Here is a 57,671-nt window from a genome sequence, read left to right as displayed (position 1 = left end):
TATATACTGACCACCGTAGGACGTAGATATTGCTGGCCAACCATGGTGAGAATGTAACTCAAATACGTACCAAAGAAGACGACAAAACCTGCTTCTAATAAGCTCATTCGAGGCACATCGCTCCATTGAACGCCTGAAACATGCGTAAAAGTAAAGGGCCAAATGAATATGGTTGCCCACAGAAACATCCATTTGTTGACGGTAAACACCGAGTAACGTTTAATGAGTTTATTGAATAAAGAAAGGTAAAGTGCAAAGGAAAGTTGGGCACCTATGCACATCAAGTCACCGCGAATGTCTCCTATTTTATCACTAATCGCGGCAGCACTCGTTAGTACAAGCGTCACTGCTCCACAGCAACCGATGAATACTCCGAGGGCTTTTTGGAGTGTAATTGGCTCTTTCAGGATGAGAAAAGAGAGCACCATAGCGAATATCGGCATTGAAGTTGTGACAATACTTGAATTGACTGGCGAGGTAATACTTAGTCCGATAGTATACAAACACTGATTAAACGTAAGTCCAAAGAGGCCTGCTGCACCAAAAAGAAGCTTGTCACGAAGAGGTACTTTCTCCCGTTTGAAACACAAAGCAGTTAGCCAAAAGAGCACCATTCCAAAGAAAACACGCAGTGATACCATAGTAATCCCATCGATACCATGGCTCATTGCGTCCTTACCTAAAGGCGCCATAAGTCCCCAAAAGACTTCAGCCATTAACATACTCACATGAGATCGTAATGGAAGATTATGCCGAATATTCATTTCTTTCTATCATTTCTTGCACACAAAAGTATTAAAAAATGTCGTCACTACATGCTACATCGCATTTAATTTATTATATTTGCGCTATAGATATCATAGGAAATGAAATACGCAGACTATATAGAACAGATAGAGATTGAGTCACTTTGGAGTGGAACAAAGCACATTTTGTGGAATCTTGACCGCAAGGTGAACATCCTAAGTGGTATTAACGGCGTCGGAAAAAGTACGATATTATCGAAGGTTATCCGTGGACTTGCCCAGGGAGGAGAGTTCCCCAGCCACATGTTAAAAGGCGTTCGACTGCGTGTTCAACCGTCAGATGCCAAGTGGATTCGATACGATGTGATTCGTTCTTTCGACCGACCGATGGTCAGTAGTGACTCACTTGCCCAAATGGAAAACCTGAAAACAGAACTTGATTGGCAGCTATTCGTATTGCAACGGAAGTATCTTGACTATCAAGTTAACGTCGGAAACCGCATCATTGAGGTGCTACAGCGCGGAGGAAATGACGCAACTGAGCAAGCACAAAGCATCTCTCAAGGGAAGAATCTGTTTCAAAACATCATCGATAATCTATTCAAAGAGACGGGGAAAAGTATCATTCGAAGTGAGAATGAGATTCGTTTTACCCAACTGGGAGAAGTGCTTTCACCTTATCAACTGTCAAGCGGTGAGAAGCAAATGTTAGTGATTTTGTTGACCGTTCTTGTCGAAGACTGTAAACCTTACGTGCTTTTCATGGACGAACCTGAGGTTAGTTTGCACTTCGAATGGCAGAAACAACTTATTGATCTCATTCTACAGTTGAACCCAAATGTGCAACTTATCTTGGCAACACATAGTCCGGCAGTCATCATGAACGGCTGGATGGATCACGTAACTGAGGTTACCGACATCACATTATAAAAGACATCAGCAGACAATGGGACGCCGATTGAGAGACAATATCACTTCAAATTACTTCAAAGCAGCTAATCGTTTGACTTCAAAATATGCCAAACGAAAGATTGTTGCCTATGTAGAAAGCTATGAAGATGTATTCTTTTGGCGTACTATTCTCAGTCAATTTGAGACGCAAGAGCGCTTTTTTGAGGTCATGCTTCCTACGCGATCAACTCATTTAGAGCGTGGAAAGAAAGCAGCAATCAGCAGTCTTCTTGAAGCCGTTGGACAGGATATGATAGCTTGTGTGGATGCCGATTACGACTATTTAATGCAGGGTTCCTCGCCAAATTCACGCATATTGCTCAGTAATCCCTTTGTCTTTCACACGTATGCATACTCAATTGAGAACCTACAATGCTACGCTTCATCTCTTCATAACGTTGCTGTTGCTGTGTCGTTAAACGACCATTCGGTGTTTGATTTCAATGACTTCATGAGACAATATTCCGAGATTATATACCCACTTTTCGTGTGGAATATCTGGTTTTATAGGTCTACTCACTATGGAGAATTTACCTTATCAGACTTCAATCACGCAATAAAAATGGGCGAAATCAATATCGATTATCCCGAAGTCACACTCGAACAACTGCACAAAAAGGTGGAAAAAGCGGTTGAAAAACTAACACTTCGCTATCCCGATGCACGTGAAAGCTATGAAGAAGTAAGACAAGACATGGAGCGATTAGGCGTTCATCCCCATAACACCTACCTTTATATACAAGGTCATCACCTATTTAATCACGTCGTATTACCATTGCTTGAGCGTGTGTGTAGTAGGCTTATGCGTGAACGCGAAATAGAAATTGGCCGCCAATCTCTGCATAATCTTCAGTATAAAACAGAGATTTCAGCTTATAGAAACAGTGTTGGTGATGCCGAAACGATGTTGAAAAAGAACCTCGGATACATGCTTTCGACACAATATAACCAAATACTTGAGGCATTGAAAGACGCTGGGCAGCAGAAGTTCTCAGCCACATCAATAACTCATGACAACCAAAATAAAACAAGAAAAGATGAAGAAGATAAAAACAGGTAAGCCACTTTCTGAACGCGAAAGTGAGTCATTGAATCTCTATCTCAATGAGATTGGAAAGGAAGAACTTCTTTCTGACGACGAAGAAAACAAACTTTCACAGCAGATTCAGCAAGGAGGCGCGAGCTCAGAACGTGCCATCAACAAGCTGACTTCAGCCAATCTACGCTTCGTTGTGGCTATAGCGAAGCAGTATACTGACCGCGGTGTAGCCATTCTTGACCTCATCAGTGAAGGCAATATTGGCCTAATGAAGGCAGCAATGAGCTTTGATGGCAGTCGCGGTCTACGCTTTGTAGGCTATGCCGAGCCTTTCGTTCGCCGAGCAATTGAGGCAGCTGTCAACGAACAGAGTGGCATATTCCGACTTCCAAAGCATGAAAATAGCCCTGAAGAGAAGGCTAACAGTCGTGCTTTTTCCGTTGATGCACCCTTAGAAAATGGTAAAAACATGAGCTTGCTCAGCGTACTTTCCGACCCCAATGCAGCGCGTCCAGACCAAGAAGTGCTTGAAGCGTCGGTCAAAGAAGAGCTTATGCAGGCCATGAACATCCTCAATCAACGTGAGAAAAACGTAGTAGAAGCGTTCTATGGAATAGGCCAACCCCACCTCACCTTTGCTGAAATAGCTGAGAAAATGGGGCTAAAACGCGAGCGAGTACGCCAGATTCGCAACAAGGCTGTACGCAAACTAAACCGCAATACGACTTCAGATATGCTCAAGGCCTACTTATAGTAGGCCACATACCCACCCTTTTGCAGTTGCTTTATCACATCACATTTCGTCACATATTCAGCAAGTTGTTTGGGGTTTCTATTCACATAAAACAGCAATTCGTTATAAACCTTATCCAAAGCAGGGGCTTGTTTGAGGAGCTGTTGATACCCTTTAAAATCATATCCATACCAACTTCCGTTCGTGGTAACGTTTAGTTGCACATAAGCTCGGGCGTAAAGAGCTTCTTGTTTCAATTTAACATCTTTCTTAGCTACGTCAAGATATGTCATTGCTTGTTGTGCAAAGTCCTTTTCCCAGGCCCGAGTTGAATCATCACAAGGCTTATCATAATGCGTCAGATACCAGCAATCGCCATAACAAGAAGCTTGATAATAGCGCACAGCAAGCTGTAATGCCAACGCAGGACGCGTCGCATCGTTGGCTAATTCATAACGTTGTTCCAAACGACTCATGTCTTCACAGAACGTAATCTTCTGATTATATTTCAGCGAAACCTTTTCAAGTTCCTCGTCTACACCAAGATCATAAATATCCTTTACACGCTGTTTGAAGAACCAACGCGGCTTTTTATAATCCCGATGAGCCATAATTAGCGCGATACCAAGGCCGTTCACATAAGATAATGGCACTTTCTTCAACACAGGTAATGCCTCTGAAAAGCGTCCCTCGGCAATGAGTTTGGTTCCTAAAAGGTCATTAAAATAGCTTGGATTCCGATACTTATTTTGCTGCAAAATGAATTGAGCCAGCACATCGTTGTCATGTTTTTCATGCATGAAAACAATATAATCACGCAACTGATTCGCCGTCATCGAGTCTAAACTACCAAAGTATTCGTCATAGTTTGCATATCTTGAGTAACCTGGACTATAGGTATATTCATGATCATTTTTGGGAAGTCGCCGACGCTCTAACATGCCTTGAGCGGCTGCAACCATATTATGATTGTGATGCTTAGCATAATATGCTATGATATTCTGCGTCACAACACGATTGAAAACACGTGAATAGTAATTCATGTCCCACGGATATGGCGTTCCTTTACTATTGAGAAAGCGTAATTCTTTGACAATAAAGTCGGCATCAAATGGTGCACCTTCACGCATCAAAGCCGTTGAAGCAAGGAAATGAATGGCCCGAGCATTGTCACATTCAAGTACAGTTCCCTTCATCGTCATAGCCAAACGGCTCTTCAATTCGGCTGCTTTTATATCACCAAGTGTATAGGAAACCATCGCTGAAGCGGCTTTCCACAGCGCGGGTTCACTACTCTTTCGCGATGCAACTACATGTTCAGCGAAGTCTATAAATGCCTTAGCTTCTGTCTCCTGTTGTGTGTTATCAGCACCTACATAGTCATACATCCAATCGAGATCTGCATTATCTTGAACCGTATTTACATAGTTTTGAACGAGCCAACGCAATGCAGGAGAGTTGGGATTCTCATGATAAATGACTTTAATTCCATCCAATTTCTGGAAATTACGAGCAGCCCATTGAATGCTGTTTACATCCCCTTGACTCACATAAATGGATAGCGCTTCGTTACGATGCCCGCTGTTCAACAACGCATAAGCATAGATATTGCGACATATTTCTTTATATATTCCAACAGGAAAACGGCTTGCACGCGTGTTCCACACATTCAGAATGCCCTTGACATTGGCTTCCAACAAATAGCAACGCATCAGCAATAAAGTGTATTGTTGAGTTAAACGACTCCCCTTATAGTTAAGAGCGGCATTGCGCATACGTTGTAATTGTGCTTTCTCTAATGCGATTTCAGCTTTTGAAGGATAATCCCACCGCTCATATTTTTGCACACATATTTGCTGATATTTAGCGATATTGCGCACATAAGCAAGCATTTCGGCATCGTGTTTTCGCCGAGCTGTCTCAACGAGTAGGCTACAATCGTTGTCAAAGAAACCTTCTTTCTTGCCCGTATATGCCTGCCAATACTTATACAACGGCGTGACAAAGTCTGGTGAAGTGTCGCTAAATTCGCTCTCATTAATAACGCACATCATATAGAAGTTATGTATGATTGGCTCAGGACCACAGGCAAACGAGCGCAAGGATAGCGTCAAAAGGAAGCTAAAAAGCACGATAAATCTTTTCATAATCTTTGGGGGAATAATTTACAATATGATTGGGACTAAGGTCATAAATGATAGTTTCGTCACGCAAACTTGGCCGTAAGTCTTCGATGATTCGCTTTACTTTGAGCACATCTTCTATGGTAGCTTTTCTCACAACAACGCTGTCTCCGGGCAACACCGGAAGGTCATTGTCGGCATGAAGTATGCCCTTATAGTGACCGTTTCTAAACAAAATGCGATAAGAAAACAATGGATAAGCAGGAGAAAGGGGCAAAGAATAGTTCTTCAAATGCTTCAAATAAGGCATTACATCCTTTAGATCGAGGATTGGATGTGTGCAGTTTATATCCGTGAAGTCACCTGTGTTATACATCATCAACACACCTTTGTCTACGGGAGGAACATGTTGTGACAACTGATGTAGACGTATTGTAGTCGATAAAGTGATATGTTTCTTAACGGCAAGATGATGAAGTTGCGTCAGAAAATCATAGTAATGAGCACGCGAACTAAGGGTCCAATCACAGTCAATCTGAAGCTCTTTTGGAGTGAGAATATCATTAGTTTCGCACATTTTTAATACTCTTCGCAATATATTTTGTGCCAAATCACGCCCATTAGTGCCTGATTTCATCACATCATTAGTAATAAAAACAACAGGAATTACTTCTAAATGATGGGGCAATTTGGCTGCGAATTGCAACGTTGCATTAGGAGTTGGATTACCTTCGCGACTCAAAACAACGTCAAAAAAGCGTAAGTATAGCTTATTTAATCCCTTTACTCGGTTTGCAACAAGAGAGTCATTGCGCCATGATGTGCTCCAATAATAGGCACTCCTTAACGCATGTTGTGTCGTGGATTGATGCTTACAACCTGTTAAAAGCACCAAAAACAAAAGAAAAACCAACTCTCTTCTCGCTTTCATCTACGGCGGGTTTATAATTGCAAAGATAGGAATTATTCATAGAAAAACTCCTATGAATATGTTAAATCTTTAACTTTGATAACCTATCTTCATAAAATGAACCCACGAAAGCTATCAGACTACTACGCCACCTCTATACAACACACAAGAAGACTAATGCACTACAACTTGTGAGAAAACACAAAACATAAGTTCATAGAAATCAAAACATATTTTGATGCAAAGCATAGCTCCATGAGATTAACAGCTAAGTTGCGCGCAATTTGCACCAAACAACCACATGAAACGACGTTGATTGCGCACCAATTTGACGTAGATTGCAATGTCATTGCAGTTCAACGCTGAAGGCGTTGTGCTTTTTATAGCCCAGGGTTGGCGTCAGCCTACCCTGGGTTATGCATGTAGGGAGGAGGCCAACGCCGTAGGTGTTGTGCTTTTTCTGCGTGGAATGTCGCGATAAAAAGCTAATAAATAAAAGGTACAACGCCTACAGCGTTGTTGCTACTCACGGCAAACGACCCAGGGTAGACTTCGCTTTCGCTCGCCAACCCAGGGCTATAAAAAGCACAACGCTTACAGCGTTGCCATATCAATAAATACGAGCTGTGTAACTATTGCACGGAAATAATGCGATTGGTTTTGTGCTTTTCCTCATAAATCCTCATTAAATTATGATATAGAATGACGCAATTTGACTTGTGAACTGCCAGGTCTCATGCAATAAAGTAAGCCAGATTGTCGTGTAATTTGACGTGTTTTACCACATAAAATGACTGAAATTGTCTAATGAAATGAATGGAATTGCAAGATAAAATGACGCACTTTGTTCCACAACAACAAAGTATCTGAAAATCAACAACATACAAACGTAAACGAGAAAGCAATTCAATCAAGAGAGAAATCATAGTGAATGAAAGCCTCATGCAAATTGTTTATGCGCATCCTCCGAATGTGCTAAGTGCTTATTTTATTAGTCTTCTACACATAAAATAAAAGGCTACAGCATAAAAGCTGTAGCCTTTCACCTTATTATATATAGGATATATGCTCGTGTTCTGTTCTACTTTTTATACTTTTCTGCCTGCTGTTGTATCAAAGCGGCATCGTTAAAGTAGTCTATTTGCATCGCTTTTCGAACCTCATCCATGGTTTGTGCTGCGGTTTCCCGAGCTTGTTCACTACCCTTTTTCAAGAGGTTGAAGATCTCAGGAATATCTTGTTCAAACGTATGGCGACGCTCGCGAATAGGATCAAGCATGCGATTAATGACGCTATTCAATAGTTTTTTGCACTTCATATCGCCGATACCACCATGTGTATAGGCAGTTTTAAGCTCGTCAAGATTCTTGAATTCGGGCCAGAAATCAGTGAAATCCTGATCGGTTGAGAATGCATCAAGATAGGTAAACACAGCATTACCCTCAACATGACCAGGGTCATTGAGGTTTACATGCGTTGGATCTGTATACATACTCTTTACCTTTTTCCAAACCGTATCAGCGTCATCACTAAGATAAATGCAGTTGCCGAGGCTCTTACTCATCTTCTCTTTGCCATCTGTTCCTGGCAAACGGCGTGCTGTTGCATTCTCTGGTAACAGGATGTTTGGCTCAACAAGCACTTCGCTATACACCTGATTGAAACGTCGTGCGAGTTCACGTGTGAGCTCAATCATAGGCTCTTGGTCCTCACCTGCAGGGATTGTGGTCGCCTTGAAGGCCGTAATGTCGGCAGCTTGTGACACAGGATAGCAGAAGAAACCCATCGGAAGATTAGCTTCAAAGTTACGCATCTTAATCTCAGTCTTTACAGTTGGGTTGCGTTGTACACGCGAAACAGAGACAAGATTCATCAAATAAGTAGTCAATTCGGCCAATTCTGGAATCTGACTCTGTATATATAGGGTGCAAAGTTGAGGGTCAAGACCAGCCGAAAGATAATCAAGGGCCACCTCAATGATGTTCTGTCGTATCTTCTCGGGATTGTCTGCGTTGTCTGTTAAGGCTTGAACATCGGCCATAAACACAAACATTCGGTCGTAGTTTCCTTCGTTTTGTAACTGCACACGACGTCGAAGACTGCCTACATAGTGGCCTAAATGTAACTTACCTGTAGGGCGGTCACCTGTTAATATGATTTTCCCCATAATTAGAATTCAGCAGTTTTAGGTGTTCTTGGGAACGGAATGACATCGCGAATATTCTGCATTCCGGTCACGAAAAGAATGAGACGCTCGAACCCTAAGCCAAAACCGGCATGAGGACATGAGCCATATTTGCGCGTATCGAGATACCAACTATAGCTATCTTTCTCCATTCCTCGCGCCTTAATTTCAGCCACTAACTTGTCATAACTCTCTTCTCTTACCGAGCCACCGATTATCTCTCCTATGCGAGGGAATAGCACATCAGTGCCTTGCATGGTTCTTCCGTCGGCATTCTTCTTCATATAGAAGGCTTTAATCTCACTCGGATAGTCGGTCATTATGACTGGACGCTTAAAGTATTCTTCAACAAGATAGCGCTCATGTTCACTGCTTAAGTCCATTCCCCAGCCTGTAATTGGGAACTCAAATTGATGTCCCTGCTTAACAGCTTCTTCGAGAATGTGGATACCTTCAGTGTAAGTGAGGCGCACAAAGCGTTCTTTTACAACCGATTCTAACGTCTCAAGCAACGTCTTATCAATCATCTTGTTGAGGAACTCAAGGTCATCCTTGCAGTTATCAAGTGCCCACTGCACGCAATACTTAATAAAGTCCTCTTCCAAGTCCATGAGTTCATCCTGCTCTAAGAATGCAACCTCAGGCTCAATCATCCAGAATTCTGCGAGATGTCGAGGCGTATTACTGTTCTCTGCACGGAAAGTTGGACCGAAAGTATATATCGCTCCGAGTGCGGTTGCACCGAGTTCACCTTCCAATTGACCAGAAACCGTGAGGTTAGTCTTCTTTCCAAAGAAGTCCTTTTCATATGGAACCGTGTCGTCTTTACCCGTGCGTGAGAGGTCAAGCGTAGTCACTTGGAACATCTCTCCGGCTCCTTCTGCGTCGCTTGCAGTTATGATTGGCGTATGGAAATAATAGAAACCATGGTCATGAAAGTACTTATGTACGGCAATAGCCATATTGTGTCGGATGCGGAATACAGCCCCAAAGGTATTCGTTCTGAGGCGTAAATGCGCATACTTTCGCATGTATTCGAAGCTTTGTCCCTTCTTTTGCATCGGATAATCCGATGGACAAAGGCCGTAAATCTCAATCTCCTTACTTTGTATTTCGACTGTCTGGCCAGCACCTTGGCTTTGTACCAATGTGCCAACTACACTGATACAAGCACCAGTTGTGATGCTTTTCAGTGTATCGGCATCCATAGAAGTCGGATCAACGACAATCTGAATGTTGTTTATTGTAGAACCATCGTTGAGTGCAATGAAATCAACTGCCTTGCTGTTTCGATGGGAACGAACCCATCCTTTCACGTTAATATCCTTGCCATATTCGGTGCATTGCAATGCATCGATAATCTTTGTTCTTTTCATTTTCAATGTTTCTGTTACTCAAACATACCGCTTCGAAGCATATCTACCTCTTGTTCGGTGAGGAAACGCCAGTCACCTCGTCTTAAGTTTTTCTTCGTTAGACCAGCAAACTGCACGCGATCCAATCGGAGAACTCGATAGCCAAGGCTTTCAAAAATGCGGCGAACAATGCGGTTCTTTCCACTATGTATCTCAATGCCTACTTGCTTTTTATCTCGCTCATCAGCATATTCTATGGCGTCAGCATGTATCTCTCCATCCTCTAATTCGATACCACTTGCAATCTTTTGCAAGTCATCTTCTGTGACGTTTTTATCGAGATGAACATGATAAACCTTCTTCTTTAAGAACTTAGGATGGGTTAGTTTGCTCGCAAGGTCACCGTCATTGGTTAACAAGAGCACACCCGTTGTGTTGCGATCTAACCTTCCAACAGGGTATATTCTCTCTGGACATACGTCCTTAACTAAGTCCATTACCGTCTTACGTTGTTGCGGATCATCACTTGTTGTGACGTAATCCTTCGGCTTATTTAACAACACATAAACCTTCTTTTCCAATGAAACGGGCTGATCATGGAACTTTACTTCATCTGCGCGTAGCACCTTTGTACCGAGTTCTGTGACTACATTTCCGTTTACAGTCACTACACCTGCCAAGATAAACTCATCAGCTTCGCGACGTGAACAAACTCCCGCGTTGGCCAAATACTTATTTAATCGTATCGGCTCATTAGGGTCTATATGTGTCTCTTTGTATTCAATTCTCTTCTTAAGACTATACTTTGCATTCGGATCATAGCCTCCTCGGTTGTTATTATAGCCTCGATTGTTGTTGTAACCTCCTTGTTGTGGGCGACCATATCCACCGCGATTATTTCCATAACCGCCTCGGTTGTTGTAGCCACCAGGCTGTCCATAGCCTCCACGATTATTGTTATAACCTCCTCGATAGTTATTATATCCACCCTGAGGACGGCCATATCCGCCCTGAGAACGAGGCTGATAACCACCTTGTTGATCGTCAGGATTGTTCGTATAACGGGGGCGATAACCTCCTTGTTGAGGGCGATTATAACCGCCTTGCATACGGGGTTGGTAACCGCCTTGCATCTCATCGCCTTCGTTATTGTAGCGAGGATGATAACCACCTACCTGAGGACGGCCGTAGTTTCCTGGGCGATTGTTGTTATATCCGCCTTGAGTGCGGCCGTAACCACCTTGTCTTGGTTGATAAGAACGCTGTGGACGTTCATTGCCTTGCAAGCCACTTCCGAAGCCCTCTGGACGGAAACCACCTTCTACTTCGTTAGTATTCACGTGGTCAGTACTATATGCTCGTTGACTATGTATACGTGGACGTTGGGGACGTCCTGTGGCATGATAGCTACTGGAATAGCTTCCTCCTTGACGTGAGTAGCCCTCACGGGTGGTCTCATTCTGTTCTGTTGACAGATCTTGAGTCTTGTTTTCTAATTCTGAATCCATGTTTTTTAATTTTAATTTTCAGCCTCGCGGCCGGGTTAGTACTTTTATTTTAAATCATTAATCATCATTCATTGTGCATGCAACAGGCATATTTTTAATGCCAACATACTTCTTTCTGTTTTAAGAAAAAGCCTCTATTTTTTCTTTATCTCACCCATTCTCTGTAGTAACAGAGCCTTATTGGGCTGCATTATATACCTGTATAATTCAAAGGAGTGATAGCCATTAACTCCTCTTTCACGCTATCTTTGACATCCAAGTCCTTGATAAATTCGTGAATAGTCTCTTCCGTCATCTTCTTGTTTGTACGAGTTAATGCTTTCAAAGCCTCGTAAGGATGAGGATAAGCCTCACGTCTTAGGATGGTTTGTATAGCCTCTGCGACTACTGCCCAGGTATTATCGAGGTCCTCTTTCAACTTTTCTTCATTCAAGATTAGCTTGCGCAAACCCTTCAAAGTGCTTTGAATGGCAATAACACTATGGCCGATTGGCACACCAACATTACGTAAAACAGTACTGTCAGTCAGGTCACGTTGCAAGCGACTTACTGGTAGTTTCTGTGCCAAGAACTGCAGAATGGCATTGGCAACACCAAGGTTTCCTTCGCTATTTTCATAGTCAATAGGGTTCACTTTATGGGGCATTGCACTTGAACCTACCTCACCTGCTTTAATCTTCTGCTTGAAATATTCCATTGAAATGTACATCCAGAAGTCGCGATCAAGGTCAATTATCACCGTGTTTATACGTCTGATTGCATCGAAAACTCCACCAAGATGGTCGTAGTTGCTTATCTGAGTAGTCCATTGTTCGCGTTCCAACCCAAGCTTTTCACTAACGAATTGGTTGCCAAACGCACGCCAATCTATCTGCGGATAAGCCACATGATGTGCATTGAAATTACCCGTTGCACCGCCAAACTTCGCTGTATATTTACAAGCTTTCAGTGCATCCAACTGCTCCGAAAGACGGTAAACAAACACCATTATCTCTTTACCCAGACGTGTAGGAGAGGCAGGTTGTCCATGTGTTTTAGCCAACATAGGCACCGCTTTCCATTCTTCGGCATATTGTTTCAATTGATCAATGAGCTCTTCCACCTGAGGAATATACACCTTCTCCAATGCTTCTTTCAATGAAAGCGGCACACTGGTGTTATTAATATCCTGAGAAGTCAGTCCAAAATGAATGAATTCTTTGTATGCATCCAAGCCACCAATCTTGTCAAACTCCTCTTTTATGAAATATTCTACAGCCTTAACATCGTGGTTAGTGGTCTGTTCTATCTCCTTAACTCGCGCAGCCGACGTTTCATCAAAGTTGCGATAGATGTCCCGCAAGCGTTCAAACAGCGCATGATCAAAGCCTTTCAATTGTGGCAAAGGCAACTCACAAAGCGTGATAAAGTATTCAATCTCAACACGAACTCGGTAAGCTATCAACGCATATTCAGAGAAATAATCGGCAAGAGGTTCTGTTTTTGCCCGATAACGACCATCAATTGGCGAGATGGCGGTCAATGCATCAAGTTTCATAACGATACAATTCAATGATTATAATAACGCTACAAAGTTAATAGTTTTAGCTGAATTATCAAGGAGGTTAATGATAAATAAGATTAAAAAGCAAGCTTTTTTATTTCAAAACGAAGTTTTTTGCATAAACCATCACTATTTTTCCATAAGACAAACGATGTTTACCTATCCCACAATCTCAAACACACCATTCATGCAATCGATTGCAAGCATACCACAAAACAGCCCAGCCCGTCCCGTTATTTTGTTGTATTTATTCCTCAAAATTTAACACTTCAGAAAGCAATCAAATAGAAAAGAAAATCCCAAATTTATTGGTTTTTGGCACAAAAAAGAGGAGAAAAACCGCAAAAAGCGATGCTATTCGCTTGCAAAATGATGCAGTTCACCGCGCTAAATCCTACAAACAACTATGCGAAATGCCTCAAATAACAAGATGAATTGATAGGAATTACAACTAAAAATCATGGCATTTTGCATAATTTTTCCACTCATTCTACATAATTATCTGACTGACAACAACTTACCAAACCACTAAAAAGAGCGCGTAATCCAACCGAAATCTCTTTGTGTTTCAAATACGCTTGTTTTCAGAAAGCTATTGTAAAATTAAATCATATCAATTAAAACAAAGTCCACAAACAATACTTTCTCCATGCAAAGCCACACGAAACATCCATCAATATCCCTCAAACAACACGCAAAAAAGACCCAAACAAGTTTCCTTGTTCAGGCCTTCCATAAAACACTTTCATATTCTTTGCGAAGAGAATATTATCGTATCTTAATTCAATACCACTCGCAACATAAAATCAAAGCATAACAATATGATATCATTAGCATTTCCTTAGTGACACGATCCTCTTCATTCTATTTCACCAAAACCTTCTTTCCATCGTGAATATACACGCCGTTTTGTACAGGCTTTTGACTGAGTTTTTGTCCTTGAAGCGTATACCATCCGTGCAAACGAACGTCAGTTCCTGCTCCATCTGCAACCAAATTGCGTACCGAAGTGACCACATCGGGTACAACAGATTGTAGTCCTTCTATCGTATAATAACCGCCATTAACAAACGGCATGTCTTTTGTTTGCACCGTCTTTGTACCATTGTTATAGCTGAAAATTACGCCTTCATTGTCTCCACTGACTGCTTTTCGGTCGTTAATCCCCATCGTCCATTTGAAAACGCGGCGTCCATTAGGCAACAATCTAACCAATTTACAGTCGCCACCAGGCCAAGTTCCCTTCGTATAATTTGCTGTTTTATCCCAGTTCCAGCATGAAATCTTCGACGGAACTCCCCAACTTGAGGGTGCTTCAAAGAAGGCACAACGTTCATCTTTGTTTGCTTTTAGTCCGCCAGGCAACGTGAAACTATATGCTGCATCGTTGATATTCATAAGCTCACTAAAGTCAAGTCCCTTGCTAAGATAAAGCTCAAAGCCCTCACCTTTGAAGGCAAAGTTATAGTCGGTTGTAGGATAATTCACCTTCTTTCCAAGCAAAAGCAGCAGCTTTCCATGGCTTCCCTGCACGTTAAGCACGTAACCTTCGTCCTTCGCCTGACTGAAAAGAATCTGACTTTGGTTATTAATCCCAGCAATATGGCGGGCAAGTATCAACTGCTTTATAGCCTTTTTATGCTTTTGCCAATGTGGAAAGAACACGCAAGGAGTGCCGGGCATGGAGAGAATAAAAGCGTTGGCAGCCTCTACATAGCCATAAACGGGTGCATTACCATCGTCATTCGTATAGCGACCTGTATCGTGATTGTCTACAAAGGTGACTGCATAACGTGAATAATTTGGGTCGTTGCTTAGGCAGGCATCATTCAAACGACTCCACTTTCCGCTGTTAAACGCATCATTAATGCCATATTTTAGTGGAAAATCAAAGGCTGCACTCTGGACAACTCCATTCACTTTCGTGCCATTTATCCATGCAATCACCTTATCTTTTGCAGTGTCCCAGTATTCGCCTACAGAGAAACGAGGCTGCACTTCATGGTTATATATCCCCACAAATGAAGCTTTAAAGCCTTTAACCATATCGTATCTGAAGCCCACATAACCGAGTTCATTGAGCAAAAAGTCAAGATAGGTCTTCACATTCGCCTGGGTTGTGGCATTGGTATGGTCGAGATCACGGAATCCATCAAAATCATCGCCCGTATCAGCAGCCCCTCTTATCTTTCCCTTTACGCCCGAATCAGCATTTCTATTGGCTTCATCGGTGTTACAAATCTGGGTATAATTGGTGTTATCCCACTCCACTTTATATTGCTTTCCGGTTTTAGTTCCCGTCACATTCTCCTGTGGAAAGTTCACCCAACTATTGAGTCCATTCTTATGATTGATAACAACGTCTTCGATAAATCCCGTTCCTTTCGAATGGAAAAGATTGATCATGTTTCGCAATTGCGTTTCCGTTCCCCAGCAACTGTTATGATTTAACCAGAAACATGGGTCGTAACCCATCGTCTTTCTGTGGCTTGTGTAGAAGTCGGCAGTGTTTCCTGAGTTAGGAATCCAAATCAAATTGAAATACTTAGAGAGTTCATCGGCCTCACTTGTTAACTTATTCCAGTTGGTGTCATCATAGCTATCCCAGTAGAATCCCTGCAACATTACACCATCATAACGCTCAGGCCATCCCTGCGCAAACGTGCAAACAGCCATTGACAAGGCACACAATAATAGATAAAAACGCTTCATATATTGATTGTTTTGGTTTATAATGCGAAGTTACGAATTATTTAATGGTAAAAAAAATGCACTGAAACACTTTATGATTAAATTCTATGAAAACGATTGCACAATATGAATAAAAAGATGAACAATCAGAAAGAAAGTTATCAAATCATTCGATTTTCTTCACAAAAATAAAGGGATTGTCTCTTGAACCAACGAAGAAAATACGAACCATCAATGGCACCTAAAAGCTATTGTAAGTGGGTTTTAAGTATAAAAAGAGTAATAAAAGATTGTGAATAAAGTCTGAATATCAAAGAATTTCATAATAATTGGGTATTGTGTATAAGCATTTTTTTTCATAACTTTGCACAAAGTAATTACTTACAGGCATTATGAAGAATCAGAAGATCTATGAAGCTGATGATAAAATGATCAACATTATCCGCGACAACTGTGACATTTTGCAATGTTTAGGAGGCTTCGGCATTAGCTTAGGCTTTGGAGATAAGACCGTGGAAGAGGTCTGTGAGAGTGAACATGTGGATACAAACACGTTCCTTGCCATAGTGAATCTCACAATCAATGGTTATTATCGGAAAGATGATGCAGATAATCTCTCGGTTGAAACTCTGTTGAAGTATCTGAAAGCTTCACATGCTTATTATATCGATTTCCAACTACCTTTCATGCGAAGAGAGTTGGTTGAGGCCTTAGATGAACGTGATAGTTTAGCCCAATTCATTCTAAAGCTCTATGATGAAAACGCATACGAGATTATGAAACATATGCGTTATGAAGAGAAAACGGTGTTCCCTTATGTGGAACAACTATTGAAAGGTGTCGTCATGAGTAACTATGACATCAATACTTTCTCTCAACATCATCGACAAGTAGAGCAGCGTTGGCTGGAGTTGAAAAGCATTATTATCAAATATTTGCCTTCAGACGAACTGCATAACAACCTACTTACGGCTACGCTTTACGACATTTATAATAGTGAGTCGTGGCTAAACCAGCACTCAATGGTTGAAGATCAAATCTTCATTCCAGCCATAAAACGACTGGAAAAGAGCTTGAATCAGCAGGGAGTTACACTGAATATATCGAAGATGATCAGTCCTTCTACCACGGGAGATGACCAATTAAGTCAGCGAGAAAAAGACATTATAATCGGTGTTGTACAAGGAATGAGTAACAAAGAGATTGCAGAACATCTTTATATATCAGTCAATACAGTCATTACCCACCGTCGAAACATTGCCCGAAAGTTGCAGATTCACTCTCCCGCAGGACTCACTATATATGCCATTGTGAATCATTTGGTTGACATTTCTGCTGTAAAACTATAATCCAAAGATATAAAATTATGGTGTGATTCGTTTTAACGTATCACACCATTTTTCTTTTTTCATCCCGAAATATCATTGCTTTCGGCACTTCGGACATAATCCTTTGACTACACAACTGATGCCACGTAACTCATAACCAGCAGGGAGAGAGACGATGGGTACAGGGATTTCATGCAGACAAATGGTTTTATGACAGCGCTCACAAAAGAAATGCAAGTGCTCATCTTCATCCACTTTGTGGTCATGACTCAGGCAAAGTTCATACTTGAGTCCCCCATCTCCGTCTTCAATAACATGCACAAGGTGCTGTTCTTTGAATAACATCAGCGTGCGAAAGATATTTGATTTGTCTATGGAAAGAATGCGATATTCAAGTTCTTTCACTGACATAGGACAATCAGCTGAGGCAAGTGTCTCGGCGATAACAATGCGATTGGCAGTCGGTTTGATGCCATGCTCGCTCAGAAATGAAACACATTGCTCCTTTCCCATCGGTTTATTGTTTCGTTAACTGATTCACACTACTATCTGATGACGCTGAAAGCATGGCACGAACAGGCACTTGCTGGCGCACTCTTTCAATGTCGGCTTCCTCTCCAACAAGCCAAATGATGTCGCCTTTTCTAAACTTTCGCAATGGATCTATTAGCGTTAAGTTCTCTTGTCCCTCTTCAACGCCGACCACCATACAGCCATATTGGTCGCGGATTCCACTCTCTGCAAGCGTCTTTCCGATAAAAGGTGTGTCGGAAGATAATATTAATTTGCGCAGTTTCATTTCCCTTTTCTCGACTTCCGGGTCTTCAGGCACAAGCTCAGTTGCCATCGCTTTGCTGAACATCTTTAGCTGTTCATCACTTCCAATGACTGAAATTCTATCGCCAGGGAATACAATATTACTGCCGTTTGGAATGTTTATACGTTGTGAACCGCGTAAAATGCTACTCACATGAACACCAAAGCGGTTGCGAAACTGTAAGTTCTTTAGTGTTCGCCCCACCCAAATGGAATCCTCAGGAACATCAAATTCTCCGATGTGTATATCGCGATCAAGCAGTCGTCCCTCAAATAATGGGCGACGTTCTCCACTCACTTCTTCAGCAATCTCACGTGAACGAAGATTCTTTATGAATAATCTTTCGAGCTTAATACTGCGATGTTTCAAGCTTCTTGATAACACCATAGCCACTAAAGCCACAACAACAATCGTAATCATAAAGGCTACTTTGAAGCGAGAAAGATAGTTTACGATGTAGAAAATGAATAGGGCTGCAATGACAACTCGCACAATAATGGTAAAGGAAAGAGGCAAACGATTGAGCAAACTCTCTGTCCATAGCTGGCGAAATTCATCACTATGCACGTTCTTCATTACCAAAGAACGAAGAAAAGGCGATATCATTAGCACCGTAAGTGAACCACATAAGGCGTTACCGGGCCAGTGTCCGAGTGCAGTTCTGCATATAGGAAGTGCGAAAGTCAACATTAACACCACGACAGCCGTAGAGAGAATACCATATATAATCGTATTAACGGCCATCTTCCTAAGCAGAATCTTCCACGTATTTTCTTCTTCATTAGAGTTCTGATGCACGTTCCCCACGTGTTTAAGTCTACGTGCCCACCGCTTGGGAAGATGCTTTTCGAGTCGCTCATAGCATGGTTCTGAGAAACGAATCATATAAGGTGTGAGGAACGTTGTTATCACTGAGACGGCTACAACGACTGGATAAAGGAAGTTACCAATAACACCTAACGACAAGCCGAGCGATGCAATGATGAATGCAAACTCTCCAATCTGCGCCATAGAAAAGCCACATCGCATCGCATTCTTTAACGACTGACCACTTAAAAGGAAACCCGCGGTTCCAAAAACACCTTGTCCAAGTAAGATGGTTAGCACTATAATGATGATTGGAATGGCATAATCGACGAGCACACCTGGCTGCACAAGCATACCAACCGACACGAAAAAGATTGCTCCGAAAAGGTTCTTCACCGGCTCAACCAACTTGATGATCTTATCCGCTTCAACCGTTTCGGCAATAATACTGCCCATAACGAACGCACCGAATGCACTACTAAAGCCCACCTTTGTAGACAAAACAGCCATCAAACAGCATAGTCCCAAGGCCACAATAACCATCGTTTCATTATTCATTAGCTTGCGTGTCTTGCGGAAAAAGAGGGGAACGAGGAAGATACCCACAACAAACCACAACACAAGGAAAAAGCCAATCTTCAGTATTGAGCCAAGCATTTCGCCACCATCTGGCTTATTTCCTCCCGCAATAGCACTCAACATAACCATCATAACGATAGCCAACACGTCCTCAAGTATAAGCACACTCATCACTAACGAGGCAAATCTTTGCTGACGAAATCCCAGATCATCGAAGGCTTTATAAATGATAGTAGTCGATGACATGGCTAACATTCCGCCGAGAAAGATACAATCCATGCGCCCCCATCCAAAGCTATGACCGACTAAAATGCCAAGCGTCATCATGGAAAAGATTATCGTTAGCGCCGCAATTACAGGCGCCATGCCCATCTTAAGAATCTTTTTGAACGAGAAATCAAGCCCAAGTGAGAACAAAAGAAACATCACTCCGATGTCTGCCCACGTATGAATGTCGCCCTTATCTACTACAGACATAGTGTAAGGCATATGTGGAGAGACCAAGAAACCCGCCACTATATAGCCCAAGACAAGAGGCTGCTTGAGTTTCTTAAACACAAGCGTGACAATGCCAGCAACAACAAGTATTAACGCAAGATCTCCTATAAGTTTGGGTATTTCTGCCATAAAGATAAGATAAAGCCCACTCCGTGGTTTTCGAAATGGGCTTATATGATTAGATGATTAATCTTCAAAGTTACCGGTAATCTCACAGATACTAACGATAACATCAACCGCTTTCTGCATCACTTGAACTGAAACAAACTCGTGAGGACCATGGAAGTTCACACCACCGGCAAAGATATTTGGACACGGAAGCCCACGGAAACTCAACTGTGCTCCGTCAGTTCCACCACGAATGGGTTCCACTTTGGGAGCTACTCCGTTATCTTGCATCGCGCGAAGTACTATATCTATCACGTGCATATTAGGGTCGATCTTCTCTTTCATGTTATAGTATTGGTCGTGAAGTTCAATCCTTACGGTCCCCTCTCCATACTTATCATTCATCTTTTTGACACATTCTTCCATGAAATCTTTACGATCTTCAAACTTAGAACGGTCGTGATCACGAATGATATAGTTAAGTTTTGCCTCCTCAGTACGGCTTTCTATGCCAAGCAAATGATAGAAACCTTGATACCCTTCTGTGTTCTCTGGGATATCCGTTTCAGGGATCATATCGTTAAATTCGCATGCCAATCGGTTGGCATTCACCATCTTTCCTTTAGCATATCCAGTGTGAACACTCACTCCTTTGATATAAACTTTAGCGCCAGCTGCATTGAAATTCTCATATTCTAAGTCGCCTAAGTCGCCTCCATCAATAGTATATGCCCAGTCACATCCAAACTTTTCGACATCAAAGTGATGTGCACCCATGCCGATTTCTTCATCTGGATTGAAGCCAATTCGAATGTCACCATGCGTTATTTCGTCATGATCTCTCAAATAACACATGGCTTGTACTATCTCAGCTATACCCGCTTTGTCGTCTGCACCAAGTAGAGTTGTGCCGTCGGTAACTATTAAATCCTCGCCAACATGCGCCTTCAATTCAGGAAATTTCTCTAACGTTGAGAAGATACCTGGTGAGAGTTGTATATCTTTTCCATCGTAGTTGGAAATAATTCTGGCTTTAACATCCTTGCCACTTGCGTCAGGGCTCGTGTCATAATGTGAGATAAAGCCTATGGTTGGAGTCTTTTTCTTCGTGTTTCCCTTAAGCGTTGCGTAGATATATCCCATCTTATCCATCTCAACATCACTGAAACCTTCGTCTTCAAGCTCTTTTTTCAGATACTTGGCAAATACAAGTTGTTTCTCCGTAGAGGGGACACTGTCAGACTCTTCGCATGACTGCGTGTCGAATTTTGTGTAGTTGATAAATCTTTCTGTAAGGTCCATAGCTTCTATTTCAAATTTAATTGTGGAATGTTTTTTATCTAAATTCCACATGATTCATAACGCAAAGATACGATAATTCAAATAGATTGCAAAATAATTTGGCAAATAACATTTGCATAGTAAGTTTTTTATTCGTAATTTTGCACAAGTTTTGGCTCCGTAGCTTAGCTGAATAGAGCGTCAGATTCCGGTTCTGAAGGTCTTGGGTTTGAATCCCAACGGAGTCACTTTTGATAATTCATAACACACGATTTCTAATTTATCATATCGGGAAACACTGGAGATTATGAGTTATATCCCATAAAGTATGTATATTTGCAGGGCATAAGGCGATGTGATTTGCGTCATATCATGCCATAATTTGCGTCAGTTTACCGCATAATTTGACGCAGTTTGTGAACCAATATGACGCAGTTTGCTTTCCTATTGAATATGAGGCACAAAGAAAGGGAGTTTAGGTTGTTCACCAACCCAATGGAAACGAGGGGCAATTTCAACTTTTCCTACAAGTTTCTTTCGCCTTATCATTACGACAAACCAATAGGGAATAGCCGTAGAACACAGATTAATCAACACATCATATAAAAAGAAAAACGATGGCAAAGAAAGACTATGTATTAGCCAATAAGCGTTGGTTGGAAGACAAAGCCAAAGAAGAGGGAGTAAAACCACTTTCAAACGGCATATATTATAAGGTGTTGAAAGCAGGCAATCCGCATGGTCCTCAACCCTCACGGCGTAGCATTGTCACAGCCCATTACACGGGTTGGACTATCAACGGCAAAAAGTTTGACTCCAGCCGAGGCTCTACTCCTTTTGCAATGCGACTGAGTGACCTTATCGACGGATGGATAATTGCCATGCAACAGATGCACATCGGCGACCAATGGGAACTCTATATACCAGCCGAAATGGGCTATGGTAAGTACTCCCAACCAGGTATTCCCGGTGGCTCCACCCTCATTTTCGAGGTTGAGCTCTTAGGGGTTGGGTAACAAACTTAATAACAACATGAAACACTTAACAAGATACAAATGACAGATCACAGGAAATACATCAAGCAAAACAATAAGTTTTACCGCTTATCTGAGACTGGGTTCTACGTTAACAAAAAGCCTTCCATGAAACGACGCATGATTGGTCACGACTACACAAAACGTGGTCGATACCTGATAACGTTAGTTGTTGATGGGCGAAGGCCATTACTTGGGCATCTCGAAGGACGTGCCGATGCAACCCCGGAAAGCCCAGATTATCCACACATTACACCCACAACGTTAGGTCAAACCATAGTCAACGAGCTGCAACATATCCCAAACTACTACCCACAGATAGGCATTGTTGCCTGGCAACTCATGCCTGATCATTTGCACTTTATCCTCTCTATAGAAGAACATCTGCCTGAAAACCGACCCTTAGGTATCGTAATTCGCGGCTTCATTCAAGGCTGTAATCGTGCTTATCGCGAGGAACTTAAGGCGCAAGGTTACTTAGTTCCGACCTTCAACGATAGCATTTCATTAAATAAAGAGAGTTTGTCGTCTTTAAAAGACGATGCACAAAAGCCTCGCAAATCACGCTTTGGATTACTCTTTGAGCATGGATACAATGATAAGATACTAAGACATCAGGAGCAATATGAAGCTTGGAAACATTATCTTAAAGATAATCCGAGACGCTTGTTAATAAAGAGACAACATTCAGATTGGTTCCAAGTGCAACATAATGTAACTTTCAACGGGCTGACTTTTTCAATGATCGGCAATCGCTTCTTGCTGGACTGCCCAGACAAATTGCAAGTACAATGCTCGCGAAAGATAACAAGCGAAGCCCTCGCTACCCTGAAACAACAACTCCTTGAAGCAGGAAGAAAGGGAGCAGTACTGGTATCTCCTTCTATCAGTAAAGGAGAACAAGAGATTATGCACGAAGCTTTTAAAGCGGGACTCCGCATGATTATCCTCAAAGAAAACGGCTTTACAAACTACTATAAGCCATCAGGTCGCATGTTCGAAGCATGCAAAGAAGGTCGCATATTGCTTCTTTCGCCTTGGGAACATCATACAGAACAAAAAACCATAGCACGTCAACAATGCTTGCAACTCAACGATATTGCAAGACAACTTTGCCTATAAAATAGCTGTAAAACACAATTATCAAACGATTCTTCTCACGCTTTCATCATGTCCTTCAGCAGTCCTTCGACACCATCTTCTATTAAATCAAGGGCTAAATCGAAGTCTTCGGGGCCACCATAATAAGGATCTGGGACACTCGTTGCACGTGGATGTGAGGTAAAAAAGTCGGCCATTCGAATCACCTTTTGAGCCTCTTCATCGCTTGACGCCTTTGAAACAATGATGCGATAATTGTCATTATCCATCACAACGATACGATCAAACAGCTTGAAATCTGACGTTTGAAACTGTCGTGCTTTGTGGTTAATCATGTAGCCACGACGCTCTCCTTGTCGGCGCATTCGACTGTCGGGGAGTTGTCCTACATGCCAATTGCCTATACCAGCAGAGTCTACTTCAAACCTATCTGCAAGGCCTTTATCATTGATTTTCTGCTGAAACACAGCATGTGCTGCAGGAGAACGGCAGATATTTCCTAAACAAATAAATAATATTTTCGTGCGAGATGCAGTCTTTGTATTCATCTTTTATCATTTAATTTTTATCTTATGCAAAGATAATGAAATTCGAGCAAGTATGCAACAAGGCCTTCAACTTTCATACTTTCATTACAATCTATCGTTTGATAACCTTCATTTTGCACAAAAAACATATCATAATGCTGCAGAAACCGACCCATTTGTTTCGATATAACAATTTATTTCTTATTTAACTTTCAATATTAAACACAAATGATTACCTTTGTATCTGATAATAAACGCTTTGAAACAAAACAACCATGAGCAACTTATTACACCCAGAGAACTATCGTCCTGTGCTCAATAGAAAGCAAACTGAGCAAGGGATTAAACTGATAAAAGACTTCTTCCAGCAGAATCTTGCAACCGAACTACGCTTGAGTCGTGTCACAGCTCCACTATTTGTGATGCAAGGATTAGGTATTAACGATGACCTCAATGGCATCGAAAGAGCAGTTAGTTTCCCTATAAAAGACCTCGGAGATGCACGTGCAGAGGTGGTTCATTCGCTTGCAAAGTGGAAACGATTAACCTTGGCTGAGTATGATGTTCAACCCGGATTTGGCATCTATACCGATATGAATGCCATCCGAGCTGACGAGGAATTAGACAATCTTCACTCTCTTTATGTTGACCAATGGGACTGGGAATCCGTCATCACTAAAGAGCAACGAACCACTAATTTCCTTGAAAATATAGTGCAACGCATCTATGCTGCACTGCTAAGAACAGAGTATCTGACTTGTGAACGCTATGCGGAGTTGAGCCCGTTTCTACCCAACCAGATTCACTTTATACACAGTCAAGACCTTCTTAACATGTATCCTGAACTTAATTCTAAGCAAAGAGAGAACGCTATTTGCAAGAAATATGGTGCGGTATTCATTGAAGGTATAGGCGCAACACTAAGTAATGGGGAGAAACATGATGGCCGTGCACCCGACTATGATGACTGGAGTACTCCCAACGAAAGCGGCAAAACAGGACTAAACGGCGATATACTCATTTGGTATCCTGTATTGGAACGAGCCGTAGAATTGAGTTCGATGGGAATCAGAGTCGATGCAGAAGCATTGATAAAACAATTGAAAATAGAAGGTAAGGAAGAGCGAAAGGAATTGTTTTTCCACAAGAAATTACTGCGTGATGAGTTACCTTTGAGCATCGGAGGTGGTATTGGTCAGAGTCGTCTTTGCATGATATTACTTCATAAAGCGCATATCGGTGAGATACAAGCCAGCATCTGGCCCGAAGAGATGCGCAAGGAATGCCAACGTTTGGGCATGCCCTTGATAGAATAAAATAAATGGAAGACTAAGACATATCGAGGTTTAACATCTGACAAAGCTTAGCCAATGCGGGATTGTCTTTCTTCATTTCTTCAAAGGTTTCGCGTTTAGTCATGAGAGGTTTAACCTCACTTCCTTGTGCCACACGCCATAGAATCTCAATCTGACCATTATTGAGTTCTTTCGCAAGTGTTGCCTTTATACGAGACTTTATAGGTTCAACCTGTGTGAGAAGGATTTGATTATCCACCACAATTTCTATCTTCGGAAACTCCGTTATGTGTGGAGTTACGTTCTTTAATCGCATGGAAAGACCATTATATTGCTGTGGCATTCTCACCAACATTGCATACCATGAGGTCTCAAGTTGGTCTTGAGTGAAACGTCCTTCCTGTGTAGTGTCAACATGAAACTGCTCTACTTCCGCCTCAACACGCTTGTCTTTACGGGCTCTAATACCTGCAAAAGTAAGACTGATGGCATCAAGATTTATATTTGTTTGAGGCTTGGGAGAAGGGCTTTCCTTAACTTTTGTCACGGGAGTTGCCGTTGAAGATGCCGTTACAACAGGCTCAACAACGGGTTGTGCGGCTCTCTCTCTGCGAGAAACCGCATGATGCTCAGTCGCAACCACCTGCATAGTTGCTTGTTTTGACTGTGCATTGATAAGATTCTTAAACAGGGATTTTAATCGTTTAGGGCTGCGCCCCGCACCTGGAGTGTCGTCATCTGGTTGCGTGATTTGAGCCACTTGAATGAGCGTAATCTCTACAAGCAGGCGTTTGTTGCTACTTTGTTTGTAATTGATATCACACTGATTGAGCAGCTTTAACGCTTGATATAGATATTGAACTGGGCACTTTTTGGCCTGCTCATGATATTTTTTACGTTGTTGTTCGCTTGTTTCCAACAAAGGAAGTGTCGTTTCATCACGAGCCATAAGCACATTTCTCACATGACAAGCAAGCCCAGAAATAAGGTTGCCTCCATCGAAACCTTTACTCAATATATTGTTTACCAACACCATGATTTCACTCACTTTGTTACTCAAAGCGAAATCAACGATCTTGAAATAATAGTCTGAATCCAATACGTTTAGGTCTTCAATGACCTTCTGATACGTAATGTTTCCCTGGCAAAAGCTGGCCGCTTGATCGAATATAGAGAGTGCATCGCGCATACCACCATCGGCTTTTTCGGCGATAACAGCAAGCGCTTCGTCATCATAAGTGATTCCTTCTTTCGCAGCAACTGACTTCAGATGCTCAATAGTATTACCCACTGTCATGCGTTCAAAGTCGTAGATTTGACAACGAGACAATATCGTTGGTAAAATCTTATGCTTCTCTGTGGTTGCTAAAATAAAGATAACATGAGCAGGAGGTTCCTCTAATGTCTTCAAGAAAGCATTAAAAGCAGCCGTAGAAAGCATGTGCACCTCGTCGATGATAAACACCTTATAGCGTCCTATTTGAGGTGGAATCCGCGTCTGTTCCATAAGGGCTTTGATGTTCTCTACAGAGTTATTGCTGGCTGCATCGAGTTCAAATATGTTATAGGAACGTTGCTCGTTGAACGCTTTACAGCTTTCACATACGTTGCAAGCTTCACCATCTTGGCTTGGATTTTCACAGTTAATAGCCTTCGCAAAGATACGAGCGCACGTGGTTTTCCCTACACCTCGCGGACCGCAAAACAAGTAAGCATGAGCCAGCTTGCCGCTCTTGACAGCATTCTTCAATGTAGTTGTGAGCGCATGTTGCCCCACAACAGAATCGAATGTCATTGGACGATATTTCCTGGCAGATACAATATATTCATCCATTTTTTTAGAATTGATGATGCAAAGATAGCAAAAATTATTATCTTTGCAAACAAATTAATCAATTATGGCTGGTCGTTTAAATGCAGTTTTGAGTTTCATTTCTCACTATAAATACCTTATAGTGACTATTATTGGCGTGCTGATTGTTGGCTTCATTGACGAGAACAGTTTCCTCAAACGATTCCAATTAGAACTCCAAATAGGCGACCTTAAAAGCGAAATCAACAAGTATACGGAGCAATACGAGGCTGATTCAAGACAGTTAAATGAATTGAAACGCCACCCAAAAGCAATCGAAAAGATTGCTCGCGAGCGTTACTTCATGAAGGCAGATGATGAAGATATCTACGTATTAAGCGACGATGAGAAACCTATAGAAACAAATAATGAAGCATCTGAATAGTCTACAAAGTATTCTTTTCATGGTTGGTGGCCTCCTCATGGTAGTCGGAGTGGGTTGCTATGTGTTTATGTTTGCTACACAAATCGTTTGTTGGATTGCACTTGTTGGTAGCATTTTGTTTGCTACAATGCAAATGATGCAGACCTATGAAGGACTGAATCCCACGATAAAACGATTGAAAAACATCCTTAATTTGGCTGATTTACTCTTTGTTTTTGCAGGCCTTCTAATGGTTGATAACGCTTATGGCTTCTTCCGTTCCCTATTTGATAATCAGATTGATTACCTCACTTACCTTTATAATAAATGGGTTATCTTGTTATTAATTGCAGCAATTGTTGAAGTCTATGCTATGCATCGAATCGACCATGAGCTAAAAAAGGAACAAGAAAAGTAATTTATTTACAAGATAAAATGAATCGTGAGTACGAAAAAAACCTAAAAGATGTGCTTGATAAATTAAATTGATTGAATTTTCTTTCACACCTCATCACTTCCTATTATCTTTGTTATCAGAACAAGAAAAACAATTTATGAATAAGGTCTATTACGTCATCGTAGCTCTCTTGACACTGACATCATGTGCTAACTCGTATAACATCGTGGGTACATCTAACGTATCTAATCTTGACGGACGAATGCTTTATCTCAAAGTTCTCAAGAATAACGAGTTCAAAACACTTGACTCTTGCGACGTCGTTCATGGTCAATTCCACTTCTCTGGCACGGTAGATTCCGTCAGAATGGGTAACATATTTATGGACGAAGAGAGTGTACTTCCGTTGGTAGTTGAGGGAGGAGACATTACTATTAAGATAGATAACACGCAACAAATTGTTAGTGGTACGCCGCTAAACGATAAGCTTTTTAAGTTCTTCAACAAGTATAATCAGTTGAAAAATCAAGAGTCTGAACTCGTACATCAACATGATCAAGCCATCATGAATGGGCGAAACATGGACGTGATTAATGCCAAACTCAATAAAGAAGCGGCTCGAATCTCACAGAAAGAAGACGAACTTGTCACCACGTTTGTTACCGAAAACTTCGACAATGTGCTTGGTCCTGGCATCTTCTTTATGGTCACTATAGGTTATCAATACCCTGAATTGACGCCATGGATTGAGGATATCATGAGCAAGGCTACAGACAAATTCAAGAACGATGCCTATGTAAAAGACTACTATCAAAAGGCACAAGAGAACCAACAAATCATGAATGGAATGCGTGATGTACAAGCGGAGACGAGCGAAAATGAGGCTCCTCAGAATGAGAATCAACCCACTCAATCAGCTCCTACGCCTGCCCAGATGGCAAAACCATCATTAAAATAAACGATAAGCGTATGAAAATTATCATACAAGGTGGTACAATCGTCAACGAAGGCCGCTCGCTACGGCGTGACATTCTCATTGAAGACAACTCCATTGCGGCCTTATTTGATCCATCAGAAACACCCCGAGGAATCTATGACAAGATAATAGATGCCTCGGGATGTTTCGTTTTTCCCGGCATCATTGATACTCATGTACATTTCAGGGAACCTGGTCTTACGCGCAAAGCAGACATAGAAAGTGAAAGCCGTGCAGCTGCTTTTGGTGGCATAACCTCATATATGGAGATGCCAAATACATCCCCTCAGACAACAACGCCTGAAGCATGGCAAGAAAAGATGACGCTCGCAGCCCATAAAAGTCATGTCAACTACAGCTTTTTCTATGGCGCAACAAACAATAATGCAGATTCATTTGCAACCCTTGATCATTCACTTGTGCCAGGAATCAAATTGTTTATGGGAGCCAGTACGGGGAATATGCTCGTCGAAAACCATGAGCACCTCGACTATATATATAAGGTGTGCGCGAATCAAGACTGGCAACTTGTGACGCATTGTGAAGACACCGAACTCATCACGGCTAATATGGCACGAGCCAAAGCCCAACAAGATGACCCCAACATTGAATTACATCCTCTCATCAGAAGTGAGGAAGCATGCTACCGAAGCACATCACTCGCGGTGGCATTAGCAAAGAAACATCATACAAGACTTCACGTTGCACACCTCACAACGGCACGAGAATTGGCATTCTTTGGCATTGATGACCACATCACGGCAGAGGCTGTAATTGCTCATCTCCTTTTTTCAAACGAAGATTATGCCACACTTGGTTCACTAATCAAATGTAATCCCGCTGTCAAAACCGCAGCCGATCGCGACGCACTTCGACAAGCACTGAATGATAATCGGATAACAACCGTTGGTACAGATCATGCACCTCATGAGCTAAAAGATAAGCAAGGTGGTTGTGCAAAGGCTGCTTCGGGCATGCCAATGATACAGTTTTCTCTTGCAACGATGCTTGAACTTGCCGACAAAGGCATTCTTTCCTACGAACGAATTGCCGAGTTAATGTGCCACAATCCCGCACGGCTTTTCCGCATCAATGAACGTGGTTTCATTCGAAAAGGCTACAAAGCAGATCTCACTATCGTTAAAACAGCAAGCCCATGGAAGGTTACCAACGACCTCATTCAAAGCAAATGTAAATGGAGTCCCTTGGAAAATCATGTCTTCAACAACCGCATCTTAGCTACCATCTGCAATGGACATATCCTCTACTATGATGGTCATTTCGATGCGAACTATCGCGGAGAAGCCCTCACTTTCCATGGATAACAAAGACAAATGATACTGCATTACGACATCTCGGATATTATTCCGTATATCAATTGGCTTTATTTCTTCCATGCATGGAGCATGAATGGTAAACCAGAAGAAGCCAAAACTCAACTTCGAACCGACGCAGAAGCAATGCTCAAGAGTTGGCAAGGACGTTATCAAACGCATGCGGTCTTTGATATCTTCGAAGCCAACAGCGATGGAGATGACCTCATTATTGGAGGTAAACGCATACCAATGTTGCGTCAGCAAAAGCCAAAGCAACCAGGATATCCTAATCTCTGTCTGGCTGATTTCGTGCGTCCCATCTCAAGTGGCATAAAGGATGAGGCCGGAGTTTTTGCCACTTCAGTAGACAACGAGCTACAAAAGGCTTACTTAAATGACGACTATTTGCGTATGATGTCACAAGTACTTGCCGACCGATTAGCCGAGGGAACAGCTGAGAAAATGCATGAAGAGGTGAGACGAAAGCACTGGGGTTATGCACCTAATGAGCAACTAACGATAGAACAAACTCACATGGAAGAGTATCAAGGAATACGTCCCGCCGTGGGCTATCCCTCATTGCCTGACACGAGCATTAACTTCATATTGGCAGACCTTATCAATATGAAAGGCATCGGGATTCGACTCACTCAAAGTGGTATGATGACGCCACATGCCAGCGTGAGTGGACTCATGTTCGCTCATCCAAAGAGTCAATATTTTGAGTTAGGACGTATTGGCGACGACCAACTTCATGACTATGCACGACGGCGCGGCTTACCCGTTGAGCTCATTCGCAAGTTTCTTAAGACTGTATAAACAAACGTTTCAACCGACATGATTGCAAGAATCATTTTCCTTCTCCTACCGATGATTATCCTAAGTGACCTCTATATAGATTGTCATTACCTACGTCATCGTCCACAAATCACACGTTTCAAACACATCATCTGGTGGCTTCCAGCCGCTGTAATGATAGCTTTCACGCTGGCGTTAACCTTTTGTGGTAAATTCATTCCCGACAATATTAACTGGATAAAGACCTATCTTATCTTGCTTTCTGTATTGGTTATACCGAAAACTATATATGCCCTCATCTCTTCGTTCGGCCTGTTTTGTCGGCGCTTTTGGCACATAAAACAACACTATTTTGATTTCATAGGCTTTCTGCTGGGCATCATTTGTATGCTCACAATGCTTTATGGCATCATCTTCGGAACAAGAGAATTGCGCGTCACACACATCGAATTATCCTTCAAAGACCTACCAAAGGCGTTTGAAGGCACACGCATTGTGCTCTTCAGTGATGCGCATATAGGGAGCTTTAACCATGGAATGGAACGCTATCTCAAGCGAGATGTCGACACCATCTTAGCCTTACGACCCGATATTATATGCTTTGTTGGTGACCTGCAAAACACGCAACCAAGTGAACTTTTGCCTCAAAAAGCCCTGCTATCCAAGCTTGCTCACCATGGGATTCCGATGTATAGTGTTCTCGGAAACCATGATTATAGCAAATACTTTTATGGCGATAGTGTTGCTAAAAAGGCTTGCGAGGCGGGCATAAAACAAGTAGAACGCGACATGGGATGGCACCTTTTACTCAATGAACACACAATATATTACAGCAAGGATCGACGCGATTCACTCGTCATAGCAGGCGAAGAAAACTGTGGAGATGGCAAGTATTTCCCCGACAATTCGAATATAGAGAAGACCCTAAAAGGAGTTAATCGTAACGCCTTTATCATCTTATTACAACACGATCCAAAGACATGGGAGAGCCGAATCCTACCGAAGAGTCATGCACAACTCACGCTTTGTGGTCACACGCACGGCGGACAAATCTCGATTTTTGGGCTCCGTCCCACGATGTTTGCCTATCCAGACGACTACGGACTGGCTGAAAAGGCCGGCCGATTCCTATATGTTACATGTGGCATTGGAGGCCTTGCACCGATACGCATTGGCGTTAAACCCGAGATTGCCGTCATCACTTTACACACCCAACACTAACTCAACACATCATCATGAAGTATCTTTACCGACTTTATCAGCTTTTCTTTTGCTTGCCCATACTGCTCTTTGCCAGTATCATCACATCGTTAGTGACCGTTGTTGGCAGCCTTCTTGGCAACGGACACTTTTGGGGTTACTATCCCGGCAAGTGCTGGTCATGGCTTTGGATACGTCTTTTGCTCTTACCAGTAAAGGTGGAAGGTCGCGAGCATCTTGTTCCCCGACAGTCTTATGTCTTTGTAGCCAACCATCAAGGGGCGTTTGATATCTTCCTCATCTATGGCTTTCTTGGGCGCAATTTCAAATGGATGATGAAGAAAGGACTGCGCAAGATTCCACTCGTTGGTATTGCTTGTCAGTATGCCCACCATATCTTTGTCGACAAAAGTGGCCCATCTAAGATTCGCGCTACCTATGATGAGGCGCGTCATATCCTACAAGAGGGCATGTCATTAGTTGTGTTTCCAGAAGGTGCCCGCACGTTTACGGGCCACATGGGAGTATTCCGTCGTGGTGCGTTTATGCTTGCAGATGACCTCCAACTGCCTGTAGTGCCACTGACAATCAATGGTAGTTTCGACGTAAAGCCACGCACAAAAGACCTATATTGGGCGTTTTGGCATCCCCTAAAACTCACCATTCATGAACCTATTATGCCTATAGGTCGAGGCCCAGAGAACATTAAAAACCAGATGGAAGAAAGCTATCAAGCCGTTATGAACGGGCTGGATAAGGAATATCAAGGCTTTGTTGAGAACCCCGATCAATAGGAAACAACGCTCTTCTATCCTTCTCTTGTAAGGCAAACAACAACAACCAAAGGAGTAAAGGCAATAAGAACAGGCTGCATTTCGACTTGATTTGCGTTGCGACAGCGCATGAAAAACGCCGTAAGTGTTGCGGATTCTGCTCGCTATTTGCCATTCATCCACTCGCCATGGCTATGCCCCTTCAAAGAAAACTCACCCCATACGGCGTTGCATCTCCATACAATAGCCTACCCAAGAATGGCTCGTGCCTCGCTAATCATAGGCTATAAAAAACGTAACCGCTTGGGCATTGCAAACAGACACAAGGTGTATCCGCGAACCATTTTCATGGCATGGTCATTCATTATCCCATGACTCTTTATTCCAATCATAAGAATGGACAATGTGATTTGAGCCAAATGACCGTGTGATTCACTACAAATCATGCGATGAAATGGCACGAATCACAGAACGTTTTGACGCTCATCACAAAACAATCTAACGGCAAGGATATCACAACTCCTTTTATTTCATGTAACACACTGACAGCCTGCACTTTATCATCATAGTGCGAACGCACCGATGTTCAACCCAACCATCCTCATTTTTCGATAGATTTATTCATGTGGCAGCATATGAAACAGCCCATGAATATAAGTCCATATTGCGCTCTCTTCATCCAATACAAACCATGGTTAATAGCGATTCACATCACCGCATCATTTCTTTTCTGTTCTTTTTTCATGCTTAACGCACGAATATTCAATTATTTTGTGTAAGTTTGCACTAATCAAATACAACACGATTATGCATGAAAGTGACTCTATTGTGATAATCCCCACCTACAATGAAAAGGAGAATATCGAGAAGATTATACGTGCCGTTTTCGGCTTGAACAAGTGTTTTCACATTCTTGTTATTGATGATGGAAGTCCTGACGGCACTGCTTCGATAGTGCATCGGCTAATAGAAAGCGAGTTCAGTGACCGTCTTTTTATCATTGAACGCCAAGGAAAATTGGGCTTGGGCACAGCATATATTACTGGTTTTAAGTGGGCTTTAGCACATAACTACGATTATATCACCGAGATGGATGCCGATTTTAGTCACGATCCTAATGACCTTCCACGACTCTATGAGGCTACACATGGCGAAGGAAATGACGTTGCTATTGGTTCAAGATATGTCAGTGGAGTGAATGTTGTCAATTGGCCTATTGGACGCGTACTGATGAGTTACTTTGCATCTAAATACGTAAGACTCGTTACAGGCTTTAAGGTTCACGACACAACTGCAGGCTTTGTGTGTTATAAAAGGCGTGTACTTGAGACCATACCCCTTGATGAAATACGCTTCAAAGGCTATGGTTTTCAGATTGAAATGAAGTATACTGCCCACAAGATTGGATTCAAAATAAAAGAAGTTCCCGTAGTCTTTGTCAACCGAAGAGAGGGAACAAGCAAGATGAGTGGCGGCATATTTGGAGAAGCTTTCTTTGGAGTGATGCGCTTACGCATGGATGGTTGGTTTCGTAAATACCCTAAAATCAAGGCTTAAATTTGGACATTCAAGACATCAAACAACTCTATGCAAAGGCTCCCGGGACGGTAGCTTTATGCAAACTCCTACAAGAAAATCGTGGCAGTAATATCTTTTTGCAGGGTCAACAGGCTTCGGCTACCCCGCTGTTATTTGCTGCTGTGGCCACAGAAATCAAGCAAACGTTTCTCTTTGTGCTTCAAGATGCCGACGAAGCTGGCTATTTTTATCATGACCTTACGCAGGTAATGGGCACGCAAAATGTGTTGTTTTTCCCCTCAAGCTTTAAGAGATCAGTCAAATACGGGCAACGAGATAGCGCCAATGAGATACTCCGTACCGAGGTATTGGCAAGGATTTCGGCACGCGATAACCAAGCAACCGAGTCACTTTTAATTATTTCTTATCCCGAAGCGCTATCCGAATTGGTTGTTTCAAAGCAACATTTGGACGAACGACGGCTTTCATTAAAGACCGGACAACAACAGATAGATATCACCGATATAGCCCATAAGCTGCGCGAATATGGCTTTCAAGAGGTGGATTATGTGTATGAACCTGGTCAGTATTCTGTACGTGGTAGCATCCTCGATGTATACTCTTTTAGTTGTGAAAACCCTTTCCGTATAGACTTCTTTGGCCGGGAAATCGACACGATTCGCACGTTTGAAGTGCAAGATCAGCTATCAAAGGACAAACTGAATGAGATAGAAATCGTGCCAGAATTGGCCACATTGACCACTGAAAGAGTTTCTTTCTTAAACTTTCTGCCCTCAAACAGTGCGATGGTTTATAAGGACTTTGCCTATATTCGCGATGTCATTGCACACGTATATGACGAGGGTTACTCCAAACAAGCAATCACAGAACAACTTGAAGGGGCTACGGAAATAGAGCAGAAACAAATCATCGATGAGCTCAACAAAGAGAAAACTCTTCTCAGCCCCTCACGATTTGCACAACAAGCAGCCACTTTCCGCACCATTGAATTTGGCATTCATGCAGGCAAAACGAGTAGTTCGGCCCTACAGAAAGAAACAAAATATGACATTATCAAATTCAAAATAACGCCTCAACCCCTATTCCACAAGAACTTTGACCTATTGGTTGACAGTCTTGATGACTACATTTTGCAAGGCTATAAGCTTTATATCTTGGCCGATAGTGACAAGCAGAATCAGCGATTGAAAGACATTTTTGCCGATATGGACTCGCAAAAGGCGAAGTCAATCGTGTTTGAACCCGTCAACAAAACACTGCATGAAGGCTTTGCTGACGATGGTTTGAAGTGCTGTTTCTTTACTGATCATCAGATTTTTGACCGCTATCATAAGTACAATCTCAAAAGCGATGGCGCCAGAGCAGGTAAGATGGCGCTCACAATGAAGGAACTTCAGGAGATGGAACCAGGCGATTTTATCGTTCATGTAGACTTCGGCATCGGTAAATTTGGTGGACTTGTGCGTGTTCCTGCAGGCAATAGCTATCAAGAGATGATTCGAATCATCTACCAACATAACGACAAAGTAGATGTCAGTATCCATTCTCTTTATAAGATAAGTAAGTACCGTCGCTCCGACACGGGTGAGCCTCCACGACTCAGTACGCTTGGAACTGGCGCGTGGGATAGGCTGAAAGAAAAGACCAAGAAACGCATAAAGGACATTGCTCGCGACCTAATTAAGTTGTATGCTCAGCGCCGTCATGAGCGGGGGCATGCATTTAGTGGCGACAGTTACCTGCAACATGAACTTGAAGCAAGCTTTCTTTACGAGGATACTCCTGACCAAAGCAAAGCAACTCAAGACGTAAAAGCCGACATGGAGAGTCAAAGACCGATGGATCGGCTTGTTTGTGGCGATGTGGGATTTGGCAAAACAGAGGTTGCAGTGCGCGCCGCCTTCAAGTCAGCTTGCGATAGTAAGCAAGTGGCGGTACTCGTTCCGACGACTGTTTTGGCTTATCAGCACTACCAAACCTTTAAGAATCGCCTCAAAGGTATGCCTGTTCGAGTAGATTATTTGTCGCGAGCAAGGACTGCAAAACAAACAAAACAGGTGCTGACTGACCTTGAAGATGGAAAGATTGACATTCTAATCGGCACACATAAGCTATTGGGTAAGGCTGTGAAATGGCACGACTTAGGTCTTCTTATCATTGATGAAGAGCAGAAATTTGGCGTTTCTACGAAAGAGAAACTACGCAAATTAAAGACCAATGTCGATACATTGACGATGTCGGCAACCCCAATTCCGCGCACGCTTCAATTCTCTTTGATGGGTGCCCGCGATATGAGTATCATCCGAACTCCGCCACCTAACCGCTATCCTATACACACAGAACTGGCTACTTTCAGTCATGAAGTGATTGCAGATGCCATTAACTTTGAGATGAGTCGTAACGGACAAGTCTACTTTGTGCATGACCGCATCAACGGATTACAGGAGATTGCCAACCTCATTCATAAGTATGTACCCGATTGTCGCATTGCAATTGGACACGGACAAATGCCTCCTGAGGAGCTCGAAAAGGTCTTAATGGGCTTCATGAACTATGATTATGACGTGTTACTCTCTACAACTATCGTCGAGAATGGCATCGATATAAGCAATGCCAACACTATGATCATCAACGATGCACACCGATTTGGGCTCAGCGATCTACACCAAATGCGTGGCCGAGTGGGTCGAAGTAACCGCAAAGCCTTTTGCTATTTGCTCGCACCTCCAAAGAGTTCACTCACTCCCGAGGCTCGACGCAGGCTGGAAGCACTTGAGAATTTCTCTGAACTTGGTAGCGGATTTAACCTTGCTATGCAAGACCTTGACATACGAGGTGCAGGAAATCTGCTCGGCGCAGAGCAGAGTGGATTCATGGAAGACTTAGGATATGAGACGTATCAAAAGATACTTAACCAAGCCGTTACAGAGTTAAAGAACGATGAATTCCAAGATATCTACGCCGAACAAATGGCACAAGGCAATGATATTAGCGGCGAAGAATTCGTTGAAGACTGTGCAATTGAGAGCGATCTCGAAATGTATTTCCCCGACAACTACGTGCCGGGAAGCAGTGAACGCATGTTACTTTATCGCGAGTTAGATAACATAAATGACGACAACGACCTTGAAGCTTACCGCCAACGCCTAATAGATCGCTTTGGAGAAATACCTCATGAAGGACTTGAACTCATGCAGGTTGTGCCGCTACGAAGGTTGGGTAAGCGACTCGGATGTGAGAAAATATCACTTAAACAGGGTAAGATGAACATGCAATTTGTTGCTAATCCAGAGAGTGCTTACTATCAAAGTAGAACCTTCTCTGCCGTCATTAACTATGTGGGTAACCACCCGAGACGCTGCGATTTCAAGCAGGTTGGCACACGAAGACTGTTAACTATCAGTGAGATTCCTACCGTTGAAGCAGCTGTAAGCGTGCTCCGTGAGATGCTAAAAGCAAGTACTGACGCCACGCAAGCATAGTAAAAAGTTTGTATTTAGATATAACATAGACTCCCATTAATGAGAAAACATAACAGAACAGCCCTCTTTATAGGCGCTCTTTTGATGATTTCATCATCGCTTTATGCCATCAACACTCCCGTGGATAGCATTAAAAAGTGCAACCTTATGAATGACCTCAACTACCAACTAACATGGCAAGAGAGTCTCTCTCAGGGCAAAACACCGCTTTGGATGGCTTCAAACCACTTTGGTTTAGGTTCATTAAAGACTTCAAATGGCTATCTCCGAGCTTCCGTTATGCGCCCTCTTACACAAGATTCTGCCCGACATTGGGGCCTTGGCTATGGCATAGACCTTGCTCTCCCCCATGGTTTCACGAACAAATTCATTGTTCAACAGGCCTTCGTTGATTTTAGATGGCATCATGGTTTGCTGACAATTGGAGCCAAAGAACAGCCTATGGCGCTCAAAGACCAACAGCTTTCATCCGGTTCACAGACATTAGGTATCAATGCACGCCCTATTCCCGAGGTGCGTATTTCATTGCCTTCATATTGGGTTGTGCCCTACACTGGTCGCTGGTTACGCCTAAAAGGTCACATCGCTTATGGCATTTCCACAGACAATCGATGGCAAAAGGATTTCACACAAAGGCAGAATCGCTACACAGAAAACACGTTATATCACAGCAAAGCGGGCTATCTCATGATTGGAAATCCCGAGCGTCATGTTCCCTTTTCAGTTGAATTAGGACTTGAAATGGCGTGCCAATTCGGTGGAAAGTCATTCATTCGAGAGGGTAATCACATGAAAGAAATCAAGAACAGCAATAGCCTTCGTTCTTTCAAAAATGCCTTTTTCCCAGGTGGAACCGATGTAACCGACGAGAATTTCATTAATGCTGAAGGCAATCAATTAGGCAGTTGGGTGGCTCGTTTGAACTATGACAAGGCACAATGGGGCTTGAGTCTCTACGCCGATCAATACTTTGAAGATAACTCTTCGCTTATACATATCAACAAAAATGGCTGGGGAAAGGGGGCTGATAAACATCGACAGGTGCGCTCACGATACTTTGCTTATGACTTCAAAGACTGGATGTTAGGGGCTGAATTGCGCTTAAAGCAGACTCCATGGCTAAGAAAAGTTGTGATAGAATACCTCTATACAAAGTATCAAGGAGGTCCCGTCTATCATGATCACACGGCAAATGTCACCGAACATATATGCGGAAGAGACAACTATTACAATCATCATCTCTTCACAGGATGGCAACATTGGGGCATGGTTATGGGCAATCCGCTTTATATGTCGCCTGTATACAACACCGATCAGACCATAGAAGTGAAGGACAATCGATTCATTGCATGGCACATGGGGGCTGAAGGCACACTTTCACGCGGCCTTGATTATCGTCTCTTGGCTACCTATCAAAAAGGCTTCGGCACGTATTATGATTTCTATCCTGACCCAAAACACAATGTCAGTATGCTGCTTGAAGCGTGCTATTCATGGCCCAAAGGCACACGATTTGCCGACTGGAGTGTCAAGGGTAGCTTCGCTTTTGACTGTGGAAAGCTTTATGGCACAAACTCAGGACTACAAATTACAATCATTAAATCAGGGATTTTGCATCTCAAACACAAATAAAATGAAAAAATTTATATTATATATCACAGGGTGTTTACTACTTACAAGTTGTGGAATTGAATTCTCTGATAACGGCAAATTAGATGGTTTCTGGCAGTTGATGAGTGCAGATACGCTCACCAATCAACACACTTTAGACCTTAAAACAAGTGGAAGAACCTGGGCTTTTCAAGGCCGTTTACTCGAAATGAGAGATACAAAAGGCGTATGTTCTGACGTATATTTCAACTTCATTCATCGTGGAGACAGCCTGTTACTTGACGCGCCTTATCGTTCAGAACGAGACTCCGATGACCTCAAAGTGACTGATATTAGGGAGGTAAGTCCCTATGGAGTGAATGGTCTTAGCGAAGGTTTTGCAGTCGAAAGTCTTTCTAACGACAAGATGGTTTTACGCTCAAAAACACTGCGTTTAAGACTAAGAAAGATTTAATCTGGTGGACTTAGAACTCACTTTACATTAGGCTTTCGCGCCTTCAAAAGGCACAATATAGGACCAAATGATTGAAGTTCAGACACAAGTACCCTTGTTTTTAGAACTTCTTACCAAAGCAAATGCGCAAGAAAGTTAGCGAAAGGATTCGAAAATCAAGCCACAAACTGCGGTGTTCTAAATAATATAAGTCCATGTTAAGACGCACAAGCATCTTTTCTATGGTATCCGTATACCCATTATATAAGGTTGCATAGCTTGTGACTCCAGGTCTTATCTGATATAAATAGCAATAGCGTGAGTCTTTTTTCATAATCTTTTCGATATAGAATTGACGTTCCGGACGTGGTCCAACGAATGCCATGTCGCCCTTAATCACATTCCATAGCTGCGGAAGTTCATCTAAATGGCGCAACCTTAAGAATCTACCAATCTTAGTAAGTCGCTTGTCTTGTGAATGATTTGAAAGCACAGGACCGTTTGTTTCAGCTCCAATCGTCATGCTTCTAAACTTATAAATAGTGAAAGGTCGACCGAAACGACCGATTCGTTCCTGCTTAAAAATAGCCGGACCACCATCTTCTCGCTTGATTGCTACATAGCAAAATACAAACAAAGGAGCAAAAAACACAATACAAAATGAGGCAACAAACATATCAATTAAACGCTTAATCTCGCATTCAAATGTGTTCATTCCATCTAATATATAACCATTGTCTAATATTGTCATGTGTTATTTAGAACTATTTTTTCTTGCATTACATGAACGCAAATAGAGTAGATTAGTTATTTTCTAATGCTCAAAACATAGATAAATCGACGCATCCTATTGGGCAAAAGCCTTACAATGAGCCTAAGCATAACGTTTTTGAGGAACATGAAAAGATTGATAAAACCACTTCGATAGAGTCGCTTTTGAAATCTTATCTCGGCTTTTATATAGCTAATTCCACCGCGTCGGCGAAACGATTCATCAGTAAGTCTGAACCATAGTAGGCTCTCTTGCATGTTATAAAAGCAGCATCCAGCCTGCAAAGCACGTGCCCATAGATCGTAATCTTCAAAGAATTGGACGTCACAATAGCCATGAACGGCCTCAACAACTGCCTTTCGAAACATCACTGTTGGATGGTTCATGGGGTTGCGATAATGGGCAAAATGCAGTATATCTTGCTGCATCTGAGGTACCTTTCTCACAGAGATAACATTGTCAGTAGAGCCAAAGAACTCGTCAATCCAACTGCCAACAAAGTCTATTTCTTCATGATTTTGCAACACGGCGAGTTGCTTTTCAAACCGCAAAGGCATAGCAATGTCATCACTATCCATACGTGCAATGATAGGAAACCGACATTGTTTCAGCCCGTGATTCAATGCTAAACCCAAGCCCAAATTACGTGGAAGCACAACACTAACTGTCGTTGGAAAGCGTTGCTTAAACGCTGCAATCACAGCATGAAGTGCTTCGGTTAGGGGGCCGTCTTCAACGATAACAACCTCTGAAGGCTGCACAGTCTGCGCCAACAAACTATCAAGTGCTTGTTCTAAATGATGCGGTTTTTCACGCACATAGACTGACATCAGGACTGAAAAATTCATAGATTGCTTATCATTTTACACCTAACAATAACTGTTTTCATGGAAAAGGAAAGTCCTAAACAGCATCTCTGGTGCCCCTGCTCTATTCACTATAACGCTAAATCTGATAGAATATTGCATGGCAAATATTTTTTATTACAACAAAATCACATTTTTATGATTGAAGAAAGCGCATCATCTTCGTTTGCAAACTGCTTGTATGTGCAATACACATCAACAGAACAAGCCTTCTCAAAGCCTATGAAAGTAAAAATCCATAAAGCCAACATTTGCACTAATATTTTGAAGATTATAAGCCATTGTGAGCCAACTGGTTGAAGATTCTCACAAAGAACAAAAAGAAAAGTGAGTGAAAGAGTAGTCTAATTCAAGTCAGATTACCGCGCCATTTGCGTCATTTCATCGTGTAAAACATATCAAATTACACGCCCATTTGCACCACATCATTTCACTATTGATGAGGATAAGAATAATCGTCTACAAGATTTTGAATGATTACTACATGAGCATTATTCGCAAATATAGATTGAAGCAAGCGCCAACATCTTAGATATCATGAAAATTTTTGAACGAAATTATTTATCATTATGTGTGCTTCCGCCCTCTTTCCTCTTATAGCTATAAGAAAAAAAGCCCTTGTTTTTGCACCCAAAAGGCAACAAAAAACAAGGACTTTCCTTAATGTTTATTCCGTAGAAGCGCCATTATTCGTGCGTTTCTAAACGCTTTTCGGCTAACTTTTCATATTTTGTTCCGGGCTTACCATAGTTGGCATAGGGGTAGATGCTTATGCCTCCGCGAGGCGTAAAGAGTCCCGTTACCTCTATAAACTTAGGCTGCATGAGTCGTATTAAGTCTTTCATGATGATGTTAACACAGTCTTCATGGAAGTCACCATGATTGCGAAAGCTAAACAAGTAGAGTTTAAGACTCTTGCTTTCTACCATCTTTTCGGCCGGAATATAACTGATTCGGATCTCTGCAAAGTCTGGTTGTCCAGTGATAGGACATAGAGATGTGAACTCGGGACAATTGAATCTAACCCAATAATCGTTATCCGTGTGCTTATTGTTAAACGTTTCTAACACTTCGGGCGCATAGTCCATGCGATATTTAGTCTTTGCTCCCAGGGCCTGAAGTCCTTCATTTGTTCTTTCCATATCTTAGAGATTAAATATTTTCAACACGTTATAACTGATGTCGTTATCATATACATCGGCGCCTTCATGACGCTTAAGATAGTTCACAATGCGTATTGTCAGAGGCAAAACAACAATTTCATAGGCCGTCTTTAGCACCACTTGCCACAACATAAGCTTTGGAAGTTCGTGATTAGGAACTATTCCTCCGAGCGCCAAAGGAAAGAAAATGAGCGAATCAGCAGACTCTCCGAAGACCGTACTCAATATGGCTCGCGCAGAGAAGTGGCGTCCTTTGTCTCGTATCTTCATCTTACTCATCACGTAGGCATTCACGAAACTGCCTACAAGGAAAGCCACAAACGAAGCTGCAGCAATGCGAGGAGCGAGCCCAAAGATTTCATGAAACCCCTTCTGATTCGTCCAATAAGGAGCTCCCGGGATAGCATCGCAGAGCGCACCAAGGCCTACAAAGAAGAAGTTCATTGCGAAACCAGTCCATATTAAGAGTCGGGCTTTGCGATAACCCCACACTTCACAGACGCAATCATTAATGATATAAGACACTGGGAACACGATTAAACCTCCCGTAAGACTAATCGTTCCGATGGCTATTTGCTTTGTTTCGAGCACGTTTGCAGCTATTAAGCAAACGCAAAAGAGTATGCTGAAAAGCATAAACAGCACACTAACCTGATTCTTTTCTGTTGTCATTTCTTGTTTTTTACGAGGTTTACCAAGCACTCGATGGATTGAATTCGGGTGCAAAGATAATAAAAATTGTGGAATGAAAAGTGTGAAACACTGAATTACATTGTTTCCATTTATACTTTTTCCGCATTCATAAAGGAAGATGATTGCAATCAAACATGCACAAGAAGTGAGCCATAAAAAACAATAAATAAGGTGTATTCTCGAATTATTTTATTATTTTTGCAACAGAAAATAAAGTATATATACGAATAAAAATATGAATGTTTTAGAGCTAAGTGAACAGGAGATTATTCGCAGACAATGTCTCCAGGAGTTGCGTAATATGGGCATCGACCCTTATCCTGCAGCTGAATATCCTACCAATGCATATTCAACAGATATAAAGGATGAGTTCAAAGATGACGACGAAAAACGCGAAGTAGTGATTGCCGGACGTATGATGAGCCGCCGAATTATGGGTAAAGCCAGCTTCGCAGAGCTTCAAGACAGCAAAGGACGCATTCAAGTCTATATCTCACGTGACGAGATTTGTCCCGAAGAGAATAAGGATTTATATAATGTAGTGTTTAAGAAACTGCTCGACATTGGTGACATTATCGGTGTTAAAGGCTATGTGTTTAGAACACAAACTGGCGAGATTAGTGTGCACGCCAAAGAGATTACACTGCTCAGCAAGAGTCTAAAGCCACTGCCAATCGTTAAATATAAGGATGGCGTTGCCTATGATAAGTTTGATGATCCAGAGCTACGCGCGCGTCAACGCTATGTAGACTTGATTGTCAACGATGGCATAAAGGAAACCTTTTTGAAGCGTGCGACCATCTTACGCACTATGCGTAACTTCTTTGATGAACACGGATATACGGAAGTAGAGACGCCAACCTTGCAGAGTATTGCAGGAGGTGCGAGTGCACGTCCATTCATAACACACTTTAATGCGCTTAACATTGACATGTATATGCGTATCGCCACAGAGCTCTATCTAAAGAGATTGATTGTCGGAGGCTTTGAAGGCGTTTATGAAATTGGTAAGAACTTCCGCAACGAAGGTATGGATAAGTTTCATAATCCGGAGTTTACCTGCATGGAACTATACGTGCAATACAAGGACTATAACTGGATGATGAGCTTCACAGAGCAACTACTTGAGACGATATGTAAGGCAGTTAACAACGGAAGTACAGAGGTAAAGAATGGTGAACACACGATATCTTTCAAGGCACCTTTCCGCCGTTTGCCGATACTTGAAGCCATTAAAGAAAAGACCGGCTTTGATCTTACGGACAAAAATGAAGAAGAAATCCGCAAGATTGCAACCGAAGAACTGAAAATAGAAGGCTTGGATGAGAGCTTTGGAAAGGGAAAACTCATCGACGAAATATTCGGAGAATTCTGTGAAGGCACATTCATCCAACCGACTTTCATTACAGATTATCCTGTAGAAATGAGTCCGTTGACGAAGATGCACCGTTCAAAGGCTGGACTTACAGAGCGATTTGAGCTCATGGTTAATGGCAAAGAACTCGCTAATGCCTACTCAGAATTGAATGATCCTATAGACCAAGAGGAGCGCTTTAAGGACCAAATGAAGTTGGCAGATAAGGGAGATGACGAGGCAATGATTATCGATCAAGACTTCTTAAGAGCTTTACAATATGGCATGCCTCCTACATCTGGCATCGGAATTGGCATTGATCGACTCTGTATGTTGATGACAGGTAAGGAGTTCATTCAGGAAGTTTTGCTCTTCCCTCAAATGAAACCAGAAGCCAAGATGCCACAAAGCAGTGTTAAAGAATGGGCAGAATTGGGTGTCGATGAGCCTTGGGTATACGTTCTTCGCAAGGCAGGCTTCAACCTGATTAGCGATATTAAGGACGAGAAAGCACAGGGATTGCAACAGAAACTCGGTGAAATCAATAAGAAATATAAATTAGGTTACGAGAAGCCTTCTGTGGAAGAGGTTCAGCATTGGATTGACAAGGCAAATGTTTAAATGTGGAAACATAGCCATTATTGGCGGAGGTTCGTGGGCAACGGCTATCGCAAAACTCGTCGTTAAGCATGAAAACCATATCGGATGGTACATGCGTCGCGACGACAGGATAGCCGAATTTAAACGCTTAGGCCATAATCCTGCCTACCTACAAGCGGCAAGTTTCGAGGTCAGTAAGATTAATTTTTCGAGTGACCTCAATCAAATTGTCAACGAATATGACACATTAGTGTTCGTAACGCCATCTCCTTATTTGAAGAATCACTTGCAAAAGCTCTCAGTTCCGCTAAGTAATAAGTTTATCATTAGTGCCATCAAAGGAATTGTTCCAGATGAAAACCTTGTGGTATCTGAATACTTTCATCAAGTGTTGGGCGTCCCCTACGAGAACATAGCATGTGTAAGTGGCCCATCACATGCGGAAGAAGTAGCCTTAGAACGACTGTCCTATCTCACTATTGGATGTGCTGATGTGGAAAAAGCTCAGGCATTTTCAAACATCATCTCAAGCGAATTTATCAATACAAAGACTTCTTTGGACATCGTTGGCATTGAATATGCGGGCGTATTAAAGAATGTTTATGCTATTGCGGCAGGCATTTGTCATGGTCTTAAATATGGCGACAACTTCCAAGCAGTGTTTCTTTCCAACGCCATTCAAGAGATGAATCGTTTCCTTACGGCTGTTTATCCTGCACAACGAAACATTTGTGATAGTGTATATTTAGGCGATTTACTCGTTACAGGCTATAGTAATTTCAGTCGAAATCGTACGTTTGGAACAATGATTGGTAAGGGATATTCTGTTAAAAGCGCACAGATCGAGATGGAAATGGTAGCAGAAGGATACTTCGGTAGCAAGTGTATGATGGAAATCAACAAGCAGTTTGGCGTTGACATGCCTATACTTGATGGTGTATATCATATCTTATATGAACATGGTTCTCCGCAAAGAGTCGTTCAATCAATTATAGAAAATTTTAGATAGTCAATGATCTTGTACATTATATAAGGTCAGGATAATAACAAAAAACAATGAAAAATATCAGTGTAGACATTACAAAGGCAGCACAGTTCCTAAAACCTGGAGCTGTTGAAGCCTATGAAAGTCAGGTCAAGGCCGCTCAAGAAGCTCTTGAAAATGGTACTTGTCCAGGTAACGATTTCCTTGGTTGGCTTCATCTGCCGACAAGTATCACACCAGAATTCCTTAGTGAAATCCAGAACACGGCAAACACTTTGCGCGACAAATGCGAAGTAATCGTCGTTGCAGGTATTGGTGGTTCTTACCTCGGTGCACGTGCCGTTATTGAGGCATTAGGTAATAGTTTCGCTTGGTTAACAGCCGAAAAGAAGAATCCAATCATTCTTTTTGCCGGTAATAATATAGGTGAAGATTACCTGTTTGAACTCACAGAGTATCTTAAAGGCAAAAAGTTTGGTGTTATTAATATTAGTAAATCGGGCACAACTACAGAGACTGCGCTCACCTTCCGCTTGCTAAAGAAACAATGTGAAGCACAGCGTGGTAAGGCAGAAGCTAAGGATGTGATCGTTGCTGTGACTGATGCGAAGAAGGGAGCTGCCCGTACTTGTGCAGACAAAGAAGGCTATAAGAGCTTTATTATCCCTGATAACATTGGCGGACGCTTCTCAGTTCTCACTCCCGTTGGACTGCTTCCAATAGCTTGTGCAGGCTTCGATGTCAAACAACTCGTTAGTGGTGCGCAGGAGATGGAACGTGTATGTGGTAAGGAAGTACCCTTTAATCAGAACCCCGCGGCACTCTATGCAGCTGTTCGAAACGGTCTTTATAGCGAGGCAGGAAAGAAGATTGAGATTGTTGTTAACTTCCAACCAAAGCTCCATTTCTTTGCAGAATGGTGGAAACAACTATTTGGTGAGAGCGAAGGTAAAGACAATAAAGGTATCTTCCCAGCAGCTTGTGACTTCACAACCGACCTGCACTCTATGGGTCAGTGGATTCAAGAGGGCGAACGTTCTATTTTTGAAACAGTCATCAGTATAGAGGAACCAGAAAATAAACTGCTTTTCCCACACGACGAAGAGAACTTAGATGGTCTTAACTTCCTTGAGGGAAAGCGCATTGACGACGTTAATAAGATGGCAGAACTTGGCACTCGTCTTGCCCACGTTGATGGCGGAGTACCTAACATTCGCATTAGTGTTCCATGCTTGAATGCTTATTACATTGGTCAACTTATCTATTTCTTTGAGATAGCGTGTGGTATCAGTGGCAACCTACTTCAGGTCAACCCATTCAACCAACCAGGTGTAGAGGCTTACAAAAAGAATATGTTTGCTCTGCTCAACAAACCTGGTTACGAAGCTGAAAGCAAAGCCATCCGCGAACGTTTGTAAATGAAAGACGAAATAAATAAATACTTAGAAAAACACGGCTTTGGGCATTTTAGTCCCAAAGCCGTGCTTTTTGATATGGATGGTGTACTCTATGATAGCATGCCTCACCATGCCATTGCATGGCAAGAAAGCATGAAGCAGTTTGGCATTCGCATGACAAAGGCTGACGCTTACGCCACAGAAGGGGCGCGAGGTATTGATACTATCCAACAGTTTGTTAAGCAACAACAAGGCAAAGACATTAGTCTTACAGAGGCACAACGCATGTATGATGAGAAAACTCGACGTTTCCACATGATGCCAGAAGCCCCAATCTTTGATGGCGTTCTTGACATTATGCGAAACATTCAACAAGCAGGCATGAGCATAAATGTAGTTACCGGCAGTGGACAACGACCGCTGATAGCACGCCTCCTCCATGATTTTGGAGCCTTTCTTAATGAAAATCATATCACCACGGCATACGATGTAAAACGTGGCAAGCCTTTTCCTGATCCTTATCTTGCAGGACTTCAGAAGGCTGGAAACCTCCAACCATACGAAGCTATCGTTATAGAGAACGCACCACTTGGCATTCGTTCGGGTGTGGCTGCAGGCATCTTTACAATCGCAATCAATAGCGGTCCACTGCCAGACGACTCACTTCTTAACGCCGGTGCAAACATATTATATCACAAAATGACTCAACTGGTCGACGATTGGAGTAACTTTATTTCGTTTTTTGCACACTATTAAAAGGTGTGCGCACTTTTAAGCAAAACTATTTTAATATAGCTTAAAATTACATTGAATGTTTGTTGTAAGTCTTTGTGTATCGTAATTTTGTTTAAACAAAGACATATAACGACATGACATCTGAAGAATTTTACATCCTTGGCAATGACTTTCGCCGGCAAGGTGACTTCAAACGTGCTATGGAAGCCTATATGGAATCCATTGCACTTGATGCTAACAGTCCCGCCGTTGAAGCCAAAAAGATGCTCGAATCCATATATGCTTTCTATTGCAAAGACATGTATAATCCTTAGGAGTGTCATCGACAACTAACACATATCAATCACATTATGGGAAAAGTAGTAGGTGCCATCGTTGTTAACGAGGACCGTTGTAAAGGCTGTTCGCTTTGCGTAGCGGCCTGTCCGAAAGACGTTATCGCGCTGGCCGACAGGAAAGTCAACGTAAGTGGCTACACTTATGTCGAAGCAATCCATCCCGATGACTGCATCGGATGCGCTGCTTGCGGCATAGTTTGCCCCGATGGCTGCATCACTGTCTATCGAAAGAAACTTGATTAAACATGATCAAATCTATGGAAGAGAAAGAAATTAAACTCATGAAGGGTAACGAAGCCATCGCACATGCAGCCATTCGATGCGGCACAGATGGTTATTTTGGCTACCCGATTACACCACAAAGCGAGATCATTGAAACCCTTGCACAACTCAAACCATGGGAAACTACTGGCATGGTTGTATTGCAAGCAGAGAGCGAAGTGGCTTCAATCAATATGCTATATGGCGGAGCTGGCGCCGGAAAACGCGTGCTAACAAGTAGTTCAAGTCCTGGAATTGCGTTAATGCAAGAGGGTATTTCCTACATGGCGGGAGCCGAATTACCCGGTGTTATCGTGAATGTTCAGCGTGGAGGTCCAGGCTTAGGAACCATCCAACCGAGTCAAAGCGATTATAATCAAGCCACTCGTGGTGGTGGAAATGGAGACTATAATGTCATCGTTCTCGCTCCAAACTCTGTGCAAGAAATGGCAGATTTCGTCGACTTAGCATTCACTTTGGCTTTCAAATACCGTAACCCTGCAATGATATTAAGCGATGGAGTAATCGGTCAGATGATGGAAAAGGTAGTGCTTCCCCCTATGAAACCTCGCCGAACAGAAGAGGAAGTTATCCGCGAATGCCCTTGGGCTTCAACAGGACGCACTAAACATCGTGCACCAAATATCATCACTTCACTTGAACTTATGCCTGAAGTGATGGAACAAAAGAACTTGCATCTGCAAAAGAAATATCAGCAAATCAAAGACAATGAAACGCGTTGTGAGATGACAAAATGCGATGATGCTGACTATATTGTCGTGTCATTTGGTAGCGCATCTCGTATTGCTGAGAAGAGCATGGAACTTGCTCGGGAACGCGGAATCAAAGTAGGACTCTTCCGCCCCATAACACTTTGGCCTTTCCCTGAAAAGAAATTGCGCGAAGCTTCGGCCGGAAAGAGAGGCATACTTGTGGCAGAAATCAATGCAGGACAAATGATTCAAGACGTCAAACTGGCTGTAGGAAGCAACATTCCCGTAGCACATTTCGGACGATTAGGCGGTATCGTGCCTGATCCTGAAGAGATTGTAGACGCTTTAGAGACTAAACTTATCGACAATGAATAACGACATCATATCACCAGAAAACTTAGTTTATGAGAAACCTAAACTCATGAACGACACTGCTATGCACTATTGTGCAGGCTGTTCTCACGGCGTTGTACATAAGCTTGTGGCTGAAGTCATCGCCGAAATGGGCATGGAAGACAAGGCCATTGGAGTCAGCCCGGTAGGTTGTGCGGTATTCGCTTACCGCTATCTTGACATCGATTGGCAAGAAGCGCCACACGGACGTGCTCCCGCTTTGGCTACAGGAATTAAACGCCTTTGGCCCGATCGCCTTGTGTTTACCTATCAGGGAGATGGTGATTTGGCTTGTATCGGAACAGCAGAAGCCATCCATTCGCTCAACAGAGGCGAGCATATCACGATTATTTTCATTAATAATGCTATCTATGGCATGACTGGTGGGCAGATGGCGCCAACCACTTTATTAGGTCAAAAGACTGCAACCTGCCCGTATGGTCGCGATGCAGAACTGCATGGTTACCCTCTAAACATCACAGATTTAGCCAGCCGTTTGGAGGGCACTTGCTATGTAACACGCCAAAGTGTAGAGACTGTTCCTGCCATTCATAAAGCCAAAAAAGCTATCAGAAAGGCATTCGAAGCCTCAATGAAAGGACTTGGTTCAAATCTCGTTGAGATTGTATCGACGTGTAACAGCGGTTGGAAGATGACTCCATTAAAGGCTAACGAGTGGATGGAGCAACACATGTTTGAGAAGTATCCCAAAGGAGATTTGAAGGATACAACCTCACTTTAAACAACAAGTAAACGTATGAAAACAGAAATTATCATAGCAGGCTTCGGCGGACAAGGCGTACTTTCCATGGGAAAGATACTCGCTTATTCGGGTATGCTCGAAGGAAAAGAGGTCACTTGGATGCCTGCCTACGGCCCCGAACAACGCGGAGGAACGGCTAATGTGACGGTGATTATCAGCGATGAACGCATCTCTTCGCCCATACTTAGCAAGTATGATGTGGCCATTGTGCTTAATCAGCCTTCGTTAGATAAGTTTATGCCGAAGCTAAAACCAGGCGGAATGCTCATCTATGACGGCTTCGGCATCGTCAATCCTCCTACGAGAGACGACATCAAAGTCTACAGAATAGACGCTATGGACAAGGCTGCGGAGATGAAAAATGCCAAGGTTTTCAACATGATTGTACTTGGAGGTCTCCTTAAAGTCTGCCCAGTTGTCAGTACGGATGGACTACAAAAGGCTCTATTCAAATCGCTTCCAGAACGCCACCACCACCTCATTCCACTAAATATGCAGGCAGTGGAGGAAGGCATGAAGATGATAAAATAGAGACTTTCCAATAGAAGAGTTTCACGCTTTTGCAAAAACAATTTGTTGTTTTCTGTCATTTTAGAACAATGATATATGGAAAACAGAATATAATAAAAATAGCGTGAACCTATGATTTCAAAGGCTACGGCGTACAATGTCAATCATTGTGCGCCGTAATTTTATATACATCATCTTGCATCTTTGCATAAACCATATTATAGAAGATTTGATTCTGTGCCGTCGGTATTGTATTTTCTTGTGCATCGCGCTGTTTAATCATGTTGTGAAATGACGCATATCGACGTGTGATTAGGCTCATTTTACACGATGAAATGATGCTATTCACACGATTATTTGCATGAAATGACAACGCGAAAGGTCTGAAAAGGGATAATCCTTTGAGGAGCAACGCTTTGTGGATGATAAAAAAATAACGCATACCTGAAGTGGAAACGACCCACGATTCAAATATGCGTATCCTATAAAATCATTTGCGAAATAAGACGACAAATGTCAAAACGGCTTAGTTTGCCATTTCCGACAGGAACTTAATTCTTACCAATCGGATTTCATCTTCACTGTATTCGTCGCCAAGTTCATTGATAGCATCATCCAAACTATCGGTTTCACTCTCACGAAAATACTCATAAATATCATCGACATGCTCGTCGTCAATCACTTCTTCAATGAAATAGTTGATGTTAATCTTAGTGCCACTATAAACGATTGCCTCCACTTCATCAAGTAATTCATCGAAAGAAAGGCCCAAAGATTCAGCGATATCATCGAGTGCCAACTGCTTATCGATGCTCTGAATAATCTTTACTTTGATGATGCTTTTCTTGGCAACAGTACGCACGCGAAGTTCTTCGGCGCGCTCAATACCATTGTCTTCACAATGCCTTTTAATGAGTTCAAGAAACTCTTTGCCATAACGCTTAGCCTTACCAGCCCCAACTCCTTGAATCTGTTGAAGCTCTTCGAAGGTTATCGGATACATTGTTGCCATCTGTTCTAACGATGGATCTTGGAAGATTACATATCCGGGAACGCCGAGTTTCTGGGCCATTTGCTTGCGAAGTCCTTTCAACATAGCAAACAATTCGGGGTCAAGAGCCATACCAACTGCCTCACCTCCCTCTTCATAATCGTCGTCTTTGAACTCGTTATCACGCACAATCATAAACTCAGTTGGATGCTTTATGAAGCGCTTTCCGGCTGAAGTTATCTTCAAAAGTCCATAGTTTTCTACATCCTTTTTAAGGTAACCGGCTATTAAAGCCTGTCGAATGACGGGGTTCCATAACTTCGGATCCTCGTCCTCTCCAGCCCCAAAGTCTTCTAATTGGTCGTGTTTATGCGACAAGATATCATCCGTTCCACGACCTTTTATGAAGTCAATGACATACTCTTGTCTAAAGTTTTCCTTTAGTGCAAGCACTGCTTTTAGAACAATGTTCAAGGCATTTCCCGCCTCCATCTTTTCTTTTGGATGAAGACAATTGTCGCAGTTGTGACAATTATCATGGGGATATTCTTCTCCGAAATAATGTAGAAGCATCTTGCGACGGCATACAGAAGACTCTGCATAGGCAGCCGTTTCTTGTAGCAACTGACGTCCAATGTCCTGCTCGGCAACAGGCTTTCCTTCCATAAATTTCTCTAATTTCTTGAGGTCTTTCTGGGCATAAAACGCGATGCAAAGCCCCTCTCCACCATCTCGACCAGCTCTACCCGTCTCTTGATAATAGCCTTCTAAGCTCTTCGGTATATCGTAATGGATAACAAAACGCACATCAGGCTTGTCGATACCCATGCCAAACGCAATGGTGGCTACAATGACATCGATGCGTTCCATGAGGAAATCGTCTTGGGTTTGTGAGCGTGTTGCGCTATCAAGACCTGCGTGATAGGGAGCCGCTTTAATATTATTGGCCTTGAGAACTTCGGCAAGTTCTTCCACCTTTTTACGTGAAAGACAATAGATAATGCCACTCTTTCCCTCGTGTTGACGAATGAATTTGATGATTTGTTTATCCACATCATTCGTCTTTGGCCGTACTTCGTAGTAGAGATTTGCCCGATTAAATGAGCTCTTAAACTCGTGGGCATCCATAATTCCAAGGCTCTTCTTGATGTCAGTACGCACCTTGTCGGTCGCTGTTGCAGTCAAAGCTATGACGGGAGCATTGCCAATTTTGTTGATCGTTGGACGTATATTGCGATACTCCGGACGGAAGTCGTGCCCCCATTCTGATATGCAATGAGCTTCATCAATGGCGTAGAATGAAATGTGAATTGACTTGAGAAACTCTACATACTCTTCCTTATTGAGCGATTCTGGAGCCACATAGAGCAGCTTGGTCTTGCCACTTCGCACGTTATCCATCACCTGTTGGATGGCTGATTTGTTGAGAGATGAGTTCAAATAATGAGCCACAGTACCGTCTTCACTCATGCCGTTTATGACGTCAACTTGGTTCTTCATCAGGGCAATCAGTGGCGAAATGACGATTGCAGTGCCCTCCATGATGAGTGAAGGAAGCTGATAACACAGGCTCTTTCCACCTCCTGTGGGCATCAAAACAAACGTGTCATGCCCCTCCATTAGACTGAGAATGATTGCCTCTTGGTCGCCTTTGAACTTGTCAAAGCCGAAATAATGTTTTAGTTGTTGTAATAGATTTGTGTCCTTTGCCATACCATTAGCTCACTTCATCCCTATCCATTAGTGATAGTTTTGTTTTTCATTGGGCATCCGGACGATAGCTTTTATCGCCCGGATTCATTGTTTATACAGTCTTATCAAGATTTTGTAAGTAAGACTTGTCTAATTGATTCTTCGCATAGTCAAGTGTAACGACAAAATCTTTCATCCGTTTTGACGGCACTTCGAACATCGCATCCATCATGATTGACTCAACAATTGAGCGCAGACCACGTGCACCTAACTTATATTCTACAGCCTTATCCACGATGAAATCGAGTGTATCCTCTTCGAAACTTAGCTTAATGCCATCCATTTCAAACAGCTTTTTATATTGCTTGATGATTGAGTTCTTCGGCTCAACCAGTATGCGACGCAATGCTTCACGGTCCAAAGGATTGAGATAAGTGAGTACCGGCAGACGACCAATAATCTCGGGAATCAATCCAAAGGACTTCAAATCCATTGGCTGAACATATTTCATGAGGTCGCTCTTATCTATCTTTGCCACGTTCTGTACAGAGTTATAACCGACCACATGGGTATTCATTCGCTGGGCAATCTTACGTTCTATACCATCAAAAGCACCGCCACAGATGAATAAAATGTTCTTTGTGTCGACATGAATATAGTCTTGATCGGGATGTTTTCGACCGCCTTTTGGAGGTACATTGACCATCGTTCCCTCCAAAAGCTTTAGTAAACCTTGCTGAACGCCCTCGCCGCTGACATCTCGAGTGATAGAAGGATTGTCGCTCTTACGTGCAATTTTATCAATCTCATCTATGAAAACAATACCCCGTTCGGCTGCAGCAACATTGTAATCTGCAACTTGAAGTAAGCGGCTTAGTATACTTTCAACATCTTCTCCCACATATCCTGCCTCGGTAAATACCGTTGCATCGACGATGGTAAAAGGCACATCAAGCAGTTTTGCAATAGTACGTGCGAGCAAAGTCTTACCCGTTCCCGTGCTACCCACCATGATGATGTTACTCTTTTCAATCTCAACACCATCCTCATCGGTAGGTTGCTGCAGACGTTTATAGTGATTATACACCGAAACGGACAAGAAACGTTTGGCTTCATCTTGCCCAATGATATACTCATCAAGGTATTTTTTTATCTCCTTTGGCTTGGGAACTTTCTTTAATTTAAAAGGTTCATCCTGGTCATTTGTAGCAGTATCTGAACCAGCTACGCCTGCACTGCGTACAATATCATAGGCCTGCTTGGCACAATCCTCACAGATGTATCCATTAAGTCCAGTGATAAGCAGCCGCACTTCGCTTTCACTTCTGCCACAAAAACTACATGTTTTTTTTGCCATAGTTTACTTCTTACGAACCAATACCTCATCAATCATACCATATTCTTTTGCTTCTTGAGAGGTCATCCAATAGTTTCGATCACTGTCTTTCCATACTTTTTCAAAGGGAGTATGTGAGTGTTCAGAGATGATTGTATAGAGTTCTTTCTTGAATTTCTGTATCTCTTTGGCCTCAATCTCTATGTCGGAAGCTTGTCCTTGCACACCACCGAGAGGCTGATGTATCATTACTCGGCTATGGGTTAGCGCCGAACGTTTACCTTCTTGGCCTGAAACGAGGAGCACAGCAGCCATAGATGCGGCCATTCCTGTACATATCGTTGCCACGTCACTACTAATGAATTGCATCGTGTCATAAATGCCAAGACCGGCTGTTACGCTACCCCCTGGGCTGTTAATATATATGGAAATATCCTTCCCACTGTCTACAGAATCAAGATAAAGCAACTGAGCTTGCAATGTGTTGGCAGTATAATCATCTATCTCTGTACCAAGAAAGATAATGCGATCCATCATCAATCGCGAGAACACATCCATCTGAGTAACGTTCAACTGGCGTTCTTCGAGAATATAAGGGTTAAGATATTGCGCTTGAGACTTAATGACATCATCAAGCACCATCCCACTCATTCCTAAATGCTTAGTGGCATATTTTCTAAAATCATTCATAGCGTTATGTTTTAATTAAAGACAAAAAAAGGAGGTTATCCACCTTATTTATTATCTATAGTTGCAAAGATGATGCCAAAAGCAGATTCATCTCAGCTTGTCTTCATATAGACAAAGATAATAAAAAAAGTCGATAACCTCTTATAAAAGAAGTTTTTTTTCAAAAAAAACAATTACTCGCTCATCATCTTATTGAAGTCATCGAGGCTGATTTCCTTTTCATTTAGCTTCACAACTTTCTTCAAAGCGTCAGTCAATTTGATGTCAACAGCGCGATCAACGAGGCCGTCAACGTTCTCCCGTTTCTTTAGAATCTCCTTGGCATAGTTCTCTACATACTCATCAGGTACATTGTTCATACCATACTGAGCGAATTGAACTCGTGCGGTTTCTTTAGCTGCATTGAGTACATCTTCATCATTAACTTTGATTTGATTATCAGCAACAAGTTGTTCCTTTATTAAGTGCCAAGTAAGTTCTTTGATGCTTTGCTCGTAGTTCTTCTCAACAAACTCTTCGCCCTTGTCCTTGTTGTTGTTCAGCATAATACGCTTCAACAAAGCATCAGGGAATTCAAGTTTACCCACCTTCTTCTCGCAATAAGCGCGTACATCAAGGATAAACTTATAGTCAGCATCAACTGCAAGCTGCTCTTTTAGACCCTCTGCAATCTTCTCACGGAACTCTTTTTCACTCTTAACTGTGTCTTTTCCAAACAAAGAATCAAAGAGTTCTTGATCTACTGGGTGCTTCTTGTAACGCTGAATATCTGTGATTTGATAGCTGAAATCAGACTTAATATCCTTCACACGATCACGTTCAACCTTTAGAAGTGAAGCAATCTCTGCTTCGTTTTCAAAGGCTTTGCTTACATTTAACGTAATAATGTCGCCGAGTTTTGCGCCATTGAAGAGTGCCTTTTGAGCCTCATCCTTGATATAATTAGGCAAAATAGAAGCTGCTTCAACTGTGATTCCATCTTCTTTTGTATTGCCTTTCTCATCAAGCTCACGCAAATCACCCTTCAACATATCGTTATCTTCATAGCTTTCTGCCTTCTCATAGGTGCCATTACGAGATGTAAACATCTCTACTTGGCGGTCGATAAGCGCGTCATCTACTATGATAGTATAGTGATCAATCTTATTATGTCCGTTCAATTCTATTTTGAATTCCGGTGCAACGGCAATGTCAAAAGCGAATGTATAAGGTGCAGGTTTCTCTAAATCTTGAGCTTCTTGCTTCTCAGAAGGAAGCGGTTCGCCCAACATTTGGATTTTATTGTCCTGCATATACTTGTAAATCTGTTCACCAATGAGTTTGTTGATAGCATCCATTTTGGCTGATGCGCCATACTGTTTCTTTATCAGTCCCATTGGAACCATACCCGGACGGAAGCCTGGGTAGTTGGCTTTCTTGCGGTAATCTTTCAATGTCTTCTCGACACTTGCCTGATAATCTGCCTCTTCAACAGTGATAGTCAACAGACCATTCACCTTGTCCGGATTCTCAAATGAAA

Annotated in this window: 50 protein-coding genes and 1 tRNA gene (1 of these 51 running past the window's edge); 30 read left to right on the top strand and 21 right to left on the bottom strand. The window is 42.3% G+C overall.

Annotated elements, in window-relative coordinates:
- Nucleotides 1-716, bottom strand: partial view of a DMT family transporter gene (locus tag HMPREF9420_RS09900; protein WP_248628104.1) — the 5' portion only. It extends 148 nt beyond the left edge of the window; 716 of the gene's 864 nt are visible here — the first part of the coding sequence; its start codon is at nt 714-716; its stop codon lies beyond the left edge, outside the window.
- A gap of 150 nt (nt 717-866) precedes the next feature.
- On the opposite strand from HMPREF9420_RS09900, the gene HMPREF9420_RS09895 reads away from it, so the two are divergent.
- Genes HMPREF9420_RS09895 through HMPREF9420_RS09885 form a run of 3 tightly spaced genes read left to right on the top strand, consistent with a single transcriptional unit; the run spans nt 867 to nt 3,490 of the window.
- A complete protein-coding gene (locus HMPREF9420_RS09895; protein WP_007135524.1) occupies nt 867-1,676 on the top strand; it encodes an AAA family ATPase in 810 nt (269 codons plus the stop codon).
- 16 nt (nt 1,677-1,692) lie between these two features.
- Nucleotides 1,693-2,757: a DUF4435 domain-containing protein gene (locus HMPREF9420_RS09890; protein WP_007135523.1), complete on the top strand. Its 1,065-nt coding sequence runs from the start codon at nt 1,693-1,695 to the stop codon at nt 2,755-2,757.
- On the top strand, nt 2,735-3,490 hold the full coding sequence (locus tag HMPREF9420_RS09885) for a sigma-70 family RNA polymerase sigma factor (RefSeq protein WP_044079219.1): 756 nt from the start codon (nt 2,735-2,737) through the stop codon (nt 3,488-3,490). The genes HMPREF9420_RS09890 and HMPREF9420_RS09885 overlap by 23 nt, the downstream gene beginning before the upstream one ends.
- Here the strand turns inward: HMPREF9420_RS09885 and HMPREF9420_RS09880 are convergent.
- Together HMPREF9420_RS09880 and HMPREF9420_RS09875 are read right to left on the bottom strand one after the other, a co-directional pair.
- On the bottom strand, nt 3,481-5,616 hold the full coding sequence (locus HMPREF9420_RS09880) for a hypothetical protein (protein WP_007135521.1): 2,136 nt from the start codon (nt 5,614-5,616) through the stop codon (nt 3,481-3,483). The genes HMPREF9420_RS09885 and HMPREF9420_RS09880 overlap by 10 nt on opposite strands.
- Entirely contained in the window at nt 5,591-6,523 is a 933-nt protein-coding gene (locus HMPREF9420_RS09875; RefSeq protein ID WP_007135520.1) for a hypothetical protein, read from the bottom strand. The genes HMPREF9420_RS09880 and HMPREF9420_RS09875 overlap by 26 nt, the downstream gene beginning before the upstream one ends.
- A gap of 322 nt (nt 6,524-6,845) precedes the next feature.
- Between HMPREF9420_RS09875 and HMPREF9420_RS13620 the strand changes: the two genes are divergently transcribed.
- Nucleotides 6,846-6,983, top strand: a complete 138-nt coding sequence (locus HMPREF9420_RS13620) for a hypothetical protein (protein ID WP_007135518.1) — start codon at nt 6,846-6,848, stop codon at nt 6,981-6,983.
- A gap of 600 nt (nt 6,984-7,583) precedes the next feature.
- Here the strand turns inward: HMPREF9420_RS13620 and trpS are convergent.
- From trpS to HMPREF9420_RS09845, 5 genes are all read right to left on the bottom strand, one after another.
- Nucleotides 7,584-8,669 carry a tryptophan--tRNA ligase gene (gene trpS, locus HMPREF9420_RS09870; RefSeq protein ID WP_007135516.1) on the bottom strand — a complete coding sequence of 362 codons (1,086 nt, stop codon included), beginning with the start codon at nt 8,667-8,669 and terminating at the stop codon, nt 7,584-7,586.
- Nucleotides 8,670-8,671: 2 nt separating this feature from the next.
- On the bottom strand, nt 8,672-10,063 hold the full coding sequence (gene asnS, locus HMPREF9420_RS09865) for an asparagine--tRNA ligase (protein ID WP_007135515.1): 1,392 nt from the start codon (nt 10,061-10,063) through the stop codon (nt 8,672-8,674).
- A 14-nt stretch (nt 10,064-10,077) separates the two neighbouring features.
- Nucleotides 10,078-11,550 (bottom strand): pseudouridine synthase, encoded by a 1,473-nt coding sequence (locus HMPREF9420_RS09860; protein ID WP_007135514.1) that lies wholly within the window; start codon nt 11,548-11,550, stop codon nt 10,078-10,080.
- 190 nt (nt 11,551-11,740) lie between these two features.
- A complete protein-coding gene (gene purB / locus HMPREF9420_RS09855; protein WP_007135513.1) occupies nt 11,741-13,087 on the bottom strand; it encodes an adenylosuccinate lyase in 1,347 nt (448 codons plus the stop codon).
- A gap of 870 nt (nt 13,088-13,957) precedes the next feature.
- Nucleotides 13,958-15,805: an alpha-amylase family glycosyl hydrolase gene (locus HMPREF9420_RS09845; RefSeq protein WP_044078911.1), complete on the bottom strand. Its 1,848-nt coding sequence runs from the start codon at nt 15,803-15,805 to the stop codon at nt 13,958-13,960.
- 371 nt (nt 15,806-16,176) lie between these two features.
- On the opposite strand from HMPREF9420_RS09845, the gene HMPREF9420_RS09840 reads away from it, so the two are divergent.
- Nucleotides 16,177-17,133, top strand: a complete 957-nt coding sequence (locus tag HMPREF9420_RS09840) for a LuxR C-terminal-related transcriptional regulator (protein WP_007135509.1) — start codon at nt 16,177-16,179, stop codon at nt 17,131-17,133.
- 72 nt (nt 17,134-17,205) lie between these two features.
- Here the strand turns inward: HMPREF9420_RS09840 and HMPREF9420_RS09835 are convergent, their stop codons facing one another.
- Genes HMPREF9420_RS09835 through pepT form a run of 3 tightly spaced genes read right to left on the bottom strand, consistent with a single transcriptional unit; the run spans nt 17,206 to nt 21,223 of the window.
- Nucleotides 17,206-17,625, bottom strand: coding sequence for a Fur family transcriptional regulator (locus HMPREF9420_RS09835; RefSeq protein WP_007135508.1), 420 nt, complete (start codon nt 17,623-17,625; stop codon nt 17,206-17,208).
- A gap of 4 nt (nt 17,626-17,629) precedes the next feature.
- The gene (locus HMPREF9420_RS09830) at nt 17,630-19,942 is read right to left on the bottom strand and encodes a cation:proton antiporter domain-containing protein (RefSeq protein WP_007135507.1); all 2,313 of its coding nucleotides are present in this window, start codon (nt 19,940-19,942) and stop codon (nt 17,630-17,632) included.
- Nucleotides 19,943-19,999: 57 nt separating this feature from the next.
- Nucleotides 20,000-21,223 (bottom strand): peptidase T, encoded by a 1,224-nt coding sequence (gene pepT / locus HMPREF9420_RS09825; RefSeq protein ID WP_044079217.1) that lies wholly within the window; start codon nt 21,221-21,223, stop codon nt 20,000-20,002.
- A 153-nt stretch (nt 21,224-21,376) separates the two neighbouring features.
- On the opposite strand from pepT, the gene HMPREF9420_RS09820 reads away from it, so the two are divergent.
- The 3 genes from HMPREF9420_RS09820 (at nt 21,377) to HMPREF9420_RS09810 (ending at nt 23,358) form a co-directional block, all read left to right on the top strand.
- Nucleotides 21,377-21,450: transfer RNA gene (locus HMPREF9420_RS09820), tRNA-Arg, on the top strand.
- A 369-nt stretch (nt 21,451-21,819) separates the two neighbouring features.
- Entirely contained in the window at nt 21,820-22,218 is a 399-nt protein-coding gene (locus HMPREF9420_RS09815; RefSeq protein WP_007135504.1) for an FKBP-type peptidyl-prolyl cis-trans isomerase, read from the top strand.
- A gap of 39 nt (nt 22,219-22,257) precedes the next feature.
- Nucleotides 22,258-23,358 (top strand): hypothetical protein, encoded by a 1,101-nt coding sequence (locus tag HMPREF9420_RS09810; RefSeq protein WP_007135503.1) that lies wholly within the window; start codon nt 22,258-22,260, stop codon nt 23,356-23,358.
- A gap of 35 nt (nt 23,359-23,393) precedes the next feature.
- Here HMPREF9420_RS09810 and HMPREF9420_RS09805 read toward each other — a convergent pair whose 3' ends face one another.
- Nucleotides 23,394-23,885: a low molecular weight protein-tyrosine-phosphatase gene (locus HMPREF9420_RS09805; protein ID WP_007135502.1), complete on the bottom strand. Its 492-nt coding sequence runs from the start codon at nt 23,883-23,885 to the stop codon at nt 23,394-23,396.
- 254 nt (nt 23,886-24,139) lie between these two features.
- Between HMPREF9420_RS09805 and asnA the strand changes: the two genes are divergently transcribed.
- On the top strand, nt 24,140-25,180 hold the full coding sequence (asnA, locus tag HMPREF9420_RS09800) for an aspartate--ammonia ligase (RefSeq protein ID WP_007135501.1): 1,041 nt from the start codon (nt 24,140-24,142) through the stop codon (nt 25,178-25,180).
- A 13-nt stretch (nt 25,181-25,193) separates the two neighbouring features.
- On the opposite strand, the gene HMPREF9420_RS09795 is transcribed toward asnA, so the two are convergent.
- Nucleotides 25,194-26,993, bottom strand: a complete 1,800-nt coding sequence (locus HMPREF9420_RS09795; protein WP_007135500.1) for a DNA polymerase III subunit gamma/tau — start codon at nt 26,991-26,993, stop codon at nt 25,194-25,196.
- Between the two features lie 64 nt (nt 26,994-27,057).
- Between HMPREF9420_RS09795 and HMPREF9420_RS09790 the strand changes: the two genes are divergently transcribed.
- From HMPREF9420_RS09790 to HMPREF9420_RS09735, 11 genes are all read left to right on the top strand, one after another.
- A complete protein-coding gene (locus HMPREF9420_RS09790; protein WP_007135499.1) occupies nt 27,058-27,396 on the top strand; it encodes an FtsB family cell division protein in 339 nt (112 codons plus the stop codon).
- Nucleotides 27,380-27,793 (top strand): hypothetical protein, encoded by a 414-nt coding sequence (locus HMPREF9420_RS09785; RefSeq protein ID WP_007135498.1) that lies wholly within the window; start codon nt 27,380-27,382, stop codon nt 27,791-27,793. The genes HMPREF9420_RS09790 and HMPREF9420_RS09785 overlap by 17 nt, the downstream gene beginning before the upstream one ends.
- 136 nt (nt 27,794-27,929) lie before the next feature.
- Nucleotides 27,930-28,730, top strand: a complete 801-nt coding sequence (locus HMPREF9420_RS09780; RefSeq protein WP_007135497.1) for a DUF4369 domain-containing protein — start codon at nt 27,930-27,932, stop codon at nt 28,728-28,730.
- Nucleotides 28,731-28,741: 11 nt separating this feature from the next.
- Entirely contained in the window at nt 28,742-30,073 is a 1,332-nt protein-coding gene (locus tag HMPREF9420_RS09775) for a dihydroorotase (RefSeq protein ID WP_007135496.1), read from the top strand.
- A gap of 9 nt (nt 30,074-30,082) precedes the next feature.
- Nucleotides 30,083-30,883 carry a vitamin B12 dependent-methionine synthase activation domain-containing protein gene (locus HMPREF9420_RS09770; protein ID WP_007135495.1) on the top strand — a complete coding sequence of 267 codons (801 nt, stop codon included), beginning with the start codon at nt 30,083-30,085 and terminating at the stop codon, nt 30,881-30,883.
- 18 nt (nt 30,884-30,901) lie between these two features.
- On the top strand, nt 30,902-32,083 hold the full coding sequence (locus tag HMPREF9420_RS09765) for a metallophosphoesterase (RefSeq protein ID WP_007135494.1): 1,182 nt from the start codon (nt 30,902-30,904) through the stop codon (nt 32,081-32,083).
- Between the two features lie 14 nt (nt 32,084-32,097).
- Entirely contained in the window at nt 32,098-32,856 is a 759-nt protein-coding gene (locus tag HMPREF9420_RS09760; RefSeq protein ID WP_007135493.1) for a lysophospholipid acyltransferase family protein, read from the top strand.
- Nucleotides 32,857-33,642: 786 nt separating this feature from the next.
- Entirely contained in the window at nt 33,643-34,392 is a 750-nt protein-coding gene (locus tag HMPREF9420_RS09750) for a polyprenol monophosphomannose synthase (RefSeq protein ID WP_007135491.1), read from the top strand.
- Nucleotides 34,393-34,394: 2 nt separating this feature from the next.
- Nucleotides 34,395-37,856 (top strand): transcription-repair coupling factor, encoded by a 3,462-nt coding sequence (gene mfd, locus HMPREF9420_RS09745; protein ID WP_007135490.1) that lies wholly within the window; start codon nt 34,395-34,397, stop codon nt 37,854-37,856.
- Between the two features lie 39 nt (nt 37,857-37,895).
- Nucleotides 37,896-39,488, top strand: a complete 1,593-nt coding sequence (locus tag HMPREF9420_RS09740; protein ID WP_007135489.1) for a capsule assembly Wzi family protein — start codon at nt 37,896-37,898, stop codon at nt 39,486-39,488.
- 1 nt (nt 39,489) lies between these two features.
- Nucleotides 39,490-39,921 carry a lipocalin-like domain-containing protein gene (locus HMPREF9420_RS09735; RefSeq protein WP_007135488.1) on the top strand — a complete coding sequence of 144 codons (432 nt, stop codon included), beginning with the start codon at nt 39,490-39,492 and terminating at the stop codon, nt 39,919-39,921.
- Nucleotides 39,922-40,021: 100 nt separating this feature from the next.
- Here HMPREF9420_RS09735 and HMPREF9420_RS09730 read toward each other — a convergent pair whose 3' ends face one another.
- Entirely contained in the window at nt 40,022-40,651 is a 630-nt protein-coding gene (locus tag HMPREF9420_RS09730) for a sugar transferase (RefSeq protein WP_007135487.1), read from the bottom strand.
- 56 nt (nt 40,652-40,707) lie between these two features.
- Entirely contained in the window at nt 40,708-41,520 is an 813-nt protein-coding gene (locus HMPREF9420_RS09725; RefSeq protein WP_007135486.1) for a glycosyltransferase, read from the bottom strand.
- A 39-nt stretch (nt 41,521-41,559) separates the two neighbouring features.
- Between HMPREF9420_RS09725 and HMPREF9420_RS13985 the strand changes: the two genes are divergently transcribed.
- Nucleotides 41,560-41,838 (top strand): hypothetical protein, encoded by a 279-nt coding sequence (locus HMPREF9420_RS13985; RefSeq protein WP_147625666.1) that lies wholly within the window; start codon nt 41,560-41,562, stop codon nt 41,836-41,838.
- A gap of 386 nt (nt 41,839-42,224) precedes the next feature.
- Here HMPREF9420_RS13985 and queF read toward each other — a convergent pair whose 3' ends face one another.
- On the bottom strand, nt 42,225-42,680 hold the full coding sequence (queF, locus tag HMPREF9420_RS09720) for a preQ(1) synthase (protein ID WP_007135484.1): 456 nt from the start codon (nt 42,678-42,680) through the stop codon (nt 42,225-42,227).
- Between the two features lie 3 nt (nt 42,681-42,683).
- Nucleotides 42,684-43,373, bottom strand: coding sequence for a queuosine precursor transporter (locus HMPREF9420_RS09715; RefSeq protein WP_187116448.1), 690 nt, complete (start codon nt 43,371-43,373; stop codon nt 42,684-42,686).
- Nucleotides 43,374-43,629: 256 nt separating this feature from the next.
- On the opposite strand from HMPREF9420_RS09715, the gene lysS reads away from it, so the two are divergent.
- The 9 genes from lysS (at nt 43,630) to HMPREF9420_RS09670 (ending at nt 51,464) form a co-directional block, all read left to right on the top strand.
- The gene (gene lysS, locus HMPREF9420_RS09710; protein WP_007135482.1) at nt 43,630-45,369 is read left to right on the top strand and encodes a lysine--tRNA ligase; all 1,740 of its coding nucleotides are present in this window, start codon (nt 43,630-43,632) and stop codon (nt 45,367-45,369) included.
- Nucleotides 45,362-46,357: an NAD(P)H-dependent glycerol-3-phosphate dehydrogenase gene (locus HMPREF9420_RS09705; protein ID WP_007135481.1), complete on the top strand. Its 996-nt coding sequence runs from the start codon at nt 45,362-45,364 to the stop codon at nt 46,355-46,357. The genes lysS and HMPREF9420_RS09705 overlap by 8 nt, the downstream gene beginning before the upstream one ends.
- Nucleotides 46,358-46,404: 47 nt before the next feature.
- The gene (locus tag HMPREF9420_RS09700) at nt 46,405-47,751 is read left to right on the top strand and encodes a glucose-6-phosphate isomerase (protein WP_007135480.1); all 1,347 of its coding nucleotides are present in this window, start codon (nt 46,405-46,407) and stop codon (nt 47,749-47,751) included.
- Nucleotides 47,752-48,486 (top strand): HAD family hydrolase, encoded by a 735-nt coding sequence (locus HMPREF9420_RS09695; RefSeq protein WP_007135479.1) that lies wholly within the window; start codon nt 47,752-47,754, stop codon nt 48,484-48,486. It begins immediately after the preceding gene.
- A 113-nt stretch (nt 48,487-48,599) separates the two neighbouring features.
- Nucleotides 48,600-48,779, top strand: coding sequence for a hypothetical protein (locus HMPREF9420_RS09690; RefSeq protein WP_007135478.1), 180 nt, complete (start codon nt 48,600-48,602; stop codon nt 48,777-48,779).
- A 36-nt stretch (nt 48,780-48,815) separates the two neighbouring features.
- On the top strand, nt 48,816-49,046 hold the full coding sequence (locus HMPREF9420_RS09685) for a 4Fe-4S binding protein (protein WP_007135477.1): 231 nt from the start codon (nt 48,816-48,818) through the stop codon (nt 49,044-49,046).
- Between the two features lie 14 nt (nt 49,047-49,060).
- The gene (locus HMPREF9420_RS09680) at nt 49,061-50,152 is read left to right on the top strand and encodes a 3-methyl-2-oxobutanoate dehydrogenase subunit VorB (protein WP_044079215.1); all 1,092 of its coding nucleotides are present in this window, start codon (nt 49,061-49,063) and stop codon (nt 50,150-50,152) included.
- Complete coding sequence (locus tag HMPREF9420_RS09675) at nt 50,145-50,912, top strand: thiamine pyrophosphate-dependent enzyme (RefSeq protein WP_007135475.1); 768 nt, start codon at nt 50,145-50,147, stop codon at nt 50,910-50,912. Before HMPREF9420_RS09680 ends, HMPREF9420_RS09675 begins: the two co-directional genes overlap by 8 nt.
- Before the next feature lie 15 nt (nt 50,913-50,927).
- Nucleotides 50,928-51,464, top strand: coding sequence for a 2-oxoacid:acceptor oxidoreductase family protein (locus HMPREF9420_RS09670; protein WP_007135474.1), 537 nt, complete (start codon nt 50,928-50,930; stop codon nt 51,462-51,464).
- Nucleotides 51,465-51,969: 505 nt separating this feature from the next.
- Here HMPREF9420_RS09670 and recQ read toward each other — a convergent pair.
- From recQ to tig, 4 genes are all read right to left on the bottom strand, one after another.
- Entirely contained in the window at nt 51,970-54,147 is a 2,178-nt protein-coding gene (gene recQ / locus HMPREF9420_RS09665; RefSeq protein ID WP_007135472.1) for a DNA helicase RecQ, read from the bottom strand.
- Between the two features lie 91 nt (nt 54,148-54,238).
- The gene (gene clpX / locus HMPREF9420_RS09660; RefSeq protein ID WP_007135471.1) at nt 54,239-55,483 is read right to left on the bottom strand and encodes an ATP-dependent Clp protease ATP-binding subunit ClpX; all 1,245 of its coding nucleotides are present in this window, start codon (nt 55,481-55,483) and stop codon (nt 54,239-54,241) included.
- 3 nt (nt 55,484-55,486) lie between these two features.
- Nucleotides 55,487-56,152 carry an ATP-dependent Clp endopeptidase proteolytic subunit ClpP gene (gene clpP, locus HMPREF9420_RS09655; RefSeq protein WP_007135470.1) on the bottom strand — a complete coding sequence of 222 codons (666 nt, stop codon included), beginning with the start codon at nt 56,150-56,152 and terminating at the stop codon, nt 55,487-55,489.
- A 173-nt stretch (nt 56,153-56,325) separates the two neighbouring features.
- A partial coding sequence (gene tig / locus HMPREF9420_RS09650) for a trigger factor (protein ID WP_007135469.1) occupies nt 56,326-57,671 on the bottom strand: 1,346 nt, incomplete at its 5' end.

Origin of the sequence: Segatella salivae DSM 15606 (assembly GCF_000185845.1) — a bacterium.
Classification (GTDB): domain Bacteria; phylum Bacteroidota; class Bacteroidia; order Bacteroidales; family Bacteroidaceae; genus Prevotella; species Prevotella salivae.
The sequence above is the reverse complement of the archived record's forward strand: the minus strand, read 5'-3'. Positions and strand labels throughout refer to the sequence as shown.

Coding starts and splice junctions, on each gene's coding strand:
- trpS (WP_007135516.1), bottom strand. CDS start 8,669: ATGGGGAAAATCATATTAACAGGTGACCGCCCTACAGGTAAGTTACAT.
- HMPREF9420_RS09685 (WP_007135477.1), top strand. CDS start 48,816: ATGGGAAAAGTAGTAGGTGCCATCGTTGTTAACGAGGACCGTTGTAAA.
- HMPREF9420_RS09795 (WP_007135500.1), bottom strand. CDS start 26,993: ATGGATGAATATATTGTATCTGCCAGGAAATATCGTCCAATGACATTC.
- HMPREF9420_RS13985 (WP_147625666.1), top strand. CDS start 41,560: ATGGAAAAGGAAAGTCCTAAACAGCATCTCTGGTGCCCCTGCTCTATT.
- HMPREF9420_RS09875 (WP_007135520.1), bottom strand. CDS start 6,523: ATGAAAGCGAGAAGAGAGTTGGTTTTTCTTTTGTTTTTGGTGCTTTTA.
- lysS (WP_007135482.1), top strand. CDS start 43,630: ATGAATGTTTTAGAGCTAAGTGAACAGGAGATTATTCGCAGACAATGT.
- HMPREF9420_RS13620 (WP_007135518.1), top strand. CDS start 6,846: ATGTCATTGCAGTTCAACGCTGAAGGCGTTGTGCTTTTTATAGCCCAG.
- asnA (WP_007135501.1), top strand. CDS start 24,140: ATGAGCAACTTATTACACCCAGAGAACTATCGTCCTGTGCTCAATAGA.
- HMPREF9420_RS09805 (WP_007135502.1), bottom strand. CDS start 23,885: ATGAATACAAAGACTGCATCTCGCACGAAAATATTATTTATTTGTTTA.
- HMPREF9420_RS09750 (WP_007135491.1), top strand. CDS start 33,643: ATGCATGAAAGTGACTCTATTGTGATAATCCCCACCTACAATGAAAAG.
- queF (WP_007135484.1), bottom strand. CDS start 42,680: ATGGAAAGAACAAATGAAGGACTTCAGGCCCTGGGAGCAAAGACTAAA.
- recQ (WP_007135472.1), bottom strand. CDS start 54,147: ATGGCAAAGGACACAAATCTATTACAACAACTAAAACATTATTTCGGC.
- HMPREF9420_RS09880 (WP_007135521.1), bottom strand. CDS start 5,616: ATGAAAAGATTTATCGTGCTTTTTAGCTTCCTTTTGACGCTATCCTTG.
- HMPREF9420_RS09895 (WP_007135524.1), top strand. CDS start 867: ATGAAATACGCAGACTATATAGAACAGATAGAGATTGAGTCACTTTGG.
- pepT (WP_044079217.1), bottom strand. CDS start 21,223: ATGGACCTTACAGAAAGATTTATCAACTACACAAAATTCGACACGCAG.
- asnS (WP_007135515.1), bottom strand. CDS start 10,063: ATGAAAAGAACAAAGATTATCGATGCATTGCAATGCACCGAATATGGC.
- HMPREF9420_RS09695 (WP_007135479.1), top strand. CDS start 47,752: ATGAAAGACGAAATAAATAAATACTTAGAAAAACACGGCTTTGGGCAT.
- HMPREF9420_RS09705 (WP_007135481.1), top strand. CDS start 45,362: ATGTTTAAATGTGGAAACATAGCCATTATTGGCGGAGGTTCGTGGGCA.
- HMPREF9420_RS09815 (WP_007135504.1), top strand. CDS start 21,820: ATGGCAAAGAAAGACTATGTATTAGCCAATAAGCGTTGGTTGGAAGAC.
- HMPREF9420_RS09830 (WP_007135507.1), bottom strand. CDS start 19,942: ATGGCAGAAATACCCAAACTTATAGGAGATCTTGCGTTAATACTTGTT.
- HMPREF9420_RS09675 (WP_007135475.1), top strand. CDS start 50,145: ATGAATAACGACATCATATCACCAGAAAACTTAGTTTATGAGAAACCT.
- HMPREF9420_RS09845 (WP_044078911.1), bottom strand. CDS start 15,805: ATGAAGCGTTTTTATCTATTATTGTGTGCCTTGTCAATGGCTGTTTGC.
- HMPREF9420_RS09680 (WP_044079215.1), top strand. CDS start 49,061: ATGGAAGAGAAAGAAATTAAACTCATGAAGGGTAACGAAGCCATCGCA.
- purB (WP_007135513.1), bottom strand. CDS start 13,087: ATGAAACTTGATGCATTGACCGCCATCTCGCCAATTGATGGTCGTTAT.
- HMPREF9420_RS09860 (WP_007135514.1), bottom strand. CDS start 11,550: ATGGATTCAGAATTAGAAAACAAGACTCAAGATCTGTCAACAGAACAG.
- clpP (WP_007135470.1), bottom strand. CDS start 56,152: ATGAATGATTTTAGAAAATATGCCACTAAGCATTTAGGAATGAGTGGG.
- HMPREF9420_RS09785 (WP_007135498.1), top strand. CDS start 27,380: ATGAAGCATCTGAATAGTCTACAAAGTATTCTTTTCATGGTTGGTGGC.
- HMPREF9420_RS09700 (WP_007135480.1), top strand. CDS start 46,405: ATGAAAAATATCAGTGTAGACATTACAAAGGCAGCACAGTTCCTAAAA.
- HMPREF9420_RS09775 (WP_007135496.1), top strand. CDS start 28,742: ATGAAAATTATCATACAAGGTGGTACAATCGTCAACGAAGGCCGCTCG.
- HMPREF9420_RS09780 (WP_007135497.1), top strand. CDS start 27,930: ATGAATAAGGTCTATTACGTCATCGTAGCTCTCTTGACACTGACATCA.
- HMPREF9420_RS09835 (WP_007135508.1), bottom strand. CDS start 17,625: ATGGGAAAGGAGCAATGTGTTTCATTTCTGAGCGAGCATGGCATCAAA.
- HMPREF9420_RS09730 (WP_007135487.1), bottom strand. CDS start 40,651: ATGACAATATTAGACAATGGTTATATATTAGATGGAATGAACACATTT.
- HMPREF9420_RS09735 (WP_007135488.1), top strand. CDS start 39,490: ATGAAAAAATTTATATTATATATCACAGGGTGTTTACTACTTACAAGT.
- HMPREF9420_RS09740 (WP_007135489.1), top strand. CDS start 37,896: ATGAGAAAACATAACAGAACAGCCCTCTTTATAGGCGCTCTTTTGATG.
- HMPREF9420_RS09690 (WP_007135478.1), top strand. CDS start 48,600: ATGACATCTGAAGAATTTTACATCCTTGGCAATGACTTTCGCCGGCAA.
- HMPREF9420_RS09765 (WP_007135494.1), top strand. CDS start 30,902: ATGATTGCAAGAATCATTTTCCTTCTCCTACCGATGATTATCCTAAGT.
- HMPREF9420_RS09670 (WP_007135474.1), top strand. CDS start 50,928: ATGAAAACAGAAATTATCATAGCAGGCTTCGGCGGACAAGGCGTACTT.
- HMPREF9420_RS09770 (WP_007135495.1), top strand. CDS start 30,083: ATGATACTGCATTACGACATCTCGGATATTATTCCGTATATCAATTGG.
- HMPREF9420_RS09885 (WP_044079219.1), top strand. CDS start 2,735: ATGAAGAAGATAAAAACAGGTAAGCCACTTTCTGAACGCGAAAGTGAG.
- HMPREF9420_RS09715 (WP_187116448.1), bottom strand. CDS start 43,373: ATGACAACAGAAAAGAATCAGGTTAGTGTGCTGTTTATGCTTTTCAGC.
- HMPREF9420_RS09810 (WP_007135503.1), top strand. CDS start 22,258: ATGACAGATCACAGGAAATACATCAAGCAAAACAATAAGTTTTACCGC.
- HMPREF9420_RS09890 (WP_007135523.1), top strand. CDS start 1,693: ATGGGACGCCGATTGAGAGACAATATCACTTCAAATTACTTCAAAGCA.
- HMPREF9420_RS09760 (WP_007135493.1), top strand. CDS start 32,098: ATGAAGTATCTTTACCGACTTTATCAGCTTTTCTTTTGCTTGCCCATA.
- clpX (WP_007135471.1), bottom strand. CDS start 55,483: ATGGCAAAAAAAACATGTAGTTTTTGTGGCAGAAGTGAAAGCGAAGTG.
- HMPREF9420_RS09840 (WP_007135509.1), top strand. CDS start 16,177: ATGAAGAATCAGAAGATCTATGAAGCTGATGATAAAATGATCAACATT.
- HMPREF9420_RS09790 (WP_007135499.1), top strand. CDS start 27,058: ATGGCTGGTCGTTTAAATGCAGTTTTGAGTTTCATTTCTCACTATAAA.
- HMPREF9420_RS09725 (WP_007135486.1), bottom strand. CDS start 41,520: ATGAATTTTTCAGTCCTGATGTCAGTCTATGTGCGTGAAAAACCGCAT.